The following is a 57,671-nucleotide window of genomic DNA, read 5'->3' on the forward strand; positions in this document are numbered from 1 at the left end:
TACAAACCCCTGATTGCGCGTTTTTTACAAAGCAAATTTTTAAATACCCGCAACCGAAAAAAACCAAACCATCACCGATTAGCCCCGATTGAAGCAACTACCATGCCTGCCGAAGGCAGGCTTGTAGTGCGTAAAGCGGGAATACCGTATCCAAATATAACCCGAACCTTTCGCTCCTGATAAATAGTTTACACATTACACTATATATAATTGTATGTGTTTTGGTAATCTTATATATTTGCAGTCCATAAATTTTTCAGCATGATAAAGATTACACTACCTGACGGTTCGGTTAAGGAGTTTGTGCCGGGCACAACTCCGATGGATGTTGCCAAAAGCATCAGCGAAGGATTAGCCCGAAATGTGATTTCGGCTTCTTTTAACGATAGCACAGTGGAAACAGAAACACCATTGACCACCGATGGTTCTCTTATATTATATACATGGAATGACACCGCGGGTAAGAAGGCATTTTGGCATTCGACTTCGCACGTGATGGCGCAAGCCTTACAAGAACTGTATCCGGGGATTAAATTAACGCTTGGGCCGGCCATTGACAATGGGTTTTACTACGATGTGGATTTTGGCGACCAAAAAATTATAGAAGCCGATTTCAAAAAAATCGAAGACCGTGTATTGGAAATTGCCCGTGAAAAACACGAATTCAAAATGCGTTCGGTTTCAAAAGCCGAAGCACTGGCCATTTATAAAGACAACGAGTACAAAACCGAATTGATTTCGAATTTAGAAGACGGTACCATTACCTTCTGCGACCATTCGAATTTCTTTGATTTGTGTCGCGGTGGCCATATTCCGAATACCGGTATCATCAAAGCCATGAAAATCATGAGCGTAGCCGGAGCGTACTGGCGCGGTGATGAAAAGAACAAGCAGTTGACCCGTGTGTACGGTATTTCGTTCCCGAAACAAAAAGATTTAACAGATTATCTAGAATTATTGGAAGAAGCCAAACGACGTGATCACCGAAAATTAGGGAAAGAACTGGAATTGTTTACGTTCTCTCAAAAAGTCGGACAAGGTTTGCCGTTATGGTTACCGAAAGGTGCGGCTTTGCGTGATAGATTAGAGCAGTTTTTGAAAAGAGCACAGAAAAAAGCCGGTTATGAGCAAGTCGTGTCACCCCATATCGGGCAAAAAGAATTATATGTGACTTCAGGCCACTATGCCAAGTATGGCGCCGATAGTTTCCAACCGATTCATACCCCAGCCGAGGGCGAAGAGTTCTTGTTGAAACCGATGAATTGTCCGCACCACTGTGAGATTTACAACAACAAACCATGGTCGTACAAAGATTTACCGAAACGCTATGCCGAGTTCGGTACGGTTTATCGTTACGAACAAAGTGGTGAGTTACACGGTTTGACACGTGTTCGTGGCTTTACACAGGATGATGCCCACATTTTCTGTACGCCGGATCAGTTGGATGCCGAGTTCAAAAAAGTAATCGACTTGGTATTGTATGTATTTGGTTCGTTAGGGTTTGAAAACTTTACGGCTCAGGTATCCTTACGAGATCAGGAAAACCGCGATAAATATATAGGAAGCGATGAAAACTGGGAAAAAGCCGAAAATGCCATCATCAATGCGGCCCGTGACAAAGGCTTGAATTATGTGATTGAATATGGTGAAGCGGCTTTCTACGGTCCGAAATTAGACTTTATGGTGAAAGATGCCTTAGGCAGACAATGGCAATTGGGAACCATTCAGGTAGATTACAACCTACCGGAGCGTTTTGAGTTGACCTATAAAGGGGCCGATGACAAGTTACACCGTCCGGTGATGATACACCGTGCACCGTTTGGTTCGATGGAACGATTTATTGCTATCTTATTGGAACACACCGCCGGAAACTTCCCGTTATGGTTGATGCCGGAGCAGGCTATCATCCTGTCTTTGAGCGAGAAATATGAAAATTATGCGAAAAAAGTTTTAGAATTGCTGGAAATTCACGAAATTCGCGCCCTAATTGACAACCGCAACGAGACCATTGGCAAAAAAATCAGAGATGCGGAGGTCCAAAAAATGCCGTTCATGCTGATTGTGGGCGAGGAAGAAGAAAAAAACGGAACCATTTCCGTACGCCGTCACGGACAAGAAGGCAAAGGCAATGTAACGGTTACTATTGAGGCATTTGCCCAAATGATAAACGAAGAAATTGCCAAAACATTAAAAACATTTGAAGTTTAACTAAAAATTATAGAGCCATAGCAATTAGAAACAACAGAGGTTACCAACCTAGAGAAGAGAAAAAAGCAGCCCACCGAATTAACGAGTTAATTCGAGTGCCTGAAGTTCGATTAGTAGGTGAAAACATTGAGCCGGGAGTTTACAAAACTTCGGAAGCGCTCCGACTAGCGGAACAATTTGAAGTAGATTTAGTAGAAATCTCTCCGAATGCCGAACCGCCGGTATGCAAATTAATGGATTACGGCAAATTTGTATACCAACAAAAGAAACGCGAAAAAGAGTTGAAAGCCAAATCGACTCAAATTACCGTGAAAGAAATTCGTTTCGGACCTCAAACCGATGAGCACGATTACGAATTCAAACGAAAAAATGCCGAGAAATTCTTAAAAGAAGGCTCCAAGTTAAAAGCTTTTGTATTCTTTAAAGGACGCTCGATTATTTATAAAGAACAAGGCCAGATTTTGTTGTTGCGTTTAGCACAAGATTTGGAAGAATTCGGAAAAGTAGAAGCTTTGCCGGTTTTAGAAGGAAAGCGTATGATTATGTTCATAGCGCCTAAGAAAAAAAGTAAGTAAGTTGAATCACAATAAATTTGGGAAATTATGCCTAAAATGAAAACAAAATCCAGTGCCAAAAAGCGCTTTAAAGTGACCGGTTCTGGTAAAATCAAAAGAAAGCACGCTTTCAAAAGTCACATCCTGACTAAAAAATCTAAAAAACGCAAATTAGCGTTAACTCATGCTGCTTTGGTTCACCCAAGCGATGAGCGTAGTGTAAAAGAACAATTAAGAATCGTTTAATTGGTTCTTTAGGTTTAAAAAGTATTTAATAACCTTGGAGTACGGCCACCAAGTTCCCTTGATTCAATTCGGGACGCCTGCTACAAAAAAACAGAAAAATTATGCCAAGATCAGTAAATTCAGTTGCTAAAAGAGCAAGAAGAAAAAAGATTATGAAGCAAGCCAAAGGTTTCTTTGGCCGTCGTAAAAACGTTTGGACAGTTGCCAAAAACGCGGTAGAAAAAGCGATGCTTTATGCGTACCGCGACAGAAAGCAAAACAAAAGAAACTTCCGCGCTTTATGGATTCAGCGTATCAACGCCGGAGCTCGCTTGGAAGGAATGAGCTATTCACAATTCATAGGCTTAGTTAAGAAAAACGGTATCGAATTGAACCGTAAAGTATTAGCGGATTTAGCCATGAATCATCCGGAAGCTTTCAAAGCTATCGTGAAAAAAGTGAAATAAGAAAACGTTTGTACAACCTCGATTTTAACTTACTTTACATAAAAATCCCAACCTCTCGGTTGGGATTTTTTTTAGTATTTCATGTATCTTTGGCAAAAAAAAGCTATGAAAACAAAATCATCAATCAAAACCCTGCTGTTGATTCTGCTCACCATTACCTTGGGCAGTTGTTCTAAAGACAGCAACACCGCTAACGGAGATGTTAGTTTATTGTACAACAGATGGTGGTACGACAAAAATGATGTCGCCCCGGATTTGTTCTTTAACGCCACCGGCGCTTTCCAACAACATCAAATCATCAACCAGAGCAGTGTTTTTTATAACGGCACCTGGACTTGGGAAAACCAAGATCAAAAAATCATGAAGGTAACCCACGACAGCGGAACCGGAACCCCTACAACATTGTGGTTCCAATTTTCGGGCATCCAGGAAGCGCAATTTAAAGTCAAACAGTCCACCGACGGTGTCACATTCTCGAACACCACTTTGGTGTACCGATACACCGACGAATAAAACCCAATCCCAACCTAGAGTTGGGATTTTTTTTTGGGGGGGCGTTGCCGCGCCCGTTGGTCGCCGCCGGGCTTTCGGCTGCACTCGCCTGCCGATGGCTGTCGGGGTGCTTGCCTCACCCGAGGCCAACGGCCGAATTGACCGAAGGTAATCCCTAACGCGGAAATCCGTTTTTTAACATTTACTTGTCATCCTAAAACAATCGCTTTCCTTACTTTTGGAAAAACCATTCTAACTATGAAAAAAATAATACATATCTGTTGTTGGCTCTTCATAGCCACTACGCTTAACGCGCAAACTTTTTCTACCGAAAAAAAGCAAGATGCTCAGGGGTATACCTATGAAGTTGTCAAAAACGACCTCACCGGCGTCAGAGTCTACACTTTGGCAAACGGTCTCAAGGTATACTTGGCTCAAAATACCGACGAGCCGAGAATTCAAACCTACATTCCGGTACGCACCGGTTCTAACAACGACCCGGCCGACAACACCGGTTTGGCGCATTACTTAGAGCATATGGTGTTCAAAGGGACCAGCAAAATCGGTACCCAAAATTGGGAAACCGAGCGAAAACTCATTGCTCAAATTTCGGATTTGTACGAACAGCACAAAGCGGAAACCGATCCGGAAAAGAAAAAAGCCCTCTACAAAAAAATTGATGAAGTATCTCAGGAAGCGTCTAAATACTCGGTAGCCAACGAATACGATAAACTCATCTCCTCGTTGGGCGCCAAAGGAACCAACGCACACACTTCTTTAAACGAAACCGTATACAAAAACAATATTCCGTCAAACGAACTGGAGAAATGGATGATTGTGGAAAAAGAACGCTTCTCCGAATTGGTATTGCGCTTGTTCCACACCGAATTGGAAGCGGTTTACGAAGAGTTCAACCGCTCCCAAGATAACGACGGTCGCTTGGTGAACTTCGAACTCATGAGTGCCTTATTTCCCGATACACCTTACGGACAACAAACCACCATTGGAAAATCAGAGCATTTGAAAAATCCTTCCATGGTAGCCATCCATAATTATTTCAATACCTATTATGTACCCAATAACATGGCCATTGTATTGGTGGGCGATTTGGATTTTGATAAAACCATCAAAATGGTAGATCAGTATTTCGGTACCTTTAAGTATAAAGAACTCCCGATGAAGAAATTGGTAACCGAAAAACCCATGACTTCCATTGTAACGCGCGAAGTAAAAAGTCCGACTGCCGAAAGGTTAACTATGGCCTGGAGAACTTCGGGCGTAGGCACTAAGGAAGCTATGATGGCCGATATGCTGTCGGAAATTTTGTCCAACAACGGCGATGTTGGTCTAATCGACCTCAACATCAATCAAAAACAATTGGCACTCAATGCCGGCGCTTTTGCCTCGGTATTTAATGATTACGGCTATCTGGGCATGACACTATCTACGAAAGAAGGACAAACCTTAGAGGAAGGAAGAGACTTATTATTAGCCCAATTGGACAAAATCAAAAAAGGGGAATTTGATGATTGGATGCTGCAGGCTACCATCAATAATATGAAGCTCAATCGCATGAGGACATTCGAATCGGGCGATGGTTTGGCGACTTCATTGTACCGCGTGTTTATTCAGGGCCGAAGCTGGGAACAAAACTTGGCGGAAATCAACGAATATGCGGAAATCACCAAAGCCGATATCGTAAAATTTGCCAATGATTTTTGTAAAGACAACTATGTTATTGTGTACAAACGCAAAGGCGTGAACGATAAGTTGGTTCGTGTTTCCAATCCTAAAATCACACCGGTACAACTCAACCGCGACGCGCAATCGGAGTTTTACAAAGACTTCGCTAAGTTGACAACAACCGAATTAGCTCCGGTTTTTGTAGATTATAAAAAAGAAATTCAATCTAAAAAAGTCAAAAACACCAATATTAGTTTTGTAAAAAACAATACCAATACCATTTCGAGTGTGTACTACGTATTCAATATGGGCTCGGATCACGACAAAAAACTGCAATTGGCTGCCGGATTATTGGATTATTTGGGCACCGACAAAATGAGTGCCGAAGACGTGAAAAAAGAATTTTACAAAATCGGGATTTCTACCGGGGTGAATGTAACCAATGACATGACGTATATTTCGCTTACCGGCTTGGAAAACAACTTACCGAAAGGGATTGCATTGCTCGAAGAGGTATTGCGTACTATAAAACCCGACCAGGAGGTGTACAATACACAAGTCGCCGCTATTTTGAACAATCGTGAGAATGCCAAAAAGCGTAAGGAAAGCATTTTAAATGCATTGGTGAACTACGCGAAATACGGCAAAGAGTCTCGTTTCAGAGACATACTTTCGGAAAAAGAATTGCGGGAAATGAAGGTAAATGAATTGACCGACCTCATCAAAGGTGTAACCCAATACCAACACCAGATTTTCTTTTATGGCAATGATTTAAAACCGATTGTCAACGCCTTAGAAAAACACCACAACTTGGCCGCCAACAAAGCCATTCCGGCACCAAAAGTATATCCGGAACCGGAAACTGCCAACAAAGTCTATTTTGCCAATTACGATATGGTACAGGCCGAAATGACCCGAGTGGCCAAGGGCGACAAATACAACGCCGCCTTAGCCGGTACCGTGAATGTGTTTAATTCTTATTTTGGCTCCGGTCTATCATCGATTGTGTTTCAGGAAATTCGTGAATCGAAATCGTTGGCTTACTCTGCCCGTGCCAATTACGGCATGGCAAACGACAAGAACTTACACGATTACATGACGGTTTCCATCGGAACCCAAGCCAACAAATTGCCGGAGGCGGTTGACGCCATCTCCGCGTTATTGGCGGATATGCCCAAAATTGAAAAGCAATTCAACAATGCCAAAGAATCGAGTTTGAAGCAAATTGCTTCGAGCCGCATCATCAAGTCGAATATCTTCTTCAGCATGCTGAATGCCAAAAAATTAGGGTTTGATTACGACATTCGTAAAGACACCTACAAGAGCATTCAAAATCTGACGCTAAACAGCACCAATGAGTTCTTTACCCAAGAAGTAAAAACCAAACAATACAACACCGCGATTATCGGTAAAAAAGAAACCCTCGACTTTGAAGCGCTGAAAAAATTAGGACAGCTCGAAGAAGTAACGCTGGAAGAAATTTTTAATTATTAAAAAATAATCCCATAAAAAACCCAACCTTTCGGTTGGGTTTTTTATTTACGATACTTTGATGATTTCTGCCTTTTCTTTGGCTACAGTCCTGCCCCATTGCGCCACCATTTCCAAAAGAGGAATCAGCGTTTTACCGAAATCCGTCAAGGCGTATTCTACTTTCAACGGTGGTTTGAGCGTATGGACTTCCCGCTTTATCACACCGTCCGCTTCCAATTGCTTTAACTGTATGCTCAAGGTTCGCTCGGTTACCATCGGCATTTCCTTTCTCAGTTCGTTATATCTTTTACAACCGTCCTTCAAATAATACAATATAACCGTTTTCCATTTACCGCCAATAAAATCCATAGTGATACTTGTACTGCAAGGATAGAGCTTATTCTGAATTTTATAAACTTCTTTTTCTTTGTGCTTCTCCATAAAATGAATACTATCCAAATGGATAGTTATTGCAAAGCTATAAAACTATACTTAGTTTTGCAACTATAATTTTTATAGTATTAAAATGAAAGCATATGTGTTAAAAGAAGCGGGAACGGCAGAAAATCTACAACTGGTTGAGTTGGAAAAACCAAACATTAAAAACGACGAAGTCTTGATAAAAGTCAAAGCGCTATCCATCAATCCGGTGGATATTAAAACCCGAATCGGGAAAAGTCTGTACCAACAACTGAGCGAAGACAGACCGATTATTTTGGGCTGGGATGTTTCCGGAATCGTAGAAGCCATTGGCTCCGATGTAACTAATTTCAATGTAGGCGATGCTGTTTTCGGAATGGTAAATTTTCCCGGACACGGGAAAGGTTATGCCGAATATGTAGCCGCTCCGGCAGTTCATTTGGCTGAGAAACCAAATGCCGTTTCTCATGAAGCAGCAGCAGGCGCCACCTTGGCCGCTTTGACTGCGTATCAAATTTTGAGCCGACATGTGAAATCAAACGACAAGGTCTTAATTCATGCCGCCGCCGGTGGTGTGGGACATTTTGCCGTTCAAATTGCCAAACTTCTGGGGGCTCATGTTACCGGAACCACTTCCGAAAAAAATGTCGATTTTGTCAAATCATTGGGGGCGGACACTGTAATTGATTACACCAAACAAGCTTTTGAAGACGTTATCGCTAATCAGGATTTTGTACTGGATGCCTTGTCTGGAGACCCTTTAAAACGCTCGATTGCTGTGGTCAAAAAAGGCGGTACCATCATTAGTTTGCCTTCGGGCGGCATTGATGACGAAATTCTCAAATCGGCAAAAGAAAAAGAAGTGCATGTCGCTTTTGAAATTGTACAAAGTAATGGAAACGACATGACACAAATAGCCCATTGGCTGGAAAACGGTAAGCTAACCACACATATTTTCCAACGTTATCCGTTTGACCGATTAATTGAAGCACACCGGCAAATAGAAACCGGAAGAACCAAAGGCAAAGTAATTGTGACTGTTTAACAAAAAACCAACCTCTCGGTTGGTTTTTAATTTATTGAAACACTTCTTCTTTCTCTCCGTCAAAACTGGCAAACACCATGGTCGGATGCGAATCCTGATGAAAAACAGTGCCGTCTTTATCGATGGCAATAGCACCGGCAAAGCCGTCAAACGGTTTGAGTTCGTTAAATGTTTTTTCAAAAGCCTGAGCCAACGTAAAACCGTCGGTAACGCGAGTCACTATCTTGGCGGCTACAGCGCCGCTCACAATATCTTCGCCTACTCCGGTTAAACTGACGCCGCAAAAGGCGTTGGCATAATTCCCGGCCACGGTAGCCGAATCGGAAATTCGACCCGGAATTTCAAATCCTTTTCCGCCGGTAGAGGTCGCCGCCGCTATATTGCCTTCGGCATCCAAGGCAACACAGCCTACCGTTCCGGTTCCGCTAGCTGCTAATTTGGCTTCGTACTCGGCTCTGCGTTGCGGAATTTCGGTAGAGAATTTTTCAAAGCCGTGTTGGCGGGCAAAATGAGTTGCCCCGCTTCCACCCAGCACTTTGTCATCGTACTGTTGCAAAACCTGCGCTACCCGAATCGGGTTTTTGACTTCTTCGATATTAATCACACCACTCATTTTGAGGGTGGCGCCATCCATCAAAGAAGCACTCATTCTGATTTTGCCGTCACTTTGAATTTGAGAACCGATACCGGCATTAAACAACGCATCGTCTTCCAATAATGAAACCGCAAACACCGCTGTTTCTGAAGCCGAATGATTTTGTAAATAGGCATACGCCTCTTTTACAATACGTAACAAGGCTTGCTGCTTCGCTATTTTGGTTTCGATGTTGGTAGAAGACTCGGAGAAAAATCCACCATGGATGATTATTTTAGACATCTTAGATTATTAGATTATAGACATCTTAGCCCTCTGAATTAAACGTATTGTGATGATTTAATTGTCATTTTAAAAGTATCCAAATCGAAGGTGTCGTTTTTACTCATTACGTGAGTCACCAAGTGATTGATGGAGATGGGTTGTCCTAATTCGACTTGCGTTAAGTTAGTGTCTTTAATTTCTCGCCCGTCGACCAAAATCACTAATCCCGAACCCAAAGCTTCCATTTGACGTCCGTTGGTAATCAACAAACCGGTGTCTTCACCCAAGCCGATTCCCAATACTTTCGGATTTCCGACTACCGCTTGGAACAAACGGCCAATACGCCCTCTTTGCACAAAATGGGTATCGATAATCACATCGTCTATCAATCCTAATCCGGACGTAATTTTAACTTCGCCTTTCAACAATGCTTCGTGGCTGCTGCCTTGGTATATCATGTTGTTGGAAGCGGCGGCTGCACCCGCAGAAGTTCCGGCGTAAACAAAATCTTCATTTCGGTATTTGTGTATGAGAATTTCGTCAAACGGAGTGCCGCCCAAAATAGAAGTCAACCGCAATTGATCGCCACCGGTAAACATCACCACATCGGCTGCTTTTAATCGGTCTAAAACTTCGGTTTCCGAAGCTTGCTCCCGGCGTTCGATATGTAAGACGTCTACATTATGAGCACCCAAATAATTGAATGCTTTTACATATTCGGGACCAATTTCTCTGGGAATTTTAGAAGCGGTGGTAATAACCTCAATTCGAGACTGTTCTTTATGCTTGGATTCTTTGATGATTCGTTTTAAAATACCTTCTTCAAAGAAATTTAAATTCTGTGGCGCGCTTTTGTCCAAATCAGTTTCCGTGAAACTTCCTTTGTCAACCGCACCGCCAATTATAATGAGTTTTCCTTGTATATTCATGCCGGTAAAAATAACAAAAACTTAGTATTTCCCTATCTTTTTAACGGCTTTTTGGCACAAATTTATCAACGACTTATAAAGAAAAGAAAACCGTAAATTGTGTTATATTTGCTTTTCGAGACCGAGAAGTCTCCTTGAAAAAGAAAAAATGGAAGTTAACCCAACCCGTATCAACAAATTTCTTTCTGAGAGCGGTTACTGCTCCCGACGCGAAGCCGATAAATTACTCGAAGAAGGGCGCATTACCATTAACGGAAAAGTACCCGAACTGGGTACCAAAGTGACCATAACCGATGAAATTCGGGTAGACGGGAAACTAATCCGCGAGAAAAAGGACAAACCGGTATACTTGGCCTTCAATAAGCCGGTAGGAATTGAGTGTACCACCAATACAAAAGTGAGAGACAATATTGTAGATTATATCAATTATCCAAAACGCATTTTCCCAATTGGCCGATTAGATAAAGCCAGTGAAGGATTGATTTTCTTGACGGATGACGGTGATATTGTCAATAAAATTCTGCGGGCGCGCAACAACCACGAAAAAGAATACATTGTTACCGTAAACAAACCGATTACCGATCGCTTTATTCAAAGAATGAGCAACGGTATTCCGATTTTAGACACCGTAACCCGCAAATGTAAAGTAGAACAAATCAGCAAAACCGTTTTTAAAATTGTTTTAACGCAAGGATTGAATCGCCAAATTCGAAGAATGTGTGAGTATTTGGGGTACGAAGTAACGGCGTTGAAAAGAATCCGAATCATTAATATCTCATTAGATGTCCACGTAGGTCGCTACCGCGAATTGACTCCTGAAGAAATCACCCAACTCAATAAACTCATCGAACCTTCGAGCAAAACCGAAGAGGCAAGCTTACCCAAATCGGCCAAAACCCATTTGGGAACGACTCCAAAAACCCATTCCAAACTAAAAAATACCAACGGCAGAAATCGTCAAAAACCCAATCCAAAGTAAGATGCTGAAAACCATTCTATACATTGCTTTAGGCGGCGCTATTGGAAGCGTCTTGCGGTTTCTGACTACTGTAGTAGTCTCTAAATTTTGGGCCAGCCATTTTCCATTGGCTACTTTTTTGGCCAATGTAATCGGTTGTTTTTTGATTGGATTCTGTATCGGCATCTTAGAAAAAAATCAATTGACCGACAGCCATCTGAAATGGTTTTTAGTCACCGGATTTTGCGGCGGCTACACTACGTTTTCTGCTTTCGGATTGGAAAATATAAACTTGTTCCAAAACAATACCAGTTTCGTGGCATTTGCCTACATTGGTTTGAGCGTAATCCTCGGACTTTTTGCTGTTTGGCTCGGACTTTTTATCTCGAAATAATTCTCGTTTCCTGAAAAAAATGTAACTTCGCCGTCTATGAAAAAAGAAGCCATTTTTGCCCTTCAAGAACTCTTGGCGACGCCAAAAAAAATTGTTATCATTCCGCATCGAAGTCCCGATGGCGATGCCATGGGCTCGACTTTAGCTTTATATCATTTTTTACAAAAAGAGCATCACACTGCAACTGTTATTTCGCCCAACGATTTTCCAAACTTTTTAGCTTGGCTGCCGGGTTCGGATAAAGTACTGATTTATGAAAACAATAAGGAAGTAACCTCTAACATCATTTTAGAAGCGGATCTTATTTTTACACTCGACTTTAATGCGTTGCACCGCACCGGAGAAATGGAACAAGTTTTGACTAAAGTGACCGCTCCGATGGTCATGATAGACCACCATCAAAAACCGGATACTTTTGCCACCTATACCTACTCTGACACGGCCTATGGTTCTACCTGCGAAATGATTTATAACTTTATCGGTTTCCTGAGTAAAACCGATGTAATTGATACTACTATCGCGACTTGTATTTACACGGGAATTGCCACCGATTCGGGTTCATTCCGATTTCCGTCAACCACCAGTACGACACATCGCGTGGTAGCCGATTTGATTGACAGAGGCATCAACAACAGCGAAATTCACAACCAACTGTTTGACAATAATTCTTACAATCGTTTGCAGTTGTTAGGCCGTGCGTTGCAAAACATGAAAGTTTTTCCCGAATACAAAACCTCTTACATCACGTTATCTCAAAAGGAATTAGACGAATTTCACTATGAAAAAGGCGATACCGAAGGCGTTGTAAATTATGGGTTAACTATAAAAGGCATCCTTTTTGCCGCCATTTTTATCGAACACAAAGACGAAAAAATCATAAAAATATCATTCCGTTCTCAGGGCAGTTTTGATGTGAATCAATTTGCACGCGACCATTTTAACGGTGGCGGTCACATCAATGCCGCCGGTGGCAAGTCGTATGAGAGTTTACAAGATACCGTAAAGAAGTTCGAAAACTTACTTACCAAAATTACTATTTAGCTATGAAAAATACATTTAGAATCGTTGTCACGATTTTGCTTTTTACCGTTTTACTCAGCTGTAAACAACAGCAGGCTCGAATGCCTGTTTCGCGTTCCTCAGGTACTTTTATGAAAGAGTCCATTGCCCGAAATAAAAAATTAATTGCGGGAGAAGAAGCCAAAATCGATTCGATTATCAAAAGCAATCCGCAAACCAAATACATCGCTTCAAAAAAAGGGTATTGGTACCATTATGAAGTTCGAAATGAACGTGATACATTGCGACCGAAAAAAGGAGACATCGCTCAATTTGAATACGAAATCAAAGATTTTGAAGGCAATGTAGTGTATTCCGAAGTAGAATTAAGGCCTCAAACCTATGTGGTAGACAAACAAAATATCATGATGGGCTTACGAGACGGTATTAAACTGATGCGTAAAAACGAAAGAGTTACCTTCTTATTCCCTTCTCACATGGCCTACGGCTACCATGGTGATAACAAAAGAATAGGTTCTAATCAACCTTTAATTTGTACTGTTACCCTGAATGATTTTAAACCCGAAACCCAACTCAAAACAGCTAATTAATTGATATTAAAAATGAAAAAAACAATAGGCTTTCTTGTACTGATTTTAGGCTTAATGGTGAGCTCGTGTCAAAACGAATACAAAAATTTAAAAGATGGTTTATATGCCGAAATAGTAACTACAAAAGGAAACATTATTGTTTCTCTTGATTACAAAAAAGCACCGATTACCGTGGCTAATTTTGTAACCTTAGCCGAAGGAAATAATCCTTTTGTGATGGAAGATTTAAAAGAAAAGCCGTTTTATAACGGAACCGTTTTTCACCGAGTGGAAAAGGGATTCGTGATTCAGGGCGGTGATCCTTACGGAAACGGTTCGGGCGATCCCGGGTATATTTTCAAGAATGAGATTAGCGATTTAAAACACGATAAAGCCGGAGTTTTGGCTATGGCCAACTCGGGTCCGGACACCAATGGTTGCCAATTCTACATCACGTTGAAACCAACACCGCAATTGGATGGCGGATACAGCATTTTCGGTCGTGTCGTAGAAGGGATGAAAACAGTAGATTCAATAGCGGTGAATGATGAAATAACCGAAATTAACATTATCCGAAAAGGAGAAGATGTGAAGAAGTTTGATGCCGTAAAGGTATTCAGCGACTACTTCAACAAATTCAAATCGGTAAAAGACCAAAAAGCGACTTACTTTAAAGATTTGAAAAAATCAGCTATTCAACTCCCTTCCGGTTTAGCGTATACTATCATAAAAAGAGCAGGCGGTGATACCCCTAAAACCAACACCAATGTCATGATTGATTACGCCGGATTTTTAGAAGACGGTACGCTATTTGATACCAGCAATCCGGAAATTGCCAAACAATTCGGGAAATACGACGAACAAAGAGCCATGCAAAACGGCTACAGTAAACTTCCGTTTATTTATGGAGGACAAAATCAATTAATACCGGGATTCATTGAGGGCATTGAGAAAGTAAAAATCGGCGAGAAAGCCGTATTGTTTATTCCGTCTAAATTAGGTTACGGAGAGCAAGGCGCCGGAAATGTGATTCCGCCTAATGCCGACATCATTTTTGAAATTGAAGTAACAGAAAAATAAATACCAACTAATACCTATAAATAATGAAAATTAAAATAAGCTTACTTTGTCTTTTAGTTGTAGGAGTAACCAGTAGTTTCGGACAAACCAAGAAAAAGCCCACTGCAACGACGACCAAAACCGCCGCAGTAAAAAAACCGGCACCGGCTCAACCGGCTCAAGGTATTTTTGCGGAAATGGAAACCGATAAAGGTAAAATTGTGATCCAATTAGAGTATCAAAAAACACCGATTACAGTAGCCAACTTCATTTCCTTAGCCGAAGGAACCAACAACGCGGTAACCGATGCCAACCTAAAAGGAAAACCGTTTTTTGACGGAATAAAATTTCACCGCGTTATTACTAAAAACAATGGAGATCAACAAGATTTTATGATTCAGGGTGGTGATCCGGCAGGTAACGGCTCGGGGGGACCGGGATATGCTTTTAAAGATGAATTTACCGATGCCGTTTTTGACAAACCGGGTATTTTAGCCATGGCGAATTCGGGTCCGAAAACCAACGGGTCACAATTCTTTATTACAGTAGCACCTACCACATGGTTAAACGGAAGACACACTATTTTTGGTTATGTCACCAAAGGAATGGATGTTGTGAATAAAATCAAACGCGATGATGTAATCAAAAAAGTAACCATTAATCGTGTCGGCGCTGAAGCTAAGAAATTTGATGCAGCTAAAATTTTTGCCGATTACATGGCTAACAAAGCTACCGATGAAGCCAAAGAAGCGGCATTAGCGGCTGAAAATAGAAGAAAGCAAGAGGAACTGGCCAAGCAGAAAAAAGAAGAATACCTTAAAACCTACGGTCCCGTTTTTGCGGCTAAAGCTAAATTTTTAAACGACACCAAAGCTACCGCTACGGAAACAGCAAGTGGATTAAAATACAAAATTGTACAAACCGGTGCCGGCAAAAAGCCTACCGACGGTGCTACCGTTTATATTCATTATGCCGGATACTTGGAGGATGGTACTTTGTTTGATAGCAGCTATGAAGCCGTCAACAAAGAGTTTGGCAAGTTGGATGAAAACAGAGCGAAAGCCAACGGTTATCAACCATTTCCGTTTACGTACGGTAAAAAAGACGGTTTAATTCCCGGATTTATTGAAGGTTTAAGTCTGATGAATTTCGGTGATAAAGCCATTGTGTTTATCCCTTCTAAATTAGGTTACGGGGAAAGAGGCGCCGGAAATGTGATTCCGCCTAACTCGAATATCATTTTTGAAATTGAAATGCTGGAAGCTTTGCCTGCCAAGTAATGTTGCCAAAACTGTATACATAAAAAGAGTCCTTTTCAGGACTCTTTTGATTTATATATAACTTATGCTTTCTTATGCATAAACAAATAATAGACAGGAATACCCAAAGCTACAATACCGAGACCAAGTCCGGTTTCTACCGTATTGTATACCAACAAAGCGACACAGATGGCGGCGGTCAAAACAATATACAGCATCGGAATTACCGGATAACCGAAAGCTTTGTAGGGTCTCTCAGCATCGGGTTCTTTCTTTCTCAAAATAAATATCCCGTAAATCGTTAGTATGTAAAATAGCAACGAAGCAAAGGTCGCATACGTAAGCAAATCACCGTAACGCCCTGAAATACAAAGCACACAAGCCCAAATACATTGAAACCACAAGGCTCTTTCCGGTACATCGTGTTTGTTCAATTCGCCGGCTTTTTGAAAAAACAAATTGTCTTTCGCCATGGCATAAAACAATCGGCCTCCCGACAATACCAAACCGCTGTTACAGCCGAAAGTTGAGACCATAATTAGGGCAGCCATCACAAAAACACCGATATTGCCCATAATCATATTGGCCGCTGCGGCTCCAACTCTGTCTTGCGCGGCAAACATGATTCCGTTTTCAACCACACTTCCGTCCGGCGTACCGTTTAACGGTAATAATGCTAAGTAAGCGACATTGGCTAAAATGTAAATGACGGTGACGATTAAAGTGCCCAAAAACAAACTTCTCGGAATATTTTTCTTCGGATCTTTGATTTCTCCTGCAATAAAGGTCACATTGTTCCAAGCATCACTTGAAAATAAAGAATTGATAATGGTGGCGCCAATCGCACCCGCTAAGGCAATCCCGCTTATTTTAGTGACGGTAACGGTCTTGGTCGCCTCGTCAAAAACAGTTTTACTGGCTTCCCAGGGTTGTGCAAAATTATTGCTGAATGTATCGGTGTGAAAACCAATGTAGAGTCCGAATGCGATTAAAGCAAATAATGCAATAAGTTTAGCTGAAGTAAAAATAAGCTGAATCACTTTCCCGTTTTGAACTCCTTTGGTGTTGATATACGTTAACAAAGCTACACTCAGCATAGCCAAGACCTGACTGTTTTTAAAAACAAAAGAATCGCCGACGCGGAAGATTTCTTCCTGCAGTACCGGAAAAAATACCGCGGCATAATTGGCAAAAGTTACGGCAACCGCAGCAATGACTCCGGTTTGAATAACCGTAAAAACAGTCCATCCGTAGAGAAAGGATGCTAATTTACCGTATGCCCGCTGAATGTATACAAATTGTCCGCCGGCGGTTGGCATCATTCCGGCCAATTCTCCATAACTCAAGGCAGCCGACATGGTCAGCAATCCGGTGATGAGCCAAGTAACGAGTATCCAGGCTGCCGAGCCCAAATCGCGGGCCATGTATACCGTAACTACAAAAATACCGGAACCTATCATGGAACCGGCAACAATACTAGTGGCGTCAATAAGCCCGAGGGAGCGTTTTAATTCGTGTTTGGTTTCTGACATATAGTGATTTTGGTTGGTTAGTATTTCAAATGTAGAAAAAATAAATCGGCTTTCAACGTTCAAAATGGTACTCCCGCTCTACGCGTACAATGCGCACAGCGTATTTGGCATACCAAAGTTCTCTGCCTTGTTGTTGCGCTTGTAGGTGTTCCCAATTTTGTTTCCACAGTGCAATCGATTCTAAATCTTTCCAATAGGAAACGGTAATTCCGATTTCGCTTCTGGCCGATTCCAGGCCGATAAAACCCGGTTGTTGTTGGGCTAATGCTACCATTTTTTCAGCCATCGTTTCATAGCCCTCGGTAGCTTCGGTTAAAACCGAACTAAATATAACGGCGTAGTAGGGTGTATTCATAGTATGACTTTTCACTTCTTTCTCAATTTTACTTTTTTAGGGAAGGCGCTTCGCTTCTTCCCAAATTGTACTAACTGAAAATCATAGATTTTCGGATTCCGCTTTTAGGGGAGGCGCTTCGCTTCTTCCCAAATTGTACTAACTGAAAATCATTGATTTTCGGATTCCGTTTTTAGGGGAGGCGCTTCGCTTCTTCCCAAATTGTGCTAACTGAAAATCATTGATTTTCGGATTCCGTTTTTAGGGGAGGCGCTTCGCTTCTTCCCAAATTGTGCTAACTGAAAATCATTGATTTTCGGATTCCGTTTTTAGGGGAGGCGCTTCGCTTCTTCCCAAATTGTGCTAACTGAAAATCATTGATTTTCGGATTCCGTTTTTAGGGGAGGCGCTTCGCTTCTTCCCAAATTGTGCTAACTGAAAATCATTGATTTTCGGATTCCGTTTTTAGGGGAGGCGCTTCGCTTCTTCCCAAAAAACATCCATCTCAGCCAGGGTCATCTCAGCTAAAGGTTTCCCTAAGGCTACCGCTTTGCTTTCGAGATACATGAATCGCTTCATGAATTTTTTATTGGTGCGCTCCAAAGCATCTTCGGGATTAACCTTTAAAAATCGGGCGTAATTAATCAAAGAGAAAAGGACATCTCCGAATTCGGCTTCGATTTTATCCTGATTGCCGGAGCGGACTTCTTCCTGAAGCTCGTTGAGTTCTTCCTGAACCTTATCCCAAACCTGATGCGGTTCTTCCCAATCAAAACCAACGCCTTTCACTTTGTCTTGAATACGGCTGGCTTTGACCAGTGCCGGTAAACTTTTCGGGACACCTTCGAGCACCGATTTTTTACCTTCTTTAAGCTTCAGCTTTTCCCAATTTTGCTTCACTTCCTCTTCATCGGCTACTACCACATCACCGTAAATGTGCGGATGACGGTCGATGAGTTTATCGCAAATACTATTGGCTACATCGGCAATATCAAAGTCGTTGGTTTCGCTCCCGATTTTGGCATAAAAAACAATGTGCAACAACAAATCACCCAATTCCTTTTTGATCTCCGGCAAATCGTTATCCAATATAGCATCCCCTAATTCATATGTTTCCTCAATGGTAAGATGACGTAAACTTTCGAGGGTTTGGTTTTTATCCCAAGGGCATTGCGCTCTCAAATCGTCCATAATATCGAGCAGTCGGTTAAAGGCTTCGAGCTGTTGTTGACGTGTATTCATGTGTGTTGTGAATTGAAGGTTACGAGTTGCGGGTTTAAAGTTATGGATTATGAACTTGATAAAAATAAAAAATCCCATCATTGCGAAACAACAATAGGATTTGTATTTATAAAGAAGTAATTAACTATTCTTCTTTTTTGGTTGTTTTTTTAGCCGCTTTTTTGGGCTTTACTTCAGCTTGAGCTACTTCTTCTACCACTGTATCTTTGATGGCTTCGGCATTGTCAATTTTAGGTTCTTCTTTAGAAACCAATCCTTTGGCTTGCAAAATATTGTACCAATTGATTAATTTTTTGATATCGGAAGCATACACTCTGTCTTCATCATAATCGGGTAAAACTTCTTTGAAGTAGGCCATCAATTGCACATTGTCGTCTTTGTGAGAAACCGAAGTTGGGCCTTCATTTTCTTTTACCGCGATAGCTCTCATAATTTCAACCAATGGTTTTTCTTCACTGTAGGTATACATTGAAATTTCGGAAAGCAAGCTAACATTACTGCGCATCCCTACGGTAATTTTTTTTCCGTCTAACAGGGATTCGGCTAAAAACCCCGAGCGCGTTTGTAATTTTAATTCGAATAAACCCGGTTTTCCGGCTATGGCTAAAATTTTGTCTACGTTCATTAGTCTTAATTTAATTTAGGGCACAAATATATTTAAATGTTTATATCAGCGTTGTTAATTATCTTCCTTTTTTATTGGCAAATTTCATTTTATAATCGGGACGCGATTTCCCTTCCATGATGTTTTGCAATTTCTTTTTAATCAATGTTTTTTTAAGCATCGAAATTTTATCGGTAAACAAAATACCCTCGATATGATCGTACTCGTGTTGAATGACACGGGCAATTAATCCGTCGAAAACTTCCGTTTTTTTGTTGAAATCTTCATCGTAGTATTCCAACGTAATGCGCTCATTGCGATACACATCTTCACGCACATCCGGAATACTCAAACAACCTTCATTAAATCCCCATTCCTCGCCTTCTTCTTTGAGCATTTTGGCATTGATAAAGGTTCGTTTGAAAGATTTTAACAACGCTTGTTCTTCTTTACTCAAGTCATCGCTATCGCTGAAAGGTTCGGTATCGATTACAAAAAGGCGAATGGCTAACCCGACTTGAGGCGCTGCTAACCCGACACCGTAAGCATTGTACATGGTGTCGTACATATTGGCAATAATTTCTTTCAGGTTAGGGTAATCAGGGGTAATCTCGACACCAACTTGTCGTAACACCGGTTCACCATATCCGTAAATTGGAATAATCATTTTGAATTCATTTTATATTTCAGAATACGATGGTGTAAATATCCAACATCTGTTTCTGTTTTTAACGGAGCAAAAGTAACGAAATTAAATCATTTTCCGGGTTAAATAATCTTGCAGTAGTATGGTGGCGGCTATTTCATCTACCAAAGCCTTGTTTTGACGTTGTTTTTTTTTGAGCCCACTGTCAATCATGGTTTGAAAGGCCATTTTAGAAGTAAATCGCTCATCGACTCTTTCGACCTTCATTTCCGGGAAATGCGTTTTAAAATCGGCCACAAATTTTTCAATAATGGGTGTACTTTCCGAAGGCTGACCATTCATTTGCTTGGGTTCACCAATCAAAACTTTTATCACTTCTTCTTTAGCAAAATAGTCTTTCAAAAAGGGAATAACAGTCTCTGAAGCCACAGTAGTCAGTCCCGAAGCTATGATTTGCAAGTCATCGGTTACCGCTAAACCGGTTCGTTTGATTCCGTAATCGATGGCTAGAATTCGAGGCATACTGTTGTTTAGTTTGAAGGCTCAAAGGCAGCTAAAATTGTTTTTTTACCTTTCTTAAATTGCAATATGTTGTCTTGAATGGAATAGCTATCCACTTTTTCCAACATCGCCGCAAAACGGGTTTCCAAAGTCATATCCGGACAAGCCATTCGGGTCATGGCAACATTTGAGAACACGAGCTCGGCTGCCGTTGGCATGGCATAACTTCCGGTCATTAGGTTACATCCGGCAAAAGCATTAAAACGGCCGTCTTTAGAATTCAACCAAATAAAGTAGGCTTTTTTGCCTTTCTGTTGCACCAACTTACCTCCTAAAGTCATAAGCTTCCATTTGGTTTCCGCCAATGAAGCTTTACCTACAGCGGGATTTACTTTTTTAATCACAGTTTCCGACTCAATTCTGCTATTTAAATCTACTGTCGTTTGAGAGTTAGTTTCCACCTCATCGGCAATTTTATGGGACGGTTGTTTGGTCAAGATATAATTCGAAGCCAAGGCTCCGGTTATCTTTTTTCCGTCCATGTCCAATTGCGTCAGCGTATTTTCACCTACAAAATATTGATTCGGTCCACTTTTAATATCCTGTAAAATGATGGTATTCCCTTTGGCATTCCATGAAAACCGACCCTTTTGCTCAAATACTTTTTCTCCTTTTCCCAAATACCTTGTTTTTACATTGTAGGTCTCATTCTCGTTAATGCAGATAATGGTTTCCATGCCTTCACAGTCGGCACATGGCAAAATACCTTTATAAGTACCGATGTAATCGAGTGACGATTTGGCATGGTGCGCGTTCACTGCAACGGAATCCGCTTTGGCAATAGAATCTTGAGCACTAGTATTACGGTCTGTTTGTTTCTGACAGCCTACAAAGCAACACCATAACAAAATAACGGGTAGCATTTTTGCCTTCATACTTGGAAAAAATTAGTGTTAATTTAGTCTTACAAACTTATTTATTCTTCGAACAGTTTGTTGCAATTTAACATTTTTTTGGCCACAAAATACTATAATCAAATGCTTTGCATCTTTCTAAAAATGAAACTATATTTGTTCCCTATTGGTTTTTTAAAAAACGACCTTTTCAAACAAAACAAAATCCATGACAACAATACAAAATACCATAGAAAAAGCCTGGGAAAACCGCGCTTTATTACAAGACGAAACCACCATTAAAGCCATCAGAGACGTTATCGCTTTGCTCGATGCCGGAACCTTACGTGTGGCCGAACCTACCTCGAACGGTTGGCAGGTGAACGAGTGGGTTAAAAAAGCGGTAGTAATGTATTTTCCCATCCAAAAAATGGAAACTTGGGAAGCCGGTATTTTTGAATACCACGATAAAATGCTACTCAAAACCGGCTATGAATCAAAAGGAATCAGAGTGGTTCCGCCGGCTACGGCACGCTACGGTGCGTATATTTCGAAAGGGGTTATATTGATGCCCAGCTATGTGAACATTGGGGCTTATGTAGACGAAGGCACTATGGTGGACACTTGGGCCACGGTGGGTAGTTGTGCCCAAATTGGAAAAGACGTTCACTTGTCGGGCGGTGTTGGAATTGGCGGTGTTTTAGAACCGTTACAAGCGGCTCCGGTGATTATCGAAGATGGCGCTTTTATCGGTTCTCGTTGTATCGTAGTTGAAGGTGTTCGTGTAGAAAAAGAAGCCGTTTTGGGAGCCAATGTATGCTTAACCGCTTCAACAAAGATTATAGATGTTACCGGTAGCGAACCCAAAGAGTACAAAGGATACGTTCCGGCGCGTTCGGTCGTGATTCCGGGAAGTTACACCAAAACTTTTGCCGCCGGCGATTATCAGGTGCCCTGTGCCCTAATCATCGGCACACGCAAACCTTCAACCGATTTAAAAACATCGCTCAACAATGCGTTGAGAGAGTACGACGTAGCCGTATAATCGGCTGAATTCAACTAATTCCTTATGAAAGTACTGGTAATTCAAATCAAAATGATAGGCGATGTCTTGGCCAGTACTGTCATTTGTGAAACTATCAAAAAAAATCATCCCGATGCCGAAGTGCATTACATGATTCAAAAGAACACGTTGGCTGTGGTTGAAAACAACCCGTATATTGACAAAGTTGTTTTTTTCGACCCTAAAACGCACCAAGGCTTTCTGAATTTATACCGATTGGGCAGAACCTTAAAACAGGAGCATTACGATACTATTATTGACGTGTACGGTAAGTGGCAAAGCATTATTCCGGCTTACTTTTCGGGTGCTAAAAACCGAATCGGTCATTACAAAACCTACAATCGTTTTTTTTACACGCATAATGTGCACTCCGATTCTCAGTGTCATGGGGCAGCCAATGCCTACCGTTTGCTGTTGGCGAAAACGGCTTTGGGCAAGGAAGTGGATGTGATTTACCCTAAAATTCACCTTACGGATGATGAAATTCAAAAGGCCCAAAAAGAGGTAAAAACGCATTTGAATCCGGAGCAACCTATCCTCATGATTAGTATTTTGGGGAGTGCTAAAAACAAAAGTCTTCCCGATAAAAATATGGCGGAAACGCTGGACTTTATTGCGCAAAACAAAGATGCTCAATTACTTTTTAATTACATTCCGAATCAACTGGAAGAAGTGAAAGCCATCTACGATTTGTGTTTGCCCGAAACACAAGCTAAAATCAACTTGCCTTTTTATGCGAAGAGTTTGCGTGACTTTTTAGCGCTGTTGTCGCAATGCGATGGCTTAATCGGAAACGAAGGCGGTGCGACGAACATGGCCAAGGCACTTTCGATACCCACTTTTACGATTTTCAGTCCGTGGATTCGAAAAAAATCATGGGATGCCATGGAAGACGACATCCGTTATTTCTCGGTGCATTTGAACGATTACTATCCTGAAATTTACAACGAAGAACATCCCAAAAAGCTGAAGAAAAAAACAGCAGCGCTGTATCAAAAACTCACTGTTTCGCTTTTTAAAGATAAATTAGCCCGTTTTTTACAACGTATTTGAGTCGATACCGTTAGGTGTGCGAACTACTTTATTTTCGCGTGTGTTTTTTCGAATGTTGTAGTTTTTAGTCCACGTTTCTTCATTCACATAACCCCGCTTGTGGTCTAAATGAACGCAAATCGCGGAATAGCGAATCTGTTTCGACCGTAAGCCTAAATTAAATAAGCGTTCACCCAACTCTCTATCTTGTCCGCCGTACTGCATGTCTTGGTTAAATCCGTTCACAGCAACCAAATCTTTTTTCCAACCCGAGGCATTATGACCGTTCCAAGAGGCATTCGTTGGCGTAATCGCATTTAACAATCGGGCCCAAAATCCTTTTGCAATAAATTTGATGTTTTTGTAACTCGAAGGCAAGCCCTGATTTCTCAACCATTTCAAATCAAAACAACGTTGCTGCTGAATATCTTCTTTAGTGATGGCTTTGGAAATCGTCATCGGCAATTTAAAATAGCCTCCCGATAGGAAGTAGCCCGGCTCACGATTGGCCAAATGTGTGGCCACAAAATCCCGGCGCGGTATGCAATCGCCATCCGTAAAAATGAGGTAATCCGAACTTGAGGCCACTATGGCTTTGTTAAGAATTTGCGATTTCTGAAACCCATTATCCTCCTGCCAAACATGCACTATGGGAATAGGTATTTCGGTACGAAGTGCAGCAATTAAATCGGCTGTCGCTTGGCGGGACCCGTCATCGGCAATAATAATTTCAAAATCCTGAACCGTTTGGACACTAAAACCAATAATCACTTTCTCCAACCATTCTTCGGAATTGTAGGTACTGAAAATTACGGATGCTTTCATGGACATTATTTCTTAAGCAAAAGTATTATTTTTTAATTTATCAAGACCATGTTTGATATAGGTGATTTTGTGCTTACTGTTGTAACGTCGGATTTCAAGATTATGCTTGATTTTTTCATAATCTACATAGCCTCTCTCGTGATCCAAATGCACGCAAATGGCCGAATAGCGTATTTGCTTCGACAATAATCCTAAATTGAATAACCGTTCCCCCATTTCGCGATCTTCACCTCCATAGGTTAACAACTCATTAAAACCGTTTATGGCGATGATATCTTTCTTGAAACCCGAGGCGTTATGGCCGTTCCAAGATCTTTTGGTTGGGGTAAGCCAGTTCATAAAGGCCGCAAAATAGGTGTTGTGGACTAGTTTGGTTACTTTAAAATTCATAGCCAAACCCTGACGCTTAAGCCAACTCAACGTAAAGCAACGTTGGGTGATGATGTCTTCTTGCGTAATGGCTTCCGATATGGATTTAGGTAATTTAAAATACCCGCCTGAGAGAAAATAGCCTGCTTCTTTGTGTTTCAAATGCGTGGCTACAAAATCTTTTCTCGGGATGCAATCACCGTCGGTAAACAATAAATAGTCGGATTGTGATTGCAAAATGGCTTTATTCAGAATACGACACTTTCTGAAGCCTGCATCTTTTTGCCAAACATGGATTATGGGATAGTTGAACCGACCTTGAAACGAGGCAATGAGTGATTTGGTTTTTTCGGTCGAACCGTCATCGGCTATCACAATCTCAAAGTCCTGCTCTGTTTGAACAGTATATCCTGTTAAAACGTTGCGCAACCAATCTTCAGAATTATATGTAGATATGATGACCGACAATTTCATTGCTACAATAATACCAAAAAATAACCTCTTTTTTCCACTAAGCAGCAATATTATTTGCAAAACAGGCTCTCGCAGGCGGTTACCAGGAAAGTACATGGCTGACAAAGATGAGACAGGCTGAAGTTTACATCTGAAATTTAGTTACCTTTGTCCCATCCATTTTTTTCAAAGACGTATGAAATTAAAAGAATTGCCTTTCTCGCTCATTAAGACCTTGAAGTTAGTATCGATTCCGGTAAGTAAAATTAAAAATGCGCAAAGCGAAAAAATACCTGTTATCGTCTCCCTGACTACCATTCCGTCCCGAATGGATAAAGTGCACATTACACTACGAAGTATTTTGACCCAAACTAAAAGGCCTGAAAAATTATTGCTTTGGATTAATGAGAAAGACCAACATAATATTCCGAATTCGATTCAGAGTTTGGTAGGTGACATTTTGGAGTTGCATTTCACACCACACACCAGTTCACACAAAAAACTCATTCCAACCTTACTTTTGTATCCAGACCGTGTGATTGTTACTTGTGATGACGATTTGATTTACGAGTCGACTTGGTTGGAAAAATTATACCAATCACACTTAAAATACCCCAAAGACATCATCTGTAACAAAATCAGACAGATTGCCTTTGACGAGCATAATAATTTACAAGATTATAAAAAATGGGTGTTTAAAAATCCGAACGATCCCATCAAGAATATGGCTATCGGAGCCGGAGGTATTTTGTATCCGCCAAAATCGTTGCACGAATTAATCACCAACTATGAATTGGCCCTACAACTCGCGCCGAAAAACGATGATCTTTGGTTTAAAGCCATGGCGGTATTAAACAATACCACGGTAAGACAAGCCGATGACGTTACAACCGAGTTTTTACCGATTTACGGCACGCAAAAAATCTCTTTGAAAAAGATTAATGTCGATCAAAACTTCAACGTAAATCAGTGGCAGGATTTAACCAATTACTTCCAATTAAAAATCAATAATTAATTTTTTTTTGGTTTTTAACCAGTAATGTTTTTTGTTCTTTAATTTTTTTTTCTTATTGACTGTAATAAAAAACACCTTGCAATTCTTTTTTACACAAGAATTACAAGGTGTTTTTTAACTACAATTTAGTCACTTTAAATTTATTTATTGTTTTGAATTTTGTAGCACAAGATTCAATTCATCAAACATTTTTTTGCCAATAACCTCTTTGGTGTGATTATCCAATAGGAACTGATATCCATTTTTGGTTACTCTCTCTCTTAGTTGGCTATCATTCAAAAGAATTTGAACTTTATCAGCAAAATCTACAGGATTACCTACTTCAGCTAAAAGCCCGGTTTCATTATGAATTAAAAGACTAGGTATTCCACCGGCATTTGTGGCTACAACGGGTGTTTTACAAGCATAAGCTTCTAAAATAACGCCTCCGGCAGGTTCATCATTTGATGTAAAAAGCAATACGTCTAGCTCTGGCATTATCTGTGCAATATCGGTTCTAAAACCAAGAAAATAGACATCATCATCTAAACCTAACTCTTTAACTTGAGCTTTGACTTCAGCTTCTTTTGGCCCTTTCCCGACGAGTATGTATTTTGCCTTAACATTTCTGTCTTTTAGCTCTTTTACTGTTCTTACCCAGGTTTTGTGATCTTTAAACCATGTAAAGGCAGCAATGTTACCGATTAGTTTATAATCTCTCGGAATATTCAATTCATCGTGAAGCTTTCCTACCTTAAAAGAATTTTTAAACCTTTCTATATCCGTCAAAATACCAACTATGACAATTCTGGAATGGTCTTTAACCGCATGCTTGAGGACATCAACGACTGCCTGAGTGATACAAATGATTTTTTTGATCCCTTTATAATTGTATTTCCACTTTCTGAAGAAATTCGTATCAACCCTTACAGACAAAGTTCTACACAAAACCATAGGTATTTTCAGACCGCAAAAAACACCGGCTAATACAGAAATGGTGTGTGATTTACTATCATGTATGAAAAGCAGTTCCCCTTTAAAATCATCTGAAATCTTCTTTAAATCTAAAGCCGACTTGAACTTTGTTTTTGTTGTTATCGGTATGACATTTAAGTTTTTCTCTTTGGCAACTTTATACAATTCGGAATCAATAGGACAAACTATAATTTGGTCTTCTACATAATTTTTATCTCTAAAAATTTCATATAAGTATATTATTTTCTGCTCATGTCCTCTCCAAACTTTTGAAGCTGTAAACTGAATTAGTCTCATAAAAATTATATAGTGGCTACATTAAATTTCATAATTAAAAGTTCTTCCTTTTGTAAAAGAAACGAATGTAGCATCTAACTCATTGGGTTTTAAACCTAACTGTTTTCTTAACTGATTAACCAAATAGCGTTCTCCTTTTCTATTGGTATCATCAATAAAAATTGTAAAGTTCTCATCCAAATTGTTGATAAAATACTTAATGTTGGAAACCCTACTGTACCGCTTTTTAGAGGACCATCCGATTGGTCCGTCAATTAAAACCAAGTCAAATTTTTTATTCGCCAATTTTTCATTAACTATATTGCCGTCATATTCAAACGAGCGCTCCATTTCGGAACTTTTCACCGTTGGCGCATGAATAAAAGTGACTATTCCCTCAAGATTTTCATCCTGTAATAACTTTTTCACAATTAAAATCCATTCTGCAGATTCGTCAATAGTAACAATCGTAGCATTTAAATTGTTCATCTTTATCAAACGCGCGATTATAATTGTGGAAATTCCTGCACCAAATTCTAAAATGGATTTTTTGTTATTGATTACAATATCGTTAGCAATGTTTGCCATGAGTTTGAAACCCAACGAAGCTCTTGTAAATGGTAAATACCCGCCTTGGTGGTATAATTTATGGAGCAAAAAGGCAGGCAGCTCTTCATTTTTATGTTGAAAAAACTTCTTTATAAATAAATCTATTCTATGTTTTATCATTTCTATTTTTTCACAAAAATACATTTTTACTTTAATTGTTAAAGTAAATCTCAAGATATTTGATTGTAATTTAAGTGCATACGAGAACTGAAAAATAATCGCAGATACATTCCGGTCAATATGCCATTAACTAATAATTCGGAATCTGATCCGATTTAGAGTGTAACCATTTCAAAGGTATATATCCCATCTCGTAAATGAAGAGTGGCTAAATGGCTTTCAAATTTGCATGTAGCTTGGTAAAATTTTTCAAATTCCTATTAAAATAAGACGACTTTATCAGGAACTGTCTCTTTTTCGCTAATTTTGGCAATATTTTAAAATTAAAATGACTATTAAAGATACCAACGAAGAAGTACACAAAGCATTCGAGGTGATTAAAAACGGGGGGATTATTCTCTACCCTACCGATACCGTTTGGGGAATCGGTTGCGATGCCACCAATGAAGCAGCAATAAAGAAGATTTATGCTTTAAAGCAACGCGAAGAAACCAAGAGCATGATTGTGTTGATGAACGGCGAAAAAATGATGTACCACGTGTTCAAGGAAATTCCGGAAGTGGCTTGGCAGATTTTGGATTTATCGGAGAAACCAACCACCTTAATCTTGGACAATCCGAGAAATGTTGCGGCTAACATCATTGCTGAAGATAAAACGCTTGGTATTCGCATTGTTAAAGAACCGTTTTGCTTCAAGCTGATGGAGCGCATGAAAAAACCGTTGGTTTCGACCTCAGCCAATATCTCGGGGCAGCCTACTCCAAAATCATTTCAAGAAATCAGTCCCGAAATTTTAAAGGGTGTAGACTATGTCGTAAATTTGCACCACGAAAAAAACTGTGACAAACCTTCAACGATTATCAAGCTTACAAGCGATAGTCAGGTGAAGATTATCCGCAAATAAAACAAAGGTCTTCTTGTCATTTCGACCATCGGGAGAAATCACAAGAAAATGACCTGATGAGATTTCTCCTCCGTCGAAATGACAAAATAGAATCGGAATACATGAATTACACCAAAGCATTAGACCATAAAATATTTGAAATCATCTCCAAGGCAGCCCAGGAATTGCAACTGGAAAGCTATGTGATTGGCGGCTTTGTTCGTGATTTTTTATTGCAACGCGATTTTAAAAAAGACATTGATATTGTGGCCGTAGGTTCGGGAATTGATTTGGCACTTAAGGTATCCGAATTATTGCCCAACAAGCCCAAAGTACAAGTTTTTAAAAATTACGGAACCGCCATGCTGCGCTACAAAGAAATGGATATTGAATTTGTGGGCGCTCGAAAAGAAAGCTATTCTGAAAACAGCCGAAATCCGCAGGTAGAAGACGGCACGCTGGAAGACGACCAAAACCGCCGCGACTTCACCATCAATGCCTTGGCTTTTTCACTGAATCCCCATAACTTCGGTGATTTGGTAGATCCGTTTGACGGATTGGCGGATTTGAAAAACAAGCTTATTAAAACGCCTTTAAATCCCGATATTACCTATTCTGACGATCCATTACGAATGATGCGGGCCATTCGTTTTGCCACACAGTTGCATTTTACGATTGAAGCCAACTCCCTTAAGGCGATTGCCGATAATAAAGACCGCATCAAAATCATTTCAGGCGAGCGTATTGTGGATGAATTGAACAAAATTCTCGAAACGCCGAAACCGTCGATTGGCTTTTTGCATTTGTACCAAACCGGACTTTTAGATATTATTCTACCGGAGTTGACAGCGCTCAACAATGTAGAAGAAATGGAAGGTCATACCCATAAAAACAACTTTTACCATACCTTGGAAGTAGTGGATAACATTTGCCCGAATACCGATAACGTATGGTTGCGTTGGGCGGCATTGTTGCACGATATCGGTAAAGCACCGACAAAACGTTTTCATAAAAAACAAGGTTGGACCTTCCACGGGCATGAATTCTTAGGCGGTAAAATGGTGAAGAAAATCTTTGAACGATTGCACATGCCGTTAAACCAAAAAATGAAATTTGTGCAAAAAATGGTGATGATGAGCTCACGTCCTATTGTGTTAGCACAAGATATCGTAACCGACAGTGCCGTGCGTCGATTGGTGTTTGATGCCGGTGAAGATGTAGATCATTTGATGACCTTGTGTGAAGCCGATATCACGACCAAGAATCCTAAAAAATTCGAGAAGTACCACAAGAATTTTGAAATCGTACGGCGTAAAATCGTCGAAGTGGAAGAACGCGATCACATTCGCAATTTCCAACCACCCATTACCGGAGAAGAAATTATGAGCTTGTTTAATTTACAGCCGTCCCGCGAAATCGGCGTTTTGAAAGAAGCTGTAAAAGAAGCTATTTTAGAGGGAGAAATCCCGAATGAATACCAAGCGGCCTATGATTTTGTGTTGACTAAGGCCGAAAAAATGGGGTTGAAGAAAGTGGCGAATTAAAAGCTTTTTCATCCAAAAATTAATAAATTATTATCATTTGTTAGGAGTCGAAATAGACAAAAGCAATATAAATTTACACCTTGGTTACTCGGCTACCCAAACCCTCAGTAACTCAGTGATTCAAAAGATATGAAAAAAGACAAAGCCGTTATTTATTGGCTCCTTTCCGGTTGTGTTTTAGTGTTTATCATGGTAGTAGTTGGCGGTATTACACGCCTAACGAATTCGGGGCTGTCGATGACCGATTGGCATTTGGTGACCGATACGTTCCCGCCGATGAGTGATGCAAAATGGGTACAAGCCTTTGAAGAATACAAGAAGTTTCCGGAGTACCAAAAAATTAATATCCACAACGATTTTCAGTTAGACGATTATAAATTCATTTATTTCTGGGAATGGTTTCACCGTTTTATCGGTCGCATTATAGGCTTGGTTTTCATTATTCCTTTCGTGTATTTTTTACTGAAAAAGAGAATTGACAAAGCCACGTTAAACAAATGTTTCGTGTTACTCGGCATGGGTGCTTTACAAGGCTTTTTCGGTTGGTTTATGGTAAAAAGCGGTTTGGTAGACAATCCCGATGTGAGTCATTTTCGTTTGGCACTGCATTTAACCTTTGCGTTTATCACGTTTGCCTATACCCTTTGGGTAGCGTTGGATTTGATTTATCCGGAACGCAAAGAAGTGATTGTACCCTTGAAAAAAGTAGCCCGAGTGACTTTGGCATTCCTGGTGCTACAAATTATTTACGGTGGTTTCGTGGCCGGATTGAATGCCGGATTGATTCACAACCATTGGCCGTTGATGAGTGACGGACAGTTTTTTCACGACAGTATTACCCTGGAATACGACAGTTGGCTGTTGCGTTTGACCGAAGGCAAAAGCGGCGTACAGTTTGTACACCGAACCATGGCCTATGTGGTGGTCGGTTTGATTTTGTACTTGTATTTCAGCAGTAAAAAATACGCGCTTTCGGCGCAACAAAAAAACGGCTTGAACGCTTTGGTTGTTTTGGTATTTATCCAATTTGCGCTGGGTGTATTCACCTTGTTATACGGTGTGCCGCTTTGGTTGGGATTGACACATCAGGTGGTCGCTTTCTTTTTACTGACGGCGATGACCTATACGTTACACCGCTTGAGTAAATAAAACGATAGACCGCGTTAGGGGTTGAGGCTTTGTTGGAGCTCCTCGAAGAGAGCGACTGCCGAAAACCCGGCCTCTTGAGGCAACGCCCAAAATAAAAAAAGTCCCGCCGGTTTACCTAGCGGGACTTTGCTTTTTTTAAGACTTTTTCTTGGCTTTTATACTGCATCCAATGGCTTTGGTGACTGCCGGTGAAGGTGCTTCGCCTTTGTCGAGCGCTGCGATGGCATTTTCGAGATATTTTTCCTTAACCGCTGAGGCATCATCGACATTGTCATCGATGGCGCCGATGTAGTGCACGACCAAATTTTTATCTAATAAAAATACATGCGGGGTTTTGGTGGCGCCGTATTGCGGGTAAATTTTTTGGCCTTCATCGACCAAATACGGAAACGCAAACTTTTTGTCCTTGGCTTTGGCCTGCATCAACTCGTAAGTATCATCGGGCTGCACTGCGGGATCGTTGGGATTGATAGCCAACAAGACGTAGCCTTGCTTTTTGTACTTTTTGGCCAAATCGTTGATGCGATTTTCATACTTTACGGCAAACGGACAAGTATTGCAGGTAAACACCACGATAAACCCTTTGGCGTCTTTGTAATCAGACATGCTGACCATTTTTCCGTCAACCCCTTTCAGTTTGAAATCGGTGGCTTTGTCGCCGGGTTGGTATCCGGTGGACACCGTAGTTTCTCCCACAAACAAACTGCTGAAGAAGAAAATCAATAAGGATAGTACTTTCATAAACGTTTAATTATTAGGATGGATAAATGATGTTACAAAAGTGTTGAGCTGTTCGTAGCTCTCAAAATCGGTTTCGGCAAAGAGCTGTTGTTTCCCCATCAGAATCAAGGTCGCTGGTATCGAACCCGACCAGTTTTTATCGATTTTGGGCAGCCAGGTATTGTAATCTTTGTCGGAGAGCAAAAGCACTTCGGCGGTGATTTTTTTCTTTTTGACAAAAGGAATTAATTTCTTTTCCAAATCTTTGCGGCTGTCTAAACTCACCAAAATCACTTTTACCTTTTTGTTATCGGTGTGGAGTTTTTCAAAATGTGGTAACTCTTTGATGCACGGTCCGCACCAAGTCGCACAAAAATTAATCACATAGATGGTGTCATTCGCTTTTAACACCTCCTTTTGAAAGGCATCAAACTTTTCATAGACTTTAATTTCCTGTGCCTGAAGCAGTAAATTGCCCGCCAACAAAAACAACAAAACGTATATTTTTTTCATAAAAAAAGGCTAACCAAAGTGTTAGCCTTACGAATTTACTATGTTCGTTTGAAGATGGGGAACGACTTAACAAAATTTTACCAACTTTAACATTTACCCCAACCACTCCTTAAAATCGTTGACGCGCTCGCGGGCCACGATGACTTCATCGGCTTTAAAAGTGGGCAAAATTACTTTCAAACGCGAATTGCTGTGGAGTTGAATTTCTTTGATGGCTTTCATGGGCAGAATGAATTTGCGCGAGATGCGAAAGAAATCGGCCGGGTCGAGTTCGGTTTCCAATTGTTCCAACGTGCTGTCGAGCAGGTAATCGCGATTCTCTTTGGTATGCAGATAGGTGCCTTTGTTTTCACTGAAAAAACATTCAACCTCATCAATATCAATCATTTTGAGTTGTTGTCCCATTTTGATGGTGAAGCGTTTTCGATAGTTTCGGTCGATGGGATTGACCAACATTTTTTTGATGAGTTCAAAGTCGAGTGCCAAATTGGGCGCTGAAGTATTTCGGGCTTTAAACTTATCGATAGCCGTTTTCAAATCGTCCTCATCAATAGGTTTTAATAAATAATCGATGCTGTTGAGTTTAAATGCACGCAACGCGTATTCGTCGTAGGCAGTGGTAAAAATAACAGCACTTTGGATGTTGATGGTTTCAAAAATTTCAAAAGACAAACCATCGGACAATTGGATATCGAGAAAAATCAAATCGGGATGCGGATTGGCGTTGAACCACTGAATGGATTCCTCTACTGAATGTAACAAGGTGTTTACCATCAGCCCTAATTTTTCCACTTTGCGTTGGAGCAATCGGGCGGCGGGTTTTTCATCTTCTATGATAATAATATTCATATTCTTTTATAACAATTATTGCATTCGTTTTAGTTCCGAATGTCCACCGGACATTCTCCTTTTAATTTCAAATGTCTTCTATGATAATAATATTCATTGTTGTAAGTTGTAAGTTGTAGGTTGCGGGTTGCTTTATATTACTTTCAACCTTCAATAGGAATTACTCCCATTTATTTTTCTTTTCTTGTTCCATCAATTGTTTGATTTTCTTTTCCTCCCAATCGCTGCCCAAAATAATGCTCGGAACAAAAACCGATATGGCGTGCGAAGCCAAGCCGATACCCCAAAAGAAAGCCGTGGTAAAGTTTTTCCAGTGCCATAGGCCTTCTGAGGAATTTTGAACATTCACCACAAAAAGCACTATGTTGATGACCACATAAACTGCAGCATGCGTGTAGAAGCCTTTAATTCTCTTAACTTTCTTGGCCGCTTCGCGGTACTTAATTTCCTCTAAAGTTTCCATAGTTATTCAAATTTATTTCTTTTACGCGTTTCTTCTTCCATAAACTGTTTGATTTTTCGCGCTTCCCATTCGGAGTTAAAAAAGGGTGACCATTGAAAAACTTTTACGGCATGAAAAAATAAACCGATTCCCCAGCCGAACATCGACCAAAGAAACCACAGATACTGCGGTGTATAGCGCAAATTGATAAAAATAAGTACGCCTATCACCACCACATAGGACGATAAGTGACTGTAAAACCCTTTGATCTCTTCTACTTTTTTACGGGCGCGTTGGTAACGCTCTACTTCGTTTGATTCCATGATTAGCTCCATTTATGATTGTTGTTGTTTTCTTTGTTCAGTATCTCCTGTATTTTTCGTTCTTCCCAGCTTTTCCCATAGCCAAAAGTTTCCAGCGCATGGAAGGTTAGTCCCATACCCCAGCCCAACATCGGGAACCAAAACCATTGAAAAGAAGAGGTTTTGAGATTGATAAAAACCAGAATCGGGATGACGAAACAGTACGAAACTAAATTTCCGTAAAAGCCTTTAAGCTTTTCCACACGTTCTTTGGCTTTGATATAGGCCATATTTTCGTTATAAATATTTTGAGTTTCCATAATGACTACTTGTTTGGTTAAAATAGGTATTTTGACTTTGAACGCTTCGGCCGTTTCTTCGACCAAGACTTTTCGTTCCGAGATCAATGCATAGCGATTGACGATATTTTGTAAACCAACACCTCTGCGGTCTTGCAGTACCTCTTTTTTCTGCAAATTGTTTTCCACAATAAGGTAATTGTTATCGATATAAATTTTGATGTGTAAGGGCCGCTGCTCACTCACTACGTTGTGCTTTATGGTATTTTCCAATAAAAGTTGCAGCGAGAGCGGTACGACTTTGGCTTCGGGATGATTAAAATCGGAAGGCAGTTCGTAACTGATGCTGTTTTCAAAACGCATTTTGAGCAAATTCATATAGGTTTTCGCGAAGTCTAATTCTTCTTCTACCGAAACCAATTCTTTGTCTCTTTGTTCCAAAACATAACGGTAAATTTTAGATAATGAAGTGGTAAAACGCTGTGCATTATCGGGGTTTTCCTCGATTAAAGAACTTAACACATTTAAGCTGTTGAACAAAAAATGCGGATCGATTTGGTTTTTTAAACTCTCAAATTGGGCCGAGGCTGTGCCGGCAATGACCTTTTGTTCTTTGACCTTGTTATCGGCATACGCTTTGTAAAAATAGAACGCATAAAACGCTAAGGTCACAATCAGTGTAATGATGATAGAAACCAAATAGTTCGCCATTTGCTCCTTACCTAAAAAAACGGCTATGGGTGTTCCTTCCACGATGACATCTTCAAAAACACGCAGTAAGAAAATCACGAAGATGGAAACGGTAAACGAGAGCAAAAAACCGATCAGAATTCTTTTGGGTGTAAACCGATCGGATTGGTACACTTTATCCAAATACATAAAAATAGCGGCATTGGACAAGTATAATGAGAGTCCGTACAGCATGGTATATCCGAAATTCACGAGCAATCCATAATCCAAACGGATGGTGTTTCCGGTAATGAGACGAATCAACAGCAATACCAAAAAGATGGCTAACGAAATGATTACGGCTCTGGGAATTTCTTTAATTAGTGGTTTCATGTTTTTCTGTTTATACGCTACAATACGCTTCTGTTGAATAGAAATCGTTTATTGACAGTTTTTCAATGCTTCTTGGGCACGGTCTAATCCCCATTTCGGGTGAAAAGGCGATTCCGGTTGGTATTTTTCAAACAACGAAACGGAATAACCGATTTCATCGCACAACTTTTTCACATCGGCGCCGGTCCATTGGGCTCCGCCCATTTCAAATTCGGCTTTGCAAAAAACCACACGCGGATTTTCGGGTGCCAAAAATTTAGCCTTGGTATACAACTCCATCACTTTAGGCGAATACTTCATTCCGTTGACCATCGGATCTTGTACAATCATCGCCGTGTAAATCATGGCTTGCATCACCAATAATTCCGGGTTATTCGGACTCAAAACAGTAGCATTATCTTGGGCGGTTTGCGCTTTGTCCAGTAATGCCGCTACTTTAGCTTTGTTGGCCGGATTAAAAGCTTCAGTTGTATTAATCAAAGCTACATAATAATTGGGTAACCAATTGCTTTTTTCTGCTGAAGCAATGCGCTCCATCAAATCGGAGGCTTCTTGGGCTTTACCCTCTCTCCAAAGACCAAGTGATTTGGCCATTCCTTGTTCGTACTGAGATTGTGCGCTTAATAACGAACACACTAAAAATGCTACGGTGGTAATAATTTTTGTCATGATTGTCAATTGTTTTTGTGATGATTAAAACTTTTTTTTAAAATTATGAATCAAAAGTAGGTTGGTTTTTGGGGAGGTAAAACTCATTTGTACCGAACTGTTGATTTTTGGGGATGAATTGTTTCGGAAAAGGTTCTGAGGTTCTGAGATGATGCGATTTTAACCCATTGCCATTGAAAATCAGCGACTTATCCTCTATAGATTATTCAACTGATTGTCTTTTTTATTCTCACTAATGGTCCAAAAGAAACCCACAAAGAAAAACTGATCGGCTGTTGGTCTGATGGCGCGTCTGTTATACACGCCTGTCTCATTGGGCGTATTGGCATATTCATACCCAAAAACATTGGTTGTACCCAAAACATTGGACACCGAAAAATACAAAATCTTTTGTTGCGTCATTAAATAGGCCCAACCCAGACTCAAATTATTATAGCCTTTAGTACGACCACTCATGAATGCCACTTCATTCGGATTGTTGTACGGACGTCCCGTAGTAAAGCTGTTAGTGACGCTCAACTGCGATTTCCATTGGTTAATCCACCACTTGGAAACCACACTCAAACTGTGTTTGGCTACGAAGCTCGGCGTGGCTTCGACACTAAAATTTTTATAGTCCCTTTGGGTGTCGATGTACGAATACGAAACCCAATATTCTACATTTTTCACTGTGGCATTGTCTCTCCAAAAAACATCCAACCCTTTCGCATAACCAAAACCCGAATTGGTATATTGAGAATCAAACTGTGCTACTTCGGTGTCGAATTTAACCAAGTTATCGTATTCCTTCCAATACCATTCGGCTCTGAAAGTTCTGCGGTCTTTGCTGTATTGGTAATTAAAGATGTAATGCGTTGCCTTTTCACTGCTCAGATCATCGGCATATTTTAAATAGTCGGGTTTAGGTGCTTGCGTAAAATTCCCGTACGCTACAGCGAGCTGCCCGTTTTTTGAAACTTTGTATGCCAGTGAAACCCTCGGTGAAAGCACTTTTTCTTTCAGCAAACTATTGTTGGAAAGTCGGGCGCCCAACTTCATTGCCAATTTTTTAGAGAAGAAAATATCCGTTTCGGCAAAAAGGGCGGCTAGGTTGGCATTGTAATTACTGGTAAATGTATCGCTGTCTATCGGTTTGAAATTTTCTTCAAATCGGGTCACAAAAAAATCGCCGCCAAATGATAACTTTAGCCTGTCTGAAAATGATTTTTTGAGTTTCACTTTTATATGAGAGGCGTGTTCGGAATTCGAAACAGCATCCGTGGCAATACCAATCTTATTCCGGCTGAAACCATAGCTCAAACCGGAAAACAACTGCCATTGCCCACTAAAATTGGCTTTATAAGATGAATTCAGATAAAAATTGTTGTTGTTCAGATCGACCCTGATTTTATCGGGATGGTTAATGGTTTCGCTGTTAATGTCGAATTGTGAGGCATCAAAAGCGGCATATAACTTAAACATCCCGTTATCGAAACCGTGACGGTATACGGCTTCTCCCGAAAGCGATTGAAACGGTTTGTTCCAATCGGCACGCTGCGGAAACACTTTTTGATACGGCTCTAAATTGATGTAGGCCGTATTAAAACTCAGGGAATTGGTTTTCCATTTTTGGGTATTGGCCAATCCTAAACCAACGGTCATCAAGGAGATATCGGTCTTTTCTTCCGTAGCTTCGTCTTGCGTATTCAATAACAGTACGCTCGATAACGCTTCGCCGTATTCGGCCGAATACCCTCCGGTAGAAAAGGACATGCCGCTGAACAAAAAAGGGGAAAATCGACCGCGGGTAGGCACATTGGCCGTCGTAGCACCGTAAGGTTGCGCCACGCGTATCCCGTCAATAAATGTTTGGGTTTCATCGGCTTCACCGCCGCGGACAAAAAGGCGGCCGTCTTCACCCACAGTTTGTGTTCCGGGTAAGGTTTGTAAAGCCGAAACAATATCGCCTAAGGCACCGGCTGTGGTCACAATATCCAAAGGCTTCAATACGGATACACGGGCTTTTTCTCCGGCATCGAAAGTACCGGCAGTGACTACCACAGCATCGAGCGTGTTCACACTCTCTTTGAGTGTAAAAGATTCATTTTGACACTTCGCCACATCAATGGCTACTTTAAGTGTTTCGTACGTTAAGAAACTAATCACCAATTCTTGTTTACCGTTGACGGTAGTGGAAAATTCAAACCGTCCTTGTTCGTCTGTCGAAGCGCCATCGTAAGTGCCTTCAATAAAGATATTAGCTCCGGCTATAGGCTTGCTCTTTCCATCGAAAACAGTCCCTGAGATGGTTTGCTGTGCACGACCCGCAAGAACCAAAAAAAGAAGAAATAAAGTGTAAAATGGTTTCATGTTTTTGCTTTTGATAGGACAAAGTTGCATTGGTAACTAAAACAATAAAACAGTACTTTACTGAACTGTAGTTTTTTAACGATGAACTGTAAAATATTAACATTACAAAAGTTGAGTTTGAGATAAAAAATGATTAGCATTGTGGTATTAATAATACCACTAACTCATGAAAATTATCAAGTCGCTGTTTGCTTTCGCCGCTATTTTCACTTTAAACTCCTCCTCTGCCCAATCTATCACTGAAAAATGGCCCCAAATAAAAGCATATCATGACGTAATGGTAAAATCGTTCCACTCTTCGGAAGCCGGAAACCTGGAATCCATCAAGATGAATTCGGCTTTATTGTTGGAAAAAGCCGAGGCCTTATCAGTAGAAACCATGCCGGAGGAATTCAGAAGTCCGAAACTCATCGAATCATTAGTCTTATTAAAGAAAGAAACCAAAACGGTAAACGAATTGGTGCTTCAGAAAGCAGCCGACAGTCAAATTATCGAAGCCTTATCCAAATTGCACGAGACTTTTCACAAAATAGCTGGCATGTGTCAAGCGGTTTAGCCATAAACTTCGGATTGATGAGGTTTTGTAATTTTCCATCGAAAAATGGGTTCGAAAATGAACGCCAACCGTAAAAAAATGATTTGTAAACACTTTTGTTTCAAAAAAGTAACTATAATTGCATAACAATTTCTAAAAACAATACATCATGAAAATAGTTAAAACATTGCTTTTTGTGTTACTGATGGCCGGGTTCCAACAAGTAAACGGGCAAACCATCTTAACCAAATGGGAAAACTTAGGAAACTTTTCTGAGGTTTTGACCAAAACCAATTATGTGGCTAATGAAGGACTTTATGACAAGCTAAACCAGATTACGCCTATTTTAGCTGATTTTTCAGAAAAATTGGACGTGAACAATATCCCGGAAAAATTAAGAACTCCAAAGGTTAATGAGGCCATTGCCAAACTGAGAAGCCAAACCAAAAGTTTGAATAATTTGGCTTCGAATAAATCATCCAAAGAAGATTTGCAAAACGAACTCAATGCTATCAATCTGACATACAAAGAACTGATAGCACTTTGCAATTTAGACTAATCTCAAAACCTGGTTTTCACCGGGTTTTTTTAGGCCAACTATTTTTCAACAATTTGCTGCAGACAAACCTTTTTTCACAAATAAAATTTACCTTTGTCGGCTCATAAAAAAAAGGATTATGATTTATAAATTCAGAGCCATATTAGATGCCGTGGAGGATATTTTCAGGGATATTGCCATACAGGAAGACGACACTCTGGAAGATTTGCACAATGCCATTGTAAACGCTTTCGGATTTGACGGATTGGAGGTTGCTTCTTTCTACACTTGTGATGACCAATGGAATCAGGAAGAGGAAATTGCGATGTTTGATTCGGGGGATGTTCCCGGAGAGCAAAAAATCATGAGCGATTATACCTTAAATCAGTTGTTGGGTGAAGACCAAACGAAGATTATTTATGTGTATGATTTTATCAATATGTGGACATTTTTAGTCGAATTGGCCGCCATTGAAGAAGCCGAACCGGGCGTTTCCTATCCGAGCTTGTTGTTCTCACACGGCGAATTACCTGCAGCAGCTCCGGAGAAAGAGTTTGAAGCCGAGAACGAAGATTTTTACTCGGAATTTGAAGACGATTTAGACGAAGATGATTTGGATATGTTTGGCGGTGATGACAGTTTTGAAGACTACGGATTCGAAGAAAACTGGAACTAATCAAGTGACCTGCTGTTAGCTTTTAGCTTTCAGCACAAAATCATCATATTACTAATTTACAATTCTAAATTTGCTAAAAGCTAATCGCTAATAGCCAACTGCTAACCATGATCAATTTATTCAACGCCCATATCGAAAGTTTATCCATCCACCGGGTGGGTAACAAAAGTCGTAACGAAGCCATTTTCTTGTCGGAGCAACCTTATGCTTTGAACGACGAAATTGTACCGTTACTCAAAGAATATTTCTTCAAACCGTTTCGCGAAAAGGAAGAGAACTATTATCAGTTTGCCCATGATGTTGATTTAGAATACAACGACATGTTCAATTTGGCGAGCGAAATCTTTGCCAATCCGAGCGAAGTTCACGAAGTTTCTAAAAAAATCACCAAACATTTATTCGAACAATCCAATCATCCGCACATCAAAAACGGGGAAGTGTATGTGGCGTATTTCAGCCATCTATCCATAGACAATACCACGGTGGACGCCATCGGTGTTTTCAAGAGTGAAATCAAAACCGATTTCATGCAGTTTGAAGAAAAAGGCAATTCTTTGGAGATGATTTTACAACAAGGCATCAACCTCAACAAGCTCGATAAAGGTTGTTTGATTTTCAACCATAAAAAAGAAGAAGGCTATAAAATTTTAACCGTAGACAGCAACCGCTATGATGCCCGCTATTGGTTGGAGCATTTCCTTTCGGTTGATGCTTTTCAGGATGAAAACTTCTACACCAAAAAATACCTGAAATTCTGTCAAGGATTTGCCAAAGACGTCGTGTTCCCGGCAGAAGACAAAAAAGAAGAAGTGATGTTTATGAACCGTTCGGTTAACTTTTTTGCCAAAAATGACGAGTTTGAGGAAAGTAAATTTTTAAACGAAGTATTAGACAATCCCGATTTAATTCCGGAATTTAAAAACTACAAAGTAGATAAAGGCGAAAAATACAGTATCGAAGACATTACTAACTTTCCTATTGCGAATGCTGCAGTTACCGATGCCCGTAAATCGATTAAAAATGTGATTAATTTGGATACCAATATTCAAATCAAATTGGATTTTATCAATCCGGAAAGTGCCGAGAAATTTGTAGAAAAAGGTTGGGACGAAGAAAAGCAAATGTATTACTACTTGGTTTATTTTAACAAGGAACAGAAAGGTTAATTGCCCGCTACATAAAATACCTCCCCGATTGGTCAAACAGCCGGGGATTTTTTTATGAGATGACAATAATTTTATATCTTTCACGTTTACTATAAAAATTGCCATGTCCTTAAAACACCTTATCTGTTTCCTACTGTGCTTTATGTTGTGCCAAAATAGCGTGGCGCAACAAAAAACGCATAGCGGTAACGATTCGGTAAAGGTGTACAATAACATCGAAAAGCTTTCCAAGAAAAGTAACTTCAACAAATTCGTCTATCGATTGCTTTTCAAATCCAATCGAAAAGCCAAAGTGACTTCCGGCACCAAAAGGAAACGCTTTATCATCAAAAAATCGTTTGATCGCAACGAAGGAAAAATCATCCGCAGTATCAATATCGAAACGCTTGACCCTTTCGGCTATAGTGTTGACAATTACAAAGACCAACCCGAGAAAGGATTCGAAAGATTTGGAAATCGTTTGCATATAAAATCGAAAAATTGGACCATTCGCAATCTCTTACTTTTTAAAAAGAATGACCCTTTAGATTCCATCATCGTTAAAGAATCGGAACGTTTGATTCGAAGGCAACGCTATGTCCGAAGCGTGTTGATAAGACCGGTAGAGATTCCGGGGAGTAAAGATTCTGTTGATGTATCGGTACGGGTTTTGGATTCGTGGAGCTTAATCCCTAACGGAACGCTTTCGAGTTCACAAGGGAGTTTCGAAATCACAGAGCGCAATTTTTTAGGACTTGGGCACGAATTTGAAAATGATTTTACCAAACGATTCAATTCTAATCAAACTGCCCAATACTCAAGGTATTCGATTAATAACATTAAAAACACGTTTATCAACGCAGGGTTTACCTACGAAAACTCATTGAAGAATTATACCACCAAAAGTGCTAAAGTAGAACGACAGTTTGTCTCGCCGCTGACCCGTTTGGCTGGCGGTGCTTATTTTGAAGATCGATTCTATATCGATTCACTACCCAACGCAAGCGGTACTTTTGAGAATCAAAATTTTAAACTGCAAACTCAGGAATATTGGTTCGGTCATTCGTTTAAAATTTTTAAAGGAAAAGACGAAGATTTCAGAACGACCAATTTAGTGACTTCCATAGGATACAAAAGAGTTGCTTACACCGAAACACCCGATATTACCTATGATCCGACTCGCTTTTTTAATTCCGAAAAGCTGTATTTGGCTACCATCGGTTTAAATACCCGAAAATTTGCGGAAGACAAATATTTGTTCAACTTCGGTATTATTGAAGATATTCCTTATGGTCAGGTGTATGCCTTAACCGGCGGTTTTCAGGAAAAAAATTATACCAAGAGAAGTTATTTCGGAGGTCGGTTTTCCTATGGTGATTATTTTTCATTTGGCTATTTAAGTACTAATGTCGAATGGGGAAGTTTTTTTAATAACGGTTGCACTGAAGAAACTACATTTAAAATTGAAGGACATTATTTTACTAATTTACAATACTTAGGCGATTGGAAAATCAGACAGTTTATCAAACCGGCTCTAATTATAGGGAATCACAGAGCACCTATTATCAAAGATCGGGTTCTCATTACAGATGACACCGGCATCAAAGGATTTAATAACCCGTTACTCAACGGAACCCGAAAATTATCAATAGCTTTTCAGACCCAAACCTACGCGCCCGGAAATTGGCACGGTTTTCACTTTAGTCCGTTTTACAACATGACCTTTGGTTTTTTGGGAAATGAAAACGATAAGACGCTGGACGGAAAACTGTATTCTAAATTTTCTTTGGGCGTTTTGATTAACAACGATTATTTGGTTTTTAACAGCTTTCAAATCTCATTTTCATTCTATCCTTCTATTCCCTTTGAGGGCAACAATATTTTCCAAACCAATTCATTTAAAAATAACGACTTAGCGTTGCCTGACTTTCAAATTGGGCAACCTGTCATTGTCCCTTACAAATAAAAATGTAAGGTATTTACTTCTTAAAATGTTAATGTCGTACATTTAATCGATTATATTTTGCCTTTTGACGATTAAATCTTACGTTTACGTTACCAAAACCAAAACCTTATCCTATGAAAATCAATTACTTAAATCAGGGAATGGTGAAAAAAAGTTATCGCTGTTCTCTATTGGGACATCGCTTTGTAGAGACCAAAAAAATAAACAACCACTTTAGTGAATACGAATGCGACGTTTGCCGTTTGCAAGCGACCAACGATTACCGAGGTCATAAAATAACACTGACTTCTAAGCTTAAAGACATCAATGAGACGTTGTTTTATCTGAATTTGAAGAAAGAATTTGTTGCTCGTTTTTACTTCTCCAAAAAAGACCGGTAACAAATTTGGGTTTCAATCGTCATACCATAAATCAAAAAACTGACCCTTGGAATCACCCATACTTACCATTCGGAATTTAAAAAAAAATTACGGCAAAATTCAGGCCGTAAAAGATGTGTCGTTAGAAATACACAAAGGAAATGTTTATGGAATCTTAGGCCCTAACGGTAGCGGAAAATCAACTACCTTAGGCATTGTGCTCAACGTAGTCAACAAGACCTCGGGAGAGTATAGTTGGTTTGGCGGTCAAATGCAAACCCACGAAGCCCTCAAAAAAGTAGGAGCCATAATCGAACGGCCCAACTTTTACCCTTACATGACCGCCAAGGAAAACCTCGAATTGGTATGTAAAATAAAAGGGATTAACTACAGTAAAGTCAACGAAAAACTGGAAATTGTCGGGCTCATCGAAAGAAAAGACAGCAAGTTCAAGACTTTTTCATTAGGGATGAAACAACGATTAGCCATTGCTTCTGCCTTATTGAACGATCCCGAAATATTAATCCTCGACGAGCCTACTAATGGGTTAGATCCACAGGGAATTCATCAAATCAGAGATATTATCCGCCTAATTGCCTCTCAAGGAACTACTATCTTGTTGGCTTCTCACCTGCTCGATGAAGTAGAAAAAGTGTGCAGTCATGTGTTGGTCTTACGATTAGGCGAAATCTTATACAATGGCACGGTTAACGGAATGATTGCTCATGACGGGTATTTCGAATTGCAAGCTGCCGATATGGCTAAACTCACTGAAGCTTTGGAGCATCATCCTGATTTAGAAAAGACAATACTCACAGAGGGTAAAGTAAACGCGCATTTTAAAAACCACACAGATGCGGCAGCCCTTAATAAATACTTAATGGAACGACATATTTATTTAAATCACTTGGTATTAAAAAAATTGAGTTTGGAAGAGCAATTTTTAACATTAACCAACAAATAATCGCCGGGATATGAAAAGATTACTCGCCATCGAATTGCAAAAGATATGGAAAAACAGAGCCAGCAAAGTATTAACCATCGGGTATTTTGTAATTCTCTCCTTTATTGCCTTGATTGCCTCTATAAAATTTGATTTCGGAAATTTTAAAATCCATTTTGCCGAAATGGGAATTTTTAACTTCCCGTTTATTTGGCATTTTAATACTTGGATGGCATCATTGCTGAAATTCTTTTTGGCTGTGGTTATTGTATCGATGATGGCCAACGAATACAGCTATGGCACGTTAAAACAAAACCTGATAGACGGCATGAGCAAAAAAGAATTTTTGCTTTCCAAATTTCTTACCGTATTGGCATTTGCATTAGGCTCGACTTTTTTCGTATTTGTCATGTCGCTGTTGTTAGGCTATAATTTTTCTTCTTATACCGAAATCGGAATTGTTTTCTCCGACATGGAATATTTATTGGCCTATTTTGTAAAGCTACTCGGCTTCTTTTCTTTTTGTTTGTTTTTAGGCGTACTCATCAAACGCTCAGCCTTTGCTATTGGGTTCTTATTCATCTGGTTTTTGATAGAGAAAATTTCATACGGGTTCATGAAATTTGAAATTTTCGACAAAAATCCGATGGTAGATAAGATATACGCTTTTATGCCTCTGGAATCGATGAGCAATTTAATCATAGAACCTTTCACACGTTTGAGTGTGATACAAAACATACAAACGGCCGTTGGAGAGAACAATACCAAAGACTATGACATCCATGTCTCTTCCATTTTAATCGTATTAGTTTGGACCGCCATTTTCTTATTTTCATCCTATACCATAATCAAAAAACGAGATCTATAATCAATCCTTCTTCAATTCTTAAAGAAAACATAAATAGACTGGTTCTCTTTATGTTTTCTTTTTTATTTTCTAATTTTAGCGAATGAAAAAGAAGGTATTATTTTTTTTACTATTCGCCGTAATATCAATTACAAATTGTTTCCCACAGTTTAGCAAAACCCATTACATTCCGCCCATTTCAGGGTCAACCAATGTGGCCGCCGAAGAACAATATTTGTACATCTCTTCTCCCAGCATCAATCCTGTTAATTTCAGAATCATTGAACTCGGTGGCTCTACCATTGCCGGTACGGTTTCTCGAGACACGCCTTATATCCATTACGTAGGTTACGGTAACGATACACAGCTTCATGTAGACGCAAGCGTAAGCAACTCGGTATTTTACAACAAAGGATACATCGTGGAAGCCGATGACATGATTTATGTATCCGCCCGAGTCACCGCCGGGACTGGTTTTCAGGCCGGTGAGTTAGTCATGAAAGGAAAAGCCTCTTTGGGAACTCGATTCCGAATTGGGGCCTTAACGAATAGCGCAGTAGCTAACTATTTTGATATTCACACCACATTTATTTCTGTTTTAGCCACCGAAAATAATACAACGGTTAATTTTAGCGACTTTGGCCCCGGCATTCAACCTATTAACAGTCTAAATGGAGACAATCCATTCAGTGTTGTTTTGAATAGTGGTGAGAGTTATGTAATGGCCGTTCAAGGTCCGCTTGATGCTAACCGAGATGGCTTAATCGGGGCACTAGTAACCTCTGACAAACCTATTGCCGTGAATTGCGGCTCTTTCGGAGGAACCAATGCTGTGGGGAATTTGGATTTGGGTTTTGATCAAATCGTTCCGATTGAAAGAATCAGTACCAGCGAATATATCTTTATCAAAAGTACCGGGATTGACTTGGTAGAAACCATAATGTTGGTTGCTGATGTTAATAACACTCAAGTCTTTTTGAGTGGTTCCACAACACCGATTGTAACCCTGAATGCAGGCGACTATGCTGTTTTGAACGGTTCATATTTTGATGCCAATGGAAATTTATATGTCAGAACTTCCGAAAAAGTTTTTGCCTATCAAAGCATAGGAGACAATAGTTCTTCCGATCAAAGAAATCAGGAATTGTTTTTTGTTCCGCCGCTGAGTTGTCAAACACCGCGAATAATCGATAATATTCCCTATATTGACTACGTTGGTTCAAGACAATTTACGGGACGAGTTACACTGGTAACTAAAACCGGTGCTGCGCTCAACTTCACTATCGACGGGACCAATTATCCATTAGCCGGGTTACCGCCAACGATTAATGTAGATGGCCCTACAAACGTGGTTGGCAATCCGAATTATCAAACCTATGTTATTACTGGTCTGACCGGAAATGTATCTGTTTTCTCCACTGCAGAATTGTATTTAGCGGCTTACGGAACTAGTGGAGCAGCCACCTTTGGTGGATTTTATTCCGGTTTTACATTCGAACCCGAAATTTCTTTTACCCAACTCGACACCAATCAGCCCAGCTGTATCCCCAATACCAGTTTATCAGTCAACTCATTAAGTCCGTTTGATACCTTTCAGTGGTTTTTTAATGGCAATCCGATTCCGGGAGCCACGGCCGGCAACTATACTCCTTCGGCTTTGGGTCCGGGTTATTACATGGTTTCGGCAGCCATTTCGAGTTGTACTTTACCCATCAATTCCAATGAAATTCCAGTTAGCTCTTGTCCTATAGATAGTGATAATGACGGGGTTAACAACAATATAGATCTAGATGCGGATAATGACGGTTTAACCAATTGTGATGAATCTTTCGGCAATCTAAATATCAACGTGTCCAATCCGACTTCAGGCGCTTTTGCTGTCGGCAATTATACCAATACATTTACAGGCGCTGTTAGTTTTTCGGGTACGGGTACACCTTCCGCGACGCCAATAACAGGAGATTCGAATGGTAATTTTGTGACGGAAGCTGCTACGGGTAAGCAAAATAGTGTTAGCTACAAAGTCATATTCAACAATCCGGTAAGCATCGATTTAGATTACGCTACTAACGGATCTTTGAGTGACTTGTTTACGTCTGACACCGAAATAAGAGTGAGCTGCCCGGTCAACCAAACCCTAACGATTCTGAATCCGAATAATCAAATTTTAATCGACACCAACTACGACGGTATTTTTGAAAGTGGTGTGAGTCAATTTTCATCCTTTGAAATACGATTCCGATTAGACAGTGGTGTGGCATTGCCTTTCGGGACCGGAACTTTTACAATAAAAGGAAACTTAATTAATAGTCTTACCGTTACCAATATCAATTTAACAGACGTCAACACCAGTAGAGTAGCGTTGCATCTATCCGCTAGTTGTGTACCCAAAGACAGTGACAATGATGGCATTCCGGATCAAAGAGACTATGACAGTGACAACGATACTATACCCGATTTTGCCGAGAACCAAGGCCCTTCTGTTAATGCCTTGTCCAATGTTGATGTGAATCAGGATGGTATTGATGACCTATTTGCGACTGGTATAGTTCCCGCTGACAGCGATGGTGACGGTATTCCGAATTATTTAGATTTGGACAGCGACAATGATGGTATTTTTGACATTATCGAATCGGGAAATCCGGTACACGCCGGTAACACCAATGGTATGACCGTAAATCCTGTGGGAAGTAACGGTTTGGAAAACAATTCCGAAATTACTGCAAACAGTGGTACGCTTAACTTTACACTAGCCGATACTGACAACGATGGCGTATTGAACTACATTGAATCAGACAGCGACGATGATGGCTGTACAGATGTCATAGAAGCAGGGTATGCAGATGCCAATTCAGACGGTATTTTAGACGCGACCGCTTCGCCGAACATCAACAGTAACGGAACCGTAAACAGCAGTAGCGGCTATAGTGTACCCAACGGTCAGTATGCCGTTGCAGCACCCATCAGTATTACAACACAACCCCAAAATGTAACGACTTGTGAATTACAATCGGCTGTTTTTACGGTAGCGGTTAACGCAGCAAACGCCTACCAATGGCAGGTATCCACTGATAATGGTGTGACTTGGAATTTGATAACCAATAATGCTACCTATTCGGGCGCTACCACTACTACGCTAACGGTTTCCAACGTAACGCCTACCATGGCCGGCTACCAATATCGGGTTCGTATTGACCGAATCGGAAACGGCTGCGGTTTAGATTCTGATGTGGCTATTTTAACAACTTATGCCCTACCAACAGTAACAACTCCGATTACCTTGAAACAATGTGATGACGATACCGACGGTATCTCTATCTTCAATTTGACTCAAAAAAATGACGTCATTTCCACCAATTACCTCAATGAAACATTTACCTATTATACCACTTTAGCCGCGGCTAACGCTCAAAACAGCGCTTTATTAATCAACAATCCTATTGCCTATACTTCAGGGAATTCGAGTGTGTATGCCCGAGTGGAAAACAGTAATGGTTGTTATCGTGTGGCGCGTATTGATTTAATCGTTTCGGTGACTCAAATCCCTGCCGGCTTTGTCATTCCAAATCAATATTTGTGTGATGATTACTTAGACAGCGTAAATGATGATCGCGATGGCATCTCCGGCCCTTTCAACTTTACGGCTATTCGAAACAGTCTATTGGCTATTTTGCCGGCCAATACCACTGTAACGTTTTATAAAACACAAGCCGATTTCTTGGCAGAAACAGACGCTTCCGGAAATTCCCTTGCCATACCTGACATTACCAACTACAGAAACATAGGATTCCCTAATAATCAAACCATTTGGGTTCGTGTCGATAGCACTTTGGACAACTCCTGTTATGGTTTTAAAACATTTGACATTGTGGTAGAAGCTTTACCATTTGCCAATCCCATCAATGCCGACAATATTATTCGTCATTGTGATGACAACCACGACGGCGTTTACGGGTTTGACACCTCGGGAATAACATCCGCTGTTGTAAATGGGCAAACGAATGTAAATGTGCGTTATTTCAGAGCTAACGGCACTCCGATTATTCCGTTGCCTAATCCGTTTTATGTCTCCGGAACAGAAACCATTACCGTACGAGTGTCAAACAATACCACGCAAACCGGGGGGCAACCGTGTTATGACGAGATGCAACTTCAATTTATTGTAGATGATTTACCGGAGGCTTTTGCGTTGCCTGCCAATGTAACATCAGTATGTGATGATGAACTGCTTCCTGTAGATCAAGATGGTTTTTATGCATTTGACACAAGTGGTTTTTTAGCGACAATCATAGGAACACAGACCGGTATGAATGTGTATTATTACGATCAGAGCGGAAATCTGATACCTAATTCTGTTCCGAATGAACTGCCCAATCCGTTCCTTACCACAACGCAGAATGTGACAGTAGTAGTGGAGAATCCCATCAATACAAGTTGTACCGCTCAAATGACAATTCCGTTTGTAGTATATCCGACGCCTAAAATTGATACGGAAGAAACCATACTCATTTGTTTACCCGAAACACAAGCTGTAATTGATGCCGGTTTGTTAGACGGAACGCCTGATTCCAATTACACCTACCAATGGTATCAAAATAACATCATTCTGTCCGGACAAACCCAGTATTCCATTACGGTAAACACTCCGGGCACTTATAGTGTCACGGTAACCAATGCTAACAATTGTACCAAAACCCGAAGCTTTACGGTAATTGGTTCAGAAATAGCCAGTATTCAAAACATCGATGTCGTTGATTTAAGCGACATCAATTCGATAGTGGTTAGCGTAACCGGCTCCGGAGATTATGAGTATTCCTTAGACGATGCCTTAGGTCCGTACCAAGAAAGCAACACCTTCAATAATGTACCTATTGGAATGCATGCGGTGTACATTCGCGACAAAAACGGCTGTGGTGTCATCGGCCCTATCACTATACCGGTTTTAGGGATTCCTAAATATTTTACGCCTAATGGAGATGGTTTTCATGATTTTTGGAATATTAAAGGCGCCGGTCAATTTTCAAACGGACGTTCTGTTATTTATATTTTTGACAGATTCGGCAAGCTTTTAAAACAAATCAGTCCCCTAAGTGTCGGATGGGATGGCACTTACAACGGCAGCCCTATGCCGGCAGATGATTATTGGTTTAGTATAGAATTTGAAGACGGTCGCAGTGCCAAAGGACATTTCGCCTTGAAAAGATAATGTGTAATGTTGATTGCTTTTAAAAAATCCGTATTGATTAAAGTCTGTTGTTTGGTTCTTTTCTTACTAAACCAAACCCTATCGGCTCAATTCATTACCACCAATGAGCAATTCACACCATTGGAATTGGTCGAAAATATTCTCATTAATTCGGGCTGTGCTTCGGTGAGCAATGTGTCGGTTTCGGGAGGTAATTTCAGTTCCGGAGAAAACAGCTGGGGCTATTTCAATGCCGGAGGCACCACATTTCCTTTCACCGAAGGTGTCCTTTTGAGTACCGGAAAAATCAGCAATGCGCCCGGACCGAATACCTATGTTTCCGATGATACCGTTAGCGGATGGGGTGGAGATGCCGACTTAAATACCGCTTTAAACATCAACAATTCACTGAACGCCACCGTTCTGGAGTTCGACTTTATTCCGCTGGGAAATCAAATCAGTTTTGACTATATCTTCGCTTCCGAAGAATACCACGGTACGGCTACGTGTCAGTACTCCGACGGCTTTGCCTTTTTGCTCAAAGAAGTCGGGACTTCCACGTATCAGAATCTTGCCTTAATCCCGAATACCAATATTCCGGTCAAAGTAACTTCGGTTCATCCGGCCATACCGGGTGGTTGTCCGGCTCAAAACGAGCAATACTTTGACACCTTCAACGGAGCCAACTCGCCAACCAATTTTAATGGTCAAACCAAAGTTTTGACCGCCAAGGCCAACGTAATTCCGGGACAGCAATACCATATCAAATTGGTGATTGCCGATGAAGGCAATTACCGTTACGATTCGGCTATTTTCTTAAAAGGGAGCAGTTTTTCGGTAGGTGTTGATTTAGGAGAAGACCGAACGTTTGCCAATCAAAATCCGGTGTGTTTTGACGAAGTGCTCACTTTAGACGGTACGGCCGTCGGTGCTCAAAATTACCAGTGGCTCTTTAACGGAAATCCGATGACCGGAGAAAATACCGCCACTTTAACCTTCTCGCCGCCCTACACTGCTACTCAAAACGGAACCTATACCTTAGTTACCGGTTATTCGCCCACTTGTACCACGCATTCGGACATTACTTTAGACTTTTCTCCAATTGTGTCTATTGGCCAAACACAGTATTCATTTTGCGACAGTGATAGCAATCAGGACGGAATCAGCACGGTAGCGACTGCTGATGTTGTACCGACCGTGTTTACAAACTTACCCTCAGGATTTCAAGTCGGTTTGTTTGATAGTCCAACAAGTGTCAATCCGTTACCGGCTACTTTTCAAAACAACACCGCTTATCAGCAAACCTACTACGCTAAAATTCTGAACAATTCCTGCTACGATGCCGTACCGATTACCTTGACCATTTTGACTTTTCCGGATTTGATCCAGGATGAAACCGTACCGCTTTGTCTGAATGTTCCCGTGGTATTGGAAGCACAATCGGGTTATTCCAACTACGTTTGGAGTACCGGAGAAAGCGGTGCGACTATTGTGGCAACCTTGCCCGGCTCTTACACGGTTTCATTTGAAAATGCCTCGGGTTGTTCCCGAACCCAAACCTTCACGGTGATAGGCTCGGAGGCTGCTCAAATAGACGATATTATTATCAATGACTTCGGCTCTCAAAATACGGTTGAAATTGTAGCCTCGGGCATGGGCGATTACGAGTATTCGATTGATGGTATTCAGTATCAAAGCACTCCGGTGTTTACCCAACTCAATGGTTTGCAATACACCGCTTACGTAAGAAACAAAAAAGGATGTGGCATTACCACACAGCCTTTTTTCTTGATTCAAATTCCAAAGTACTTTACCCCGAATGGTGATGGCATTCACGATATGTGGTACATAAAAAATTTAACCTTACGAGGTTTATCTCAAGCGATAATCACTATTTTTGATCGTTACGGAAAAATAATCACCTGCTTTTCGGGTGCTTCGTATGGTTGGGATGGCACCTATAACAACCGACTCCTACCGGCCGATGATTATTGGTTTACCTTAAGTACGGCAAAAGAAGTACTAATACGTGGTCACTTTTCCTTAAAAAGATAATGCCTATGAAAACATTATGGATTGTTTTTTTATTGAGTCTGTGTATGGTGAGTAAGGCTCAGATTTCGCTTCATAGCGGAACGATACAACGATTTGAAAATTTTGAATCCCGCTACATCCCGTCGCGGAACATTGACGTGTGGTTGCCCGATGGTTATTCGGCCGATGAGAAGTATGCCGTTTTGTATATGCATGATGGTCAAATGCTTTTTGATGCTAATACAACCTGGAACAAACAAGCTTGGGAAGTAGACGAAGTCGCTTGGAAATTAAATGCCGATGGTAAAGTAAAAAAATTTATTGTTGTGGGTATTTGGAATATCCAGGAAAAAAGACATCCGGAATATTTTCCTCAAAAACCTTATGAAAATCTCACGGCTGTCCAAAAAGACACTATCACGGCTCAACTTCAAAAAGCAGGAAGGACAAAAGAGATCTTCAAACCTTACTCTGATTTGTATTTGAAGTTTTTGGTAACCGAATTGAAACCCTTCATAGACAAAAGATTTTCCACTGCTACGGACAAAGACAATACTTTTATAGCCGGCTCCAGCATGGGCGGTTTAATTTCGTTGTATGCGATTTGTGAATACCCGGAAGTATTTGGCGGAGCCGCTTGTTTGTCGACGCATTGGCCCGGTATTTTTGCCGTGGAAAACAATCCGATTCCGGACGCTTTCTATGCCTATTTGCGTGAAAAACTACCCAATCCTAAAACCCATCGTATTTATTTTGATTATGGCGATCAAACCTTAGATGCTTTGTACCCGCCGTTACAACAAAAAGCAGATGGCCTGATGCGTGAAAAAGGATTCACCGAAACACAATGGATTACACGGTATTTCCCGGGTAAAAATCATTCCGAAGAAGCGTGGGCAGAGAGATTGCATATTCCGATAGAATTTCTACTCAAAAAGTAAACGCTAGCCCATTTGAAATTAAAAGGAGGAAGCCCTGTGGGCTTCAGGTATTTTTCATTTTTTCTAAACATAATGCTTTAGCCCGGATTCCTTAGGCAGTGGCTTCGCTCGTGTGAAGTGAAATCCTTTTTGGGTTTCTTTTTTATCAGACTTCGATAAGCTCAGTCTGACATGTAGCCGTATTTTGCTTTGATTTGTAAAGAAAACCCAAAAGATTGCAACGGATAGCCGGATAAGCTTCCAAAAAAAAAAAAGCCACCAACTTGCGTTGATGGCCGGTGAATTCTAATTTCCTTTTATTTGGTAAATGTCATTACAGCTTTGTGGTTGCCCTGTTGGCTGGAAAGTACCAATTTGTTGGCAGACAATTCGTCTACCGTCATGGTATCGGTCTTTTTGGTGGTTGGGTTAGTAACCATCAACTGAGAACCGTTGAGCGTATACGTCGCCGAAATGGGCTCGACCATAGGGTTTTTGTAGGTCATGCTGCCGTCTTCGTTAAACGTATAAACCGTTTCGGCAATCATTTGTTTTTTCATGTCTTCGATGACTTTTTCCTTGCCTTTAGGCACTTCCATTCCTAAATCGACATCAGACATTTTCCAGGTTCCGACTATGGAAGCCGTTTCGGCCTCGGCGGCCGGTTCGGCTGCTGTGGTGGTCGTTGTGGTTTCTTCGGTTGCTTTTGCGGTGTCGCTTTTGCAAGCATTAAAGACGAATGCTCCGGCTACAGCCATCATAAAAATTGCTTTTTTCATATTTGATTGAGTTTTAAAAATGAGTGATTAAAAACCTAATACGCTTCGCACCAATTTTTTGCCTTTGCCTTTTTTCGCTTCGGCTTCTTTGGCTTTTTGGGCGTCTTCCGCTTTTTTAGCGTCTTCCGCTTTACGGGCTTCTTCGGCTACTTTTTCCTGCTCTTTCTCTTTTTGACCTTGCTCATAGAAAACGGTGTTGTCTATGGTGAAATACTGATCTTTAATCATCATCACCGGATCGCCGTATTTTTCGTAACCGATTTTATCGCGGTAGTACAGTGAAATGCGGAGTTTGACTTGCTTACAATTGTAGTATTTCCCCATATACTTCAGCTTGGTTACAATTTTTTCATCATCGGTACGAATCATTTCTCCGAAAAAATCGGTTTGCGGATGGACATCACTTTTTAAAGGATAAAAAACATTTTTGTCGTCTAAAAACGCTTTGATGGCATTGGTTCCTTCTTTAATCATGTAGCATTTCTCTTTTCTCTCGCCTGTTTCGTTTAGTAATTCCACAAAAAGGAATACGCGTCCCAAACCGTAATATTCCATAGGCTTGTATTTATCAAAACCGACTTCAATTTTTTTGATGTCTTCGGCTTTGATAACCGTGTTCTCGGAAACTAGTTTGTCGTTTATTTTCAGCTTAATTTGCGCGTGCAGTTGCGTTGCCAAGCCAACGGTAAAAAGCAGTAGTAACTTTCTCATTTTAATCTTATTTAAAGGTTTACCACCCAAAAGTAGCGATTAAAGAAAGGGCTTTTTCGGCAAATGAATATCCGTCACCGTATGGCGAACATTGGTAGAAGTATGTTGAAAATTCGTTTTTTACAATGTGTCTATCAGCGCCAAAAATTCTTCTTTTTTGCGAACGGACAGCGGAATGGTGCTCTTGTTTTTCATCACGATGGTGTTGCCGCCTTCCGATTTGATGAAGTGATCAAAATACAGCATGTTGATAAGATGCGATTGATGCGTGCGGAAAAAGTGAAATGGTTTGAGCAGGGTTTCGTATTCTTTGAGCGTCGTAGATACGATAAGTTTGGGCGCATTGATAAAGTGAAAGGTGGTATAGTTCTTATCGGATTCGCAATGCACTATATCCTGAATGTTGACCGAATAGATTTTCTCGGCTGTTTTGAGGACTAACTTTTGAAGATTCTTAGGACGCTCTAAATTGGAAAACAAGGTGTTGAGTTTGAGTTCGAGTACGTCTTTATTCAAGGCTTCCTCAGCTTTAGTCACCGCTTCGGTGAGCTCGGCCGGATCTAAAGGTTTCAGCAAATAATCGACCGCACTAAAGCGAAAAGCCCGTATGGCAAAGTCTTCGTAGCCGGTGATAAAAATAACTTTAAACGTGATTGGTTTCAATTTTTGCAGCAAATCAAAACCCGTACCGTCGGGCATTTCGACATCGAGAAAAACCAAATCGGGGACAATTTGCTTAATCAGACTCACGCCCGATTCGACACTGTTGGCTTGACCGATAATGGCAATATTGGGACAAGTCGATTTGATAACGTCAATGTTTTTGTGGCGAATGGAATCGATATCGTCTATCACTACGGCGCGTAACATAGGCAGTTTTAGTTTTCGTAAAGATACGGTATCTCAAAAGATACTCTGGCTCCGATGACAACTTTTTCGTCGTTGTACAAGTTCTCGGTACGGACATCAAAATCGCTTTTTTGCGATAGATGCGCCAAGCGCTCTTTGGTAATTTTCATGGCCAGCGATTTTTTGTGAACCTTTTCATGCTCGGAGAAACCGCCTCCGTTATCCGTAATTTCGAAATACAATTTTTGAGATTCCAGTGTAAATTTAATGGTGATTTTGCCTCTTTCGGCTTTGTTTTTCAGTCCGTGTTTGATGGCATTTTCAATGAACGGTTGAGTCAGCATCGGCGGCAACAAAATGGACTCGGCATCGATGGTGTCATCGACCTGAACCGTAAAATCAAACGAATTGTTGTAGAGTAATTGTTGAATAACCAAGTAGTTATCTGTCATGGTTAACTCTTCCTGCAACGTGATGTAATTTTCGCTGGAGTTTTCCAATATTTGGCGCGTGAGTTTGGAAAACTTCGTGAGGTAATTGACGGCTTCCCGGTCTTGTTTATTGTAAATCAAACTCTGAATAGTATCGATAGAATTAAAGATAAAATGCGGATTCATTTGGCTGAGCAGTAACTTTTGTCGGAGTTCGTTTTTCTCGAATTGGGCCAGGGTCTGCTTTTGTTTGGTGTTTTTGCGCCATAGATACACGACGGCAGAGACGATTACCAAAATGGCCAACAAGCCCATGAGCAAACTGTTTTTGAGTGCATCTTTTTTCTGATTTTCGAGTTTAACAGCATTGAGTTTGCGCTCTTGTGCCAAAGTGAGTTGGTTTTGTTTGGTTTCGTATTCGTATTGCAATTGCTTTTTGGTGAGCAAGTTGTTGTTTTCCTCTTTTTTAATACTGTCCTTGATAACACTCAGCTTTTCACTGACAGCAATGGCTTTTTCATACCGTTGGTTTTGTTTGTAAATGGCATACAAATTTTCCAAAGCGACTTTTTGGAATTCGAGATGGTTGATTTGTTGTGCCAACTCCAGTCCGGCCGTGAGTTTGGTTTCGGCTTCAGAAAACCGATGGAGTTTGACCAAGACTCCGCCCATGGCTATGAGTGCATTCGCTTTGTTTTCAGGGGTGTTGTTGTCGTTGTAACTCTTTTGGTATTGTTGGAAAGCGTTTTGCGCATTGTTTTGACATTTTTCCTCGTTGCGACCGAGGTTGAAATAGACTTCGGAAAGCAACTCTTTATCATTTAACTGCGAGGCCAAAGCAAGTGCTTCTTGCAGATAGGTGTCGGTTTGACGGCAACGCCCGAGTTCCT

At 40.5% G+C, this 57,671-nt stretch carries 57 protein-coding genes (1 of these 57 running past the window's edge); 31 read left to right on the forward strand and 26 right to left on the reverse strand.

What is annotated here, in order from left to right; genetic code table 11:
* From QHT84_RS08955 to QHT84_RS08985, 7 genes are all read left to right on the forward strand, one after another.
* Positions 1-180 (forward strand): hypothetical protein (locus QHT84_RS08955; RefSeq protein WP_283239223.1); only part of this gene is annotated, 180 nt, incomplete at its 5' end.
* Positions 181-261: 81 nt separating this feature from the next.
* Positions 262-2,208 carry a threonine--tRNA ligase gene (gene thrS, locus QHT84_RS08960; RefSeq protein WP_283239224.1) on the forward strand — a complete coding sequence of 649 codons (1,947 nt, stop codon included), beginning with the start codon at positions 262-264 and terminating at the stop codon, positions 2,206-2,208.
* Positions 2,209-2,231: 23 nt separating this feature from the next.
* Positions 2,232-2,783 carry a translation initiation factor IF-3 gene (gene infC, locus QHT84_RS08965; RefSeq protein ID WP_283239394.1) on the forward strand — a complete coding sequence of 184 codons (552 nt, stop codon included), beginning with the start codon at positions 2,232-2,234 and terminating at the stop codon, positions 2,781-2,783.
* Positions 2,784-2,810: 27 nt separating this feature from the next.
* A complete protein-coding gene (gene rpmI / locus QHT84_RS08970) occupies positions 2,811-3,008 on the forward strand; it encodes a 50S ribosomal protein L35 (RefSeq protein WP_073363905.1) in 198 nt (65 codons plus the stop codon).
* Between the two features lie 101 nt (positions 3,009-3,109).
* Positions 3,110-3,454: a 50S ribosomal protein L20 gene (rplT, locus tag QHT84_RS08975; RefSeq protein ID WP_283239225.1), complete on the forward strand. Its 345-nt coding sequence runs from the start codon at positions 3,110-3,112 to the stop codon at positions 3,452-3,454.
* Between the two features lie 105 nt (positions 3,455-3,559).
* Positions 3,560-3,967: a hypothetical protein gene (locus tag QHT84_RS08980; protein ID WP_283239226.1), complete on the forward strand. Its 408-nt coding sequence runs from the start codon at positions 3,560-3,562 to the stop codon at positions 3,965-3,967.
* Positions 3,968-4,204: 237 nt separating this feature from the next.
* Complete coding sequence (locus QHT84_RS08985) at positions 4,205-7,123, forward strand: M16 family metallopeptidase (RefSeq protein ID WP_283239227.1); 2,919 nt, start codon at positions 4,205-4,207, stop codon at positions 7,121-7,123.
* A 45-nt stretch (positions 7,124-7,168) separates the two neighbouring features.
* Here QHT84_RS08985 and QHT84_RS08990 read toward each other — a convergent pair whose 3' ends face one another.
* The gene (locus QHT84_RS08990; protein ID WP_283239228.1) at positions 7,169-7,543 is read right to left on the reverse strand and encodes a winged helix-turn-helix transcriptional regulator; all 375 of its coding nucleotides are present in this window, start codon (positions 7,541-7,543) and stop codon (positions 7,169-7,171) included.
* 85 nt (positions 7,544-7,628) lie between these two features.
* Between QHT84_RS08990 and QHT84_RS08995 the strand changes: the two genes are divergently transcribed.
* Positions 7,629-8,567 (forward strand): NADP-dependent oxidoreductase, encoded by a 939-nt coding sequence (locus tag QHT84_RS08995; protein ID WP_283239229.1) that lies wholly within the window; start codon positions 7,629-7,631, stop codon positions 8,565-8,567.
* A gap of 31 nt (positions 8,568-8,598) precedes the next feature.
* Here QHT84_RS08995 and QHT84_RS09000 read toward each other — a convergent pair whose 3' ends face one another.
* A complete protein-coding gene (locus QHT84_RS09000; protein WP_283239230.1) occupies positions 8,599-9,444 on the reverse strand; it encodes an isoaspartyl peptidase/L-asparaginase in 846 nt (281 codons plus the stop codon).
* Positions 9,445-9,482: 38 nt separating this feature from the next.
* Positions 9,483-10,355 (reverse strand): cyanophycinase, encoded by an 873-nt coding sequence (locus tag QHT84_RS09005; RefSeq protein WP_283239231.1) that lies wholly within the window; start codon positions 10,353-10,355, stop codon positions 9,483-9,485.
* Positions 10,356-10,503: 148 nt separating this feature from the next.
* Between QHT84_RS09005 and rluF the strand changes: the two genes are divergently transcribed.
* Genes rluF through QHT84_RS09035 form a run of 6 tightly spaced genes read left to right on the forward strand, consistent with a single transcriptional unit; the run spans position 10,504 to position 15,635 of the window.
* Entirely contained in the window at positions 10,504-11,334 is an 831-nt protein-coding gene (gene rluF / locus QHT84_RS09010) for a 23S rRNA pseudouridine(2604) synthase RluF (protein WP_283239232.1), read from the forward strand.
* A 1-nt stretch (position 11,335) separates the two neighbouring features.
* Complete coding sequence (crcB, locus tag QHT84_RS09015; RefSeq protein WP_283239233.1) at positions 11,336-11,707, forward strand: fluoride efflux transporter CrcB; 372 nt, start codon at positions 11,336-11,338, stop codon at positions 11,705-11,707.
* 36 nt (positions 11,708-11,743) lie between these two features.
* Positions 11,744-12,748, forward strand: coding sequence for a DHH family phosphoesterase (locus QHT84_RS09020; protein WP_283239234.1), 1,005 nt, complete (start codon positions 11,744-11,746; stop codon positions 12,746-12,748).
* 2 nt (positions 12,749-12,750) lie between these two features.
* A complete protein-coding gene (gene gldI, locus QHT84_RS09025) occupies positions 12,751-13,317 on the forward strand; it encodes a gliding motility-associated peptidyl-prolyl isomerase GldI (RefSeq protein ID WP_283239235.1) in 567 nt (188 codons plus the stop codon).
* A gap of 12 nt (positions 13,318-13,329) precedes the next feature.
* On the forward strand, positions 13,330-14,376 hold the full coding sequence (locus tag QHT84_RS09030; protein ID WP_283239236.1) for a peptidylprolyl isomerase: 1,047 nt from the start codon (positions 13,330-13,332) through the stop codon (positions 14,374-14,376).
* Positions 14,377-14,399: 23 nt separating this feature from the next.
* The gene (locus tag QHT84_RS09035; protein WP_283239237.1) at positions 14,400-15,635 is read left to right on the forward strand and encodes a peptidylprolyl isomerase; all 1,236 of its coding nucleotides are present in this window, start codon (positions 14,400-14,402) and stop codon (positions 15,633-15,635) included.
* 62 nt (positions 15,636-15,697) lie between these two features.
* On the opposite strand, the gene QHT84_RS09040 is transcribed toward QHT84_RS09035, so the two are convergent.
* The 7 genes from QHT84_RS09040 to QHT84_RS09070 all read right to left on the reverse strand — a co-directional run bounded on the left by QHT84_RS09040 (position 15,698) and on the right by QHT84_RS09070 (position 21,408).
* Positions 15,698-17,146: an APC family permease gene (locus QHT84_RS09040; RefSeq protein WP_283239238.1), complete on the reverse strand. Its 1,449-nt coding sequence runs from the start codon at positions 17,144-17,146 to the stop codon at positions 15,698-15,700.
* 52 nt (positions 17,147-17,198) lie between these two features.
* Complete coding sequence (locus tag QHT84_RS09045) at positions 17,199-17,501, reverse strand: antibiotic biosynthesis monooxygenase family protein (RefSeq protein WP_283239239.1); 303 nt, start codon at positions 17,499-17,501, stop codon at positions 17,199-17,201.
* A gap of 444 nt (positions 17,502-17,945) precedes the next feature.
* A complete protein-coding gene (gene mazG / locus QHT84_RS09050) occupies positions 17,946-18,722 on the reverse strand; it encodes a nucleoside triphosphate pyrophosphohydrolase (RefSeq protein WP_283239240.1) in 777 nt (258 codons plus the stop codon).
* Positions 18,723-18,846: 124 nt separating this feature from the next.
* On the reverse strand, positions 18,847-19,347 hold the full coding sequence (locus QHT84_RS09055; protein WP_283239241.1) for a DUF5606 family protein: 501 nt from the start codon (positions 19,345-19,347) through the stop codon (positions 18,847-18,849).
* A gap of 58 nt (positions 19,348-19,405) precedes the next feature.
* Positions 19,406-19,993, reverse strand: coding sequence for a peptide deformylase (gene def / locus QHT84_RS09060; RefSeq protein WP_283239242.1), 588 nt, complete (start codon positions 19,991-19,993; stop codon positions 19,406-19,408).
* Between the two features lie 84 nt (positions 19,994-20,077).
* Positions 20,078-20,494 (reverse strand): Holliday junction resolvase RuvX, encoded by a 417-nt coding sequence (gene ruvX, locus QHT84_RS09065; protein ID WP_283239243.1) that lies wholly within the window; start codon positions 20,492-20,494, stop codon positions 20,078-20,080.
* Between the two features lie 8 nt (positions 20,495-20,502).
* Entirely contained in the window at positions 20,503-21,408 is a 906-nt protein-coding gene (locus tag QHT84_RS09070; RefSeq protein ID WP_283239244.1) for a copper resistance protein NlpE N-terminal domain-containing protein, read from the reverse strand.
* A 187-nt stretch (positions 21,409-21,595) separates the two neighbouring features.
* On the opposite strand from QHT84_RS09070, the gene QHT84_RS09075 reads away from it, so the two are divergent.
* Both QHT84_RS09075 and QHT84_RS09080 read left to right on the forward strand, forming a co-directional pair.
* Positions 21,596-22,411, forward strand: a complete 816-nt coding sequence (locus tag QHT84_RS09075) for a 2,3,4,5-tetrahydropyridine-2,6-dicarboxylate N-succinyltransferase (protein WP_283239245.1) — start codon at positions 21,596-21,598, stop codon at positions 22,409-22,411.
* Between the two features lie 24 nt (positions 22,412-22,435).
* On the forward strand, positions 22,436-23,482 hold the full coding sequence (locus tag QHT84_RS09080; protein ID WP_283239246.1) for a glycosyltransferase family 9 protein: 1,047 nt from the start codon (positions 22,436-22,438) through the stop codon (positions 23,480-23,482).
* On the opposite strand, the gene QHT84_RS09085 is transcribed toward QHT84_RS09080, so the two are convergent.
* Both QHT84_RS09085 and QHT84_RS09090 read right to left on the reverse strand, forming a co-directional pair.
* Positions 23,468-24,286 carry a glycosyltransferase family 2 protein gene (locus QHT84_RS09085; RefSeq protein WP_283239247.1) on the reverse strand — a complete coding sequence of 273 codons (819 nt, stop codon included), beginning with the start codon at positions 24,284-24,286 and terminating at the stop codon, positions 23,468-23,470. The genes QHT84_RS09080 and QHT84_RS09085 overlap by 15 nt on opposite strands.
* A gap of 12 nt (positions 24,287-24,298) precedes the next feature.
* A complete protein-coding gene (locus QHT84_RS09090; protein ID WP_283239248.1) occupies positions 24,299-25,129 on the reverse strand; it encodes a glycosyltransferase family 2 protein in 831 nt (276 codons plus the stop codon).
* A 175-nt stretch (positions 25,130-25,304) separates the two neighbouring features.
* On the opposite strand from QHT84_RS09090, the gene QHT84_RS09095 reads away from it, so the two are divergent.
* Positions 25,305-26,123, forward strand: coding sequence for a glycosyl transferase (locus QHT84_RS09095; RefSeq protein ID WP_283239249.1), 819 nt, complete (start codon positions 25,305-25,307; stop codon positions 26,121-26,123).
* 144 nt (positions 26,124-26,267) lie between these two features.
* Here the strand turns inward: QHT84_RS09095 and QHT84_RS09100 are convergent, their stop codons facing one another.
* On the reverse strand, positions 26,268-27,374 hold the full coding sequence (locus tag QHT84_RS09100) for a glycosyltransferase family 4 protein (protein ID WP_283239250.1): 1,107 nt from the start codon (positions 27,372-27,374) through the stop codon (positions 26,268-26,270).
* Positions 27,375-27,395: 21 nt separating this feature from the next.
* Positions 27,396-27,941, reverse strand: a complete 546-nt coding sequence (locus tag QHT84_RS09105; protein ID WP_283239251.1) for a class I SAM-dependent methyltransferase — start codon at positions 27,939-27,941, stop codon at positions 27,396-27,398.
* A 469-nt stretch (positions 27,942-28,410) separates the two neighbouring features.
* On the opposite strand from QHT84_RS09105, the gene QHT84_RS09110 reads away from it, so the two are divergent.
* The 3 genes from QHT84_RS09110 to QHT84_RS09120 all read left to right on the forward strand — a co-directional run bounded on the left by QHT84_RS09110 (position 28,411) and on the right by QHT84_RS09120 (position 31,658).
* Positions 28,411-28,986: an L-threonylcarbamoyladenylate synthase gene (locus QHT84_RS09110; RefSeq protein WP_283239252.1), complete on the forward strand. Its 576-nt coding sequence runs from the start codon at positions 28,411-28,413 to the stop codon at positions 28,984-28,986.
* Positions 28,987-29,087: 101 nt separating this feature from the next.
* On the forward strand, positions 29,088-30,509 hold the full coding sequence (locus QHT84_RS09115; protein WP_283239395.1) for a CCA tRNA nucleotidyltransferase: 1,422 nt from the start codon (positions 29,088-29,090) through the stop codon (positions 30,507-30,509).
* Between the two features lie 129 nt (positions 30,510-30,638).
* Positions 30,639-31,658, forward strand: coding sequence for a COX15/CtaA family protein (locus QHT84_RS09120; protein WP_283239253.1), 1,020 nt, complete (start codon positions 30,639-30,641; stop codon positions 31,656-31,658).
* Positions 31,659-31,793: 135 nt separating this feature from the next.
* On the opposite strand, the gene QHT84_RS09125 is transcribed toward QHT84_RS09120, so the two are convergent.
* The 8 genes from QHT84_RS09125 to QHT84_RS09160 form a co-directional block, all read right to left on the reverse strand.
* The gene (locus QHT84_RS09125; protein WP_283239254.1) at positions 31,794-32,399 is read right to left on the reverse strand and encodes a thioredoxin family protein; all 606 of its coding nucleotides are present in this window, start codon (positions 32,397-32,399) and stop codon (positions 31,794-31,796) included.
* A 6-nt stretch (positions 32,400-32,405) separates the two neighbouring features.
* Positions 32,406-32,891: a TlpA family protein disulfide reductase gene (locus QHT84_RS09130; protein WP_283239255.1), complete on the reverse strand. Its 486-nt coding sequence runs from the start codon at positions 32,889-32,891 to the stop codon at positions 32,406-32,408.
* A 93-nt stretch (positions 32,892-32,984) separates the two neighbouring features.
* Positions 32,985-33,740, reverse strand: coding sequence for a LytR/AlgR family response regulator transcription factor (locus QHT84_RS09135; protein WP_283239256.1), 756 nt, complete (start codon positions 33,738-33,740; stop codon positions 32,985-32,987).
* A 160-nt stretch (positions 33,741-33,900) separates the two neighbouring features.
* Positions 33,901-34,203, reverse strand: coding sequence for a 2TM domain-containing protein (locus tag QHT84_RS09140; RefSeq protein WP_283239257.1), 303 nt, complete (start codon positions 34,201-34,203; stop codon positions 33,901-33,903).
* Positions 34,204-34,205: 2 nt separating this feature from the next.
* Positions 34,206-34,505: a 2TM domain-containing protein gene (locus QHT84_RS09145; protein ID WP_283239258.1), complete on the reverse strand. Its 300-nt coding sequence runs from the start codon at positions 34,503-34,505 to the stop codon at positions 34,206-34,208.
* 2 nt (positions 34,506-34,507) lie between these two features.
* Entirely contained in the window at positions 34,508-35,845 is a 1,338-nt protein-coding gene (locus tag QHT84_RS09150; protein WP_283239259.1) for a 2TM domain-containing protein, read from the reverse strand.
* Between the two features lie 48 nt (positions 35,846-35,893).
* Entirely contained in the window at positions 35,894-36,514 is a 621-nt protein-coding gene (locus QHT84_RS09155; RefSeq protein ID WP_283239260.1) for a tetratricopeptide repeat protein, read from the reverse strand.
* A 195-nt stretch (positions 36,515-36,709) separates the two neighbouring features.
* Positions 36,710-38,863 carry a TonB-dependent receptor gene (locus tag QHT84_RS09160; protein ID WP_283239261.1) on the reverse strand — a complete coding sequence of 718 codons (2,154 nt, stop codon included), beginning with the start codon at positions 38,861-38,863 and terminating at the stop codon, positions 36,710-36,712.
* A gap of 166 nt (positions 38,864-39,029) precedes the next feature.
* Here QHT84_RS09160 and QHT84_RS09165 point away from each other — a divergent pair, with 166 nt between their 5' ends.
* The 11 genes from QHT84_RS09165 to QHT84_RS09215 all read left to right on the forward strand — a co-directional run bounded on the left by QHT84_RS09165 (position 39,030) and on the right by QHT84_RS09215 (position 54,032).
* Positions 39,030-39,419 (forward strand): hypothetical protein, encoded by a 390-nt coding sequence (locus QHT84_RS09165; protein WP_283239262.1) that lies wholly within the window; start codon positions 39,030-39,032, stop codon positions 39,417-39,419.
* A gap of 148 nt (positions 39,420-39,567) precedes the next feature.
* Positions 39,568-39,957: a hypothetical protein gene (locus tag QHT84_RS09170; protein WP_283239263.1), complete on the forward strand. Its 390-nt coding sequence runs from the start codon at positions 39,568-39,570 to the stop codon at positions 39,955-39,957.
* A gap of 118 nt (positions 39,958-40,075) precedes the next feature.
* Complete coding sequence (locus QHT84_RS09175; RefSeq protein ID WP_283239264.1) at positions 40,076-40,612, forward strand: IS1096 element passenger TnpR family protein; 537 nt, start codon at positions 40,076-40,078, stop codon at positions 40,610-40,612.
* A gap of 107 nt (positions 40,613-40,719) precedes the next feature.
* Positions 40,720-41,778, forward strand: coding sequence for a nucleoid-associated protein (locus QHT84_RS09180; protein WP_283239265.1), 1,059 nt, complete (start codon positions 40,720-40,722; stop codon positions 41,776-41,778).
* 160 nt (positions 41,779-41,938) lie between these two features.
* Positions 41,939-43,723 carry a hypothetical protein gene (locus QHT84_RS09185; protein ID WP_283239266.1) on the forward strand — a complete coding sequence of 595 codons (1,785 nt, stop codon included), beginning with the start codon at positions 41,939-41,941 and terminating at the stop codon, positions 43,721-43,723.
* Between the two features lie 113 nt (positions 43,724-43,836).
* Positions 43,837-44,103 carry a hypothetical protein gene (locus QHT84_RS09190; RefSeq protein WP_283239267.1) on the forward strand — a complete coding sequence of 89 codons (267 nt, stop codon included), beginning with the start codon at positions 43,837-43,839 and terminating at the stop codon, positions 44,101-44,103.
* Positions 44,104-44,149: 46 nt separating this feature from the next.
* The gene (locus tag QHT84_RS09195) at positions 44,150-45,046 is read left to right on the forward strand and encodes an ABC transporter ATP-binding protein (protein WP_283239268.1); all 897 of its coding nucleotides are present in this window, start codon (positions 44,150-44,152) and stop codon (positions 45,044-45,046) included.
* 10 nt (positions 45,047-45,056) lie between these two features.
* On the forward strand, positions 45,057-45,893 hold the full coding sequence (locus QHT84_RS09200) for an ABC transporter permease (RefSeq protein ID WP_283239269.1): 837 nt from the start codon (positions 45,057-45,059) through the stop codon (positions 45,891-45,893).
* An 82-nt stretch (positions 45,894-45,975) separates the two neighbouring features.
* Positions 45,976-51,078, forward strand: coding sequence for a T9SS type B sorting domain-containing protein (locus QHT84_RS09205; protein ID WP_283239270.1), 5,103 nt, complete (start codon positions 45,976-45,978; stop codon positions 51,076-51,078).
* A 33-nt stretch (positions 51,079-51,111) separates the two neighbouring features.
* The gene (locus tag QHT84_RS09210; protein WP_283239271.1) at positions 51,112-53,112 is read left to right on the forward strand and encodes a T9SS type B sorting domain-containing protein; all 2,001 of its coding nucleotides are present in this window, start codon (positions 51,112-51,114) and stop codon (positions 53,110-53,112) included.
* A 5-nt stretch (positions 53,113-53,117) separates the two neighbouring features.
* Positions 53,118-54,032 carry an alpha/beta hydrolase gene (locus QHT84_RS09215; RefSeq protein WP_283239272.1) on the forward strand — a complete coding sequence of 305 codons (915 nt, stop codon included), beginning with the start codon at positions 53,118-53,120 and terminating at the stop codon, positions 54,030-54,032.
* 296 nt (positions 54,033-54,328) lie between these two features.
* Here QHT84_RS09215 and QHT84_RS09220 read toward each other — a convergent pair whose 3' ends face one another.
* The 4 genes from QHT84_RS09220 to QHT84_RS09235 form a co-directional block, all read right to left on the reverse strand.
* Positions 54,329-54,790, reverse strand: coding sequence for a lipocalin-like domain-containing protein (locus QHT84_RS09220; RefSeq protein ID WP_283239273.1), 462 nt, complete (start codon positions 54,788-54,790; stop codon positions 54,329-54,331).
* Between the two features lie 27 nt (positions 54,791-54,817).
* On the reverse strand, positions 54,818-55,501 hold the full coding sequence (locus QHT84_RS09225; protein ID WP_283239274.1) for a hypothetical protein: 684 nt from the start codon (positions 55,499-55,501) through the stop codon (positions 54,818-54,820).
* Between the two features lie 120 nt (positions 55,502-55,621).
* Positions 55,622-56,371, reverse strand: coding sequence for a LytR/AlgR family response regulator transcription factor (locus QHT84_RS09230; RefSeq protein WP_283239275.1), 750 nt, complete (start codon positions 56,369-56,371; stop codon positions 55,622-55,624).
* Positions 56,372-56,379: 8 nt separating this feature from the next.
* Positions 56,380-57,671, reverse strand: partial view of a tetratricopeptide repeat-containing sensor histidine kinase gene (locus QHT84_RS09235; protein WP_283239276.1) — the 3' portion only. The gene runs 718 nt beyond the window's last position; 1,292 of the gene's 2,010 nt are visible here — the last part of the coding sequence; its start codon lies off the right edge, out of view; it ends in the stop codon at positions 56,380-56,382.

Source organism: Flavobacterium sedimenticola (assembly GCF_030053345.1).
GTDB classification, from domain to species: domain Bacteria; phylum Bacteroidota; class Bacteroidia; order Flavobacteriales; family Flavobacteriaceae; genus Flavobacterium; species Flavobacterium sedimenticola.

Bases quoted from the DNA above. Each gene is read 5' to 3' on its own strand.
- QHT84_RS09155 (WP_283239260.1), bottom strand. From the start codon at position 36,514: ATGACAAAAATTATTACCACCGTAGCATTTTTAGTGTGTTCGTTATTA.
- QHT84_RS09180 (WP_283239265.1), top strand. From the start codon at position 40,720: ATGATCAATTTATTCAACGCCCATATCGAAAGTTTATCCATCCACCGG.
- QHT84_RS09085 (WP_283239247.1), bottom strand. From the start codon at position 24,286: ATGAAAGCATCCGTAATTTTCAGTACCTACAATTCCGAAGAATGGTTG.
- QHT84_RS09080 (WP_283239246.1), top strand. From the start codon at position 22,436: ATGAAAGTACTGGTAATTCAAATCAAAATGATAGGCGATGTCTTGGCC.
- QHT84_RS09070 (WP_283239244.1), bottom strand. From the start codon at position 21,408: ATGAAGGCAAAAATGCTACCCGTTATTTTGTTATGGTGTTGCTTTGTA.
- QHT84_RS09175 (WP_283239264.1), top strand. From the start codon at position 40,076: ATGATTTATAAATTCAGAGCCATATTAGATGCCGTGGAGGATATTTTC.
- QHT84_RS09160 (WP_283239261.1), bottom strand. From the start codon at position 38,863: ATGAAACCATTTTACACTTTATTTCTTCTTTTTTTGGTTCTTGCGGGT.
- QHT84_RS09000 (WP_283239230.1), bottom strand. From the start codon at position 9,444: ATGTCTAAAATAATCATCCATGGTGGATTTTTCTCCGAGTCTTCTACC.
- QHT84_RS09110 (WP_283239252.1), top strand. From the start codon at position 28,411: ATGACTATTAAAGATACCAACGAAGAAGTACACAAAGCATTCGAGGTG.
- QHT84_RS09075 (WP_283239245.1), top strand. From the start codon at position 21,596: ATGACAACAATACAAAATACCATAGAAAAAGCCTGGGAAAACCGCGCT.
- QHT84_RS09215 (WP_283239272.1), top strand. From the start codon at position 53,118: ATGAAAACATTATGGATTGTTTTTTTATTGAGTCTGTGTATGGTGAGT.
- rpmI (WP_073363905.1), top strand. From the start codon at position 2,811: ATGCCTAAAATGAAAACAAAATCCAGTGCCAAAAAGCGCTTTAAAGTG.
- QHT84_RS09165 (WP_283239262.1), top strand. From the start codon at position 39,030: ATGAAAATTATCAAGTCGCTGTTTGCTTTCGCCGCTATTTTCACTTTA.
- rluF (WP_283239232.1), top strand. From the start codon at position 10,504: ATGGAAGTTAACCCAACCCGTATCAACAAATTTCTTTCTGAGAGCGGT.
- QHT84_RS09115 (WP_283239395.1), top strand. From the start codon at position 29,088: ATGAATTACACCAAAGCATTAGACCATAAAATATTTGAAATCATCTCC.
- QHT84_RS09035 (WP_283239237.1), top strand. From the start codon at position 14,400: ATGAAAATTAAAATAAGCTTACTTTGTCTTTTAGTTGTAGGAGTAACC.
- QHT84_RS09150 (WP_283239259.1), bottom strand. From the start codon at position 35,845: ATGAAACCACTAATTAAAGAAATTCCCAGAGCCGTAATCATTTCGTTA.
- QHT84_RS09020 (WP_283239234.1), top strand. From the start codon at position 11,744: ATGAAAAAAGAAGCCATTTTTGCCCTTCAAGAACTCTTGGCGACGCCA.
- QHT84_RS09145 (WP_283239258.1), bottom strand. From the start codon at position 34,505: ATGGAATCAAACGAAGTAGAGCGTTACCAACGCGCCCGTAAAAAAGTA.
- QHT84_RS08980 (WP_283239226.1), top strand. From the start codon at position 3,560: ATGAAAACAAAATCATCAATCAAAACCCTGCTGTTGATTCTGCTCACC.
- QHT84_RS09055 (WP_283239241.1), bottom strand. From the start codon at position 19,347: ATGAACGTAGACAAAATTTTAGCCATAGCCGGAAAACCGGGTTTATTC.
- def (WP_283239242.1), bottom strand. From the start codon at position 19,993: ATGATTATTCCAATTTACGGATATGGTGAACCGGTGTTACGACAAGTT.
- QHT84_RS09045 (WP_283239239.1), bottom strand. From the start codon at position 17,501: ATGAATACACCCTACTACGCCGTTATATTTAGTTCGGTTTTAACCGAA.
- QHT84_RS09130 (WP_283239255.1), bottom strand. From the start codon at position 32,891: ATGAAAAAAATATACGTTTTGTTGTTTTTGTTGGCGGGCAATTTACTG.
- QHT84_RS09030 (WP_283239236.1), top strand. From the start codon at position 13,330: ATGAAAAAAACAATAGGCTTTCTTGTACTGATTTTAGGCTTAATGGTG.
- QHT84_RS09040 (WP_283239238.1), bottom strand. From the start codon at position 17,146: ATGTCAGAAACCAAACACGAATTAAAACGCTCCCTCGGGCTTATTGAC.
- QHT84_RS09205 (WP_283239270.1), top strand. From the start codon at position 45,976: ATGAAAAAGAAGGTATTATTTTTTTTACTATTCGCCGTAATATCAATT.
- QHT84_RS09230 (WP_283239275.1), bottom strand. From the start codon at position 56,371: ATGTTACGCGCCGTAGTGATAGACGATATCGATTCCATTCGCCACAAA.
- mazG (WP_283239240.1), bottom strand. From the start codon at position 18,722: ATGAATACACGTCAACAACAGCTCGAAGCCTTTAACCGACTGCTCGAT.
- QHT84_RS09125 (WP_283239254.1), bottom strand. From the start codon at position 32,399: ATGAAAGTACTATCCTTATTGATTTTCTTCTTCAGCAGTTTGTTTGTG.
- crcB (WP_283239233.1), top strand. From the start codon at position 11,336: ATGCTGAAAACCATTCTATACATTGCTTTAGGCGGCGCTATTGGAAGC.
- QHT84_RS09095 (WP_283239249.1), top strand. From the start codon at position 25,305: ATGAAATTAAAAGAATTGCCTTTCTCGCTCATTAAGACCTTGAAGTTA.
- QHT84_RS09225 (WP_283239274.1), bottom strand. From the start codon at position 55,501: ATGAGAAAGTTACTACTGCTTTTTACCGTTGGCTTGGCAACGCAACTG.
- QHT84_RS09140 (WP_283239257.1), bottom strand. From the start codon at position 34,203: ATGGAAACTTTAGAGGAAATTAAGTACCGCGAAGCGGCCAAGAAAGTT.
- rplT (WP_283239225.1), top strand. From the start codon at position 3,110: ATGCCAAGATCAGTAAATTCAGTTGCTAAAAGAGCAAGAAGAAAAAAG.
- QHT84_RS09190 (WP_283239267.1), top strand. From the start codon at position 43,837: ATGAAAATCAATTACTTAAATCAGGGAATGGTGAAAAAAAGTTATCGC.
- QHT84_RS09105 (WP_283239251.1), bottom strand. From the start codon at position 27,941: ATGGCAAACATTGCTAACGATATTGTAATCAATAACAAAAAATCCATT.
- QHT84_RS09120 (WP_283239253.1), top strand. From the start codon at position 30,639: ATGAAAAAAGACAAAGCCGTTATTTATTGGCTCCTTTCCGGTTGTGTT.
- QHT84_RS09090 (WP_283239248.1), bottom strand. From the start codon at position 25,129: ATGAAATTGTCGGTCATCATATCTACATATAATTCTGAAGATTGGTTG.
- QHT84_RS08985 (WP_283239227.1), top strand. From the start codon at position 4,205: ATGAAAAAAATAATACATATCTGTTGTTGGCTCTTCATAGCCACTACG.
- QHT84_RS09170 (WP_283239263.1), top strand. From the start codon at position 39,568: ATGAAAATAGTTAAAACATTGCTTTTTGTGTTACTGATGGCCGGGTTC.
- ruvX (WP_283239243.1), bottom strand. From the start codon at position 20,494: ATGCCTCGAATTCTAGCCATCGATTACGGAATCAAACGAACCGGTTTA.
- thrS (WP_283239224.1), top strand. From the start codon at position 262: ATGATAAAGATTACACTACCTGACGGTTCGGTTAAGGAGTTTGTGCCG.
- QHT84_RS09005 (WP_283239231.1), bottom strand. From the start codon at position 10,355: ATGAATATACAAGGAAAACTCATTATAATTGGCGGTGCGGTTGACAAA.
- QHT84_RS09100 (WP_283239250.1), bottom strand. From the start codon at position 27,374: ATGAGACTAATTCAGTTTACAGCTTCAAAAGTTTGGAGAGGACATGAG.
- QHT84_RS09135 (WP_283239256.1), bottom strand. From the start codon at position 33,740: ATGAATATTATTATCATAGAAGATGAAAAACCCGCCGCCCGATTGCTC.
- QHT84_RS08990 (WP_283239228.1), bottom strand. From the start codon at position 7,543: ATGGAGAAGCACAAAGAAAAAGAAGTTTATAAAATTCAGAATAAGCTC.
- gldI (WP_283239235.1), top strand. From the start codon at position 12,751: ATGAAAAATACATTTAGAATCGTTGTCACGATTTTGCTTTTTACCGTT.
- QHT84_RS08995 (WP_283239229.1), top strand. From the start codon at position 7,629: ATGAAAGCATATGTGTTAAAAGAAGCGGGAACGGCAGAAAATCTACAA.
- QHT84_RS09200 (WP_283239269.1), top strand. From the start codon at position 45,057: ATGAAAAGATTACTCGCCATCGAATTGCAAAAGATATGGAAAAACAGA.
- QHT84_RS09220 (WP_283239273.1), bottom strand. From the start codon at position 54,790: ATGAAAAAAGCAATTTTTATGATGGCTGTAGCCGGAGCATTCGTCTTT.